Below are 56,803 nucleotides of genomic sequence, written 5' to 3'. Positions count from 1 at the left end.
GCTGACTGAATCGCCACGCATCGCGCCACAGTTGACGGTACTGGTTGAGCTGCATAAAGCCGTTGGCCAGCCCACGCTGATAGCCCGCCAGCGCGGTCACGGTTGCGATAAGCAAGACTAAAGCCAGCAGCGTTTCGGGCAGGCTAAACCCTCTCTGCCACCTCAGGGCATCTGGCATAGGCTTGCCTCCTTTAACGGGCAAAAATCGCTCCAGCCGTGAGGCGAAAAGCGGACGCGGTTTTGTTCGATTACGCCTGACTGCCACAGCAGTATGCCGCCGCCATCGCTGCCGCCAATCAGCAATACCGAGGCGTCGCTAAAGACTCGCAGGCAGGCGCGCCAGCCGAGCGCCGCGTTCTGCTGGCAGCTAACCGTTTCCTGAAGCGGCCAGACGAGCCCCTTTCCCCACTGCAGCGCGGAATGCGCATCAGCGGCATCGCCAAGCGCCCGCGTTTCGCTGGCCGTCTGCGCTAACAGCGAACGCTGCTGCTGGTGCAGCCCCTGGAGTAATAGCGTGCCGAGCGCTAACAGCAGCAGCACCATCAGCAGCGAAGAGAGCCCGCGCTGGCGATTCACAGGTTATATCCCGTTACGCCGTATTCCGCCCGCGCGCGGATTTGCGGGTCGGCGACCGAGTGCGCCGCAAGGGTAATCGATAATTCAGGTGCGAAGCCCGCCCTCTCCAGGCGCGTAACCTGAAACGCGGTGACCTGAATCGCCGCCGGGTTGGTCATTTTCTCCCAGCCTTTGCCGCTGCAGGCGCTTGCGCCGCGCAGGGTTTCCAGCGCGCCATCGCGCAGGCGAAACCCGGTGGTATCCGATTCCGATGACGGCGCGCTATTCCAGACGCCATCGCTGTTGCTATCCCAGCTCACCAGCAGGCAATCACCGCCCTCTGCGATATACAGCGCCTGCCCGTAACAGCGGCCGCGGCAGTATCCGGCGCGCTGCAGATGCTTCGCGACGGTGTAGATTCGCTGCCAGAGCTCATTTTCCAGCGACTGCTGCCGGGTCTGGCGAAGCGCGGCCCACTGCAGCGCCGGAAGAAAACGCGCGCTGCCGAGCAGCAGCACGGAGCTGATGGCCATCGCGATCAGCGTTTCCGGCAGGGAAAAGCCGCGCTGTTTTACAGACACGATGCCGTCTCCTCGCCGCGACACAGGCGGATGCGCCCCCAGTGAGAAACGATAATGTTCCAGCCGCCCGCCGCGCTTTGCAGGCGGATATGCCCGGCCCAGGCGGTATTACGCAGGCCATAAAACCCCAGCCCCGGCGTCATCGCGCTGAGCGAAACCTCCGGCCATAGCGGTTGCAGCGTGAAAGCGTCCCTGCGGAGACAGTCGGCCATCGCCCCGCTGGCGCTCAGGCACCAGCCCTCCGCGCTTTGGCCGACGCTTAATACCCTGTCGCGGTTGTGCCAGTTGGCGTCATCGCGTAGCAGCACCAGGTAGTCGCGGACCTGGCAGGCGGTTTGCCACAGGCGCTGCTGCCGTTGCCAGCTCTGCCAGCCGTACAGCCCGCTGGCGCCGAGAATGACGACCACGACCATGGTGAGCAGGGTTTCAATCAGGGTATAGCCATGTTCTCTGTTCATGGGCCAAGTATGCGGAGCATTGAGGCTTTATTCGAACGGTAAAATGCGGGTTTGCGGCGCGCGCCGGAGAGTATTAAAGGCGTTGCAGCGGGTTTCAACAGTGCCGGAAATCTGCTCGCAAAAAAGCGTTCCGTCGGCGGAATAAAGCTGGCCGTCGGCTCGGCTGAGGCATAAAAAAACCGGCGCGCAGGCGCCGGTTTTTCGTCGTCACTTCCGGGTTAAATCGCCACTGGCGCTTTAATCCCCGGATGCGGGTCGTAGCCTTCGATTTCGAAGTCTTCAAAACGGTAGTCGAAAATCGATGCCGGCTTACGTTTGATCACCAGCTGCGGCAGCGCCCGCGGTTCGCGGCTCAGCTGCAGGTGCGTCTGCTCCATGTGGTTGCTGTACAGGTGCGTATCGCCGCCGGTCCAGACAAAATCGCCCACTTCGAGGTCGCACTGCTGCGCCACCATATGCACCAGCAGCGCGTAGCTGGCGATATTGAACGGCAGGCCGAGGAATACGTCGCACGAGCGCTGATAGAGCTGGCAGGAGAGCTTGCCGTCGGCGACGTAGAACTGGAAGAACGCGTGGCACGGGGCCAGCGCCATTTTGTTCAGCTCGCCGACGTTCCATGCCGAGACGATAATCCGGCGAGAATCCGGGTCGTTTTTCAGCTGTTCCATCACCGTGCTGATCTGGTCGATATGACGGCCGTCCGGCGCGGGCCAGGAGCGCCACTGCTTGCCGTAAACCGGCCCCAGATCGCCGTTTTCATCCGCCCATTCGTCCCAGATAGTGACGTTGTTTTCGTGCAGATACGCCACGTTGGTGTCACCCTGCAGGAACCACAGCAGTTCATGGATGATGGAGCGTAAATGACAGCGCTTGGTCGTCACCAACGGGAATCCTTCCTGCAGGTTAAAACGCATCTGGTGACCGAAGATGGAGACGGTGCCGGTACCGGTGCGGTCATTTTTTTGCGTGCCCTCATCGAGCACTTTCTGCATCAAATCAAGATACTGTTTCATGGTTCCTCAAGAATTTTGTTGCTGCGGACGACAACGGTACGCCCAGACCATCATGATGATACCCGCAAGCACCATCGGAATCGAAAGAATCTGCCCCATGCTGATGTACTGTACCCAGCCGCCGGTAAACTGGGCATCGGGCTGACGGAAGAACTCCACGATGATGCGGAACAGACCGTAGCCAATGAGGAACAGGCCGGAAACCGAACCGGCCGGACGCGGCTTGCGGATAAACAGGTTCAGTATCAGGAACAGCACGACGCCTTCCAGCGCCAGCTCATAGAGCTGCGAAGCATGACGCGGCAGCGCGCCGTAGGTATCAAACAGCGATTGCCACTCAGGATGCGACGGCAGCAGCGCCAGATCTTCCGCCCGAGAGCCGGGGAAAATCATGGTGTAGTGGAAGTTCGGATCGACGCGGCCCCACAGTTCACCGTTGATAAAGTTGCCCAGACGCCCGGCGCCGAGGCCAAACGGAATCAGCGGCGCAATGAAGTCGGAAACCTGGAAGAAGGTGCGCTTCGTGCGTTTGGCGAAAATGATCATCACCAGAATCACGCCGATCAGACCGCCGTGGAAGGACATACCGCCGTCCCAGACGCGGAACAGATAGAGCGGATCGTCGAGGAACACCGGCAGGTTGTAGAAGAAGACATAGCCAAGACGCCCGCCGAGGAAAACCCCGAGGAAGCCGGCGTACAGCAGGTTTTCAACTTCGTTTTTTGTCCAACCGCTGCCCGGACGATTGGCCCGACGGGTGGCCAACCACATCGCAAAAACAAACCCAACCAGGTACATCAGACCGTACCAGTGGAGGGAGACCGGTCCAATGGAAAAAATTACCGGATCAAACTCCGGAAAATGCAGGTAGCCACTATTCATCTGTCACCATAAACACTTGTTATTCCGCCGAAAGTGGACAGCGGGGATCGTTCGCGCGCGTCAGAAACGGGCGCTCCAAAGGCTGCGAATGATAGCATAAGCGCGAAGGGCGATCTGCGCCGGACATGTAAAAGATATGTATACGAATGCGAATTCGCGGCTGAGCATTCCCGGAGGCGGCGCGCTGCGCCTGTCCGGGCTACCCAACCCTCAGGCCGCCCGAACCTCGTCAGCGTTGTCCCGGATCACGGCTAACGCCTTACCCGGGCAACAAATTCATGAACCGTAGCCCGTGCTAGCGGCCGCCGCGAATCAGGCCGCCGAGTCCGCGTCGCTCCATAAAAGCCGCGACCTGATGGCGCACTTCGGCGGTCATCTGCGCTTCCAGGCTACGCTGGGAAAGCTCCTGGGCTTCATTGATATCGATGCGCCGCAGCAAATACTTCACTCTCGCCACCGAACGACCGTTCATCGACAGATGACGATAGCCCATACCAATCAGGATCGTCACGCACATCGGATCGCCCGCCATTTCGCCACACAGGCGCAGGTCGATACCAAAACGCTCGGCGTCGCGGGCGATCATCGCCAGCGCCCGCAGTACCCCCGGATGCAGGCTGTCATACATACTGGCGACCCGGGTGTTGTTGCGATCCACCGCCAGAATGTACTGGGTCAGATCGTTGGTGCCAACGGAGATAAAATCAACGCGGTTCGCCAGCTGCGGCAGCATAAAGACCATCGACGGCACTTCCAGCATCACGCCAAGACGCGGGCGGGGAATGGCGTAGCCGATCATCTCTTCCACTTCGCGGCTGGCGCGATCGATCAGGCGACGAGCCTCATCCACTTCATCCAGGCTGGTGACCATCGGTAGCAGGATGCTGAGGTTTCCGGTTGCCGCGTTGGCCCGCAGCATCGCGCGGACCTGTACCAGAAAGATCTCCGGCTGATCGAGCGTGATCCGAATACCGCGCCAGCCAAGGCACGGATTCTCTTCGCTGATCGGCATATACGGCAGCTGTTTATCCGCGCCGATGTCCAGCGTGCGCAGCGTCACCGATTTCTCGTTGAACATCTGCAGCATGCCCTGATACTGGGCAACCTGCTCCTCTTCGGAAGGGAAGCCGCTTTGCAGCATAAAGGGGATTTCGGTACGGTAAAGACCGATACCGTCGACGAAATTGCCGAGTTTTTCTTCATGCTCGGGGCTCAGGCCCGCGTTGAGCATGACTTTTACCCGCTCGCCGCTTTTCAGTTCGGAAGCGCGTTCAAGATCGTCCTCGGCCAGGCGGCTAAGCTCGTTCTCTTCGCTGATCAGGCGCTGATACTCTTGCAGCAGCACCGGCTCGGGATCGACCAGCAGCTCGCCGCGATAGCCGTCGACAATCAGCGTATGGCCGTGCAGCAGCGAAGGCTGAATATCCGCCCCCATCACCGTCGGAATGCCCAGCGCGCGCACCATAATCGCGGCGTGGGAGTTCGCCGCGCCATCGCGCACCACCACGCCGGCTAAACGATCCTGAGGAACCTCCGCTAAGGTGGTGGCCGACAGTTCATCCGCCACCAGCACGATGCGCTCCGGCCAGGTATTGGGCCCCTGGATACTGTCATCGAGATGGAAAAGCAGCCGCTGGCCCAGCGTGCGCAGATCGCCCGCGCGCTCTTTCAGGTAGCCGTCGCTGAGCGCGGCAAACTGTTCGGCGAATTTCTCGATGATCTTCTTCACCGCCCATTCGGCCACCGCGCCTTTATCCACTTCAGCGAACAGCTCGCGGCGCAGGCGCGCGTCGGAAAGCAGGTGCGAATAGAGGTCAAAGATGGCCGCCGTCTCTTTCTGCGCGCCGGCAGCGTAGCGTTTGCTGTAGCGGCGAAACTCATTCGCCGCCTCTTCCAGCGCGCCGGTCAGCCGCTCGCGCTCGGAAGCGGTATCGAGCGTCGAGGCTTCATAAACCTGCTCCATCAGCGGCAGGCTGACGTCCATCCAGCCTTCGGCAATCGCCACGCCTGACGAGGCGGGCAGCGCGCGGATGCGGGTCTGACGATATTGACCAAACAGCGCGTTCAGCTGGGATTGAGAGAGAATGCCGGCGATTTGCGTGGCCAGGGTGACCAGGAAGGACTCTTCGCTTTCGTCAAACTGGCGCAGTTCGCGCTGCTGCACAACCAGCACGCCGAGCAGCTGACGCCGCTGGATAATCGGCACGCCGAGGAAGGCGCGAAAGCGGCCCTCTTTGACCGCGGGAATATATTTAAAGCTGGGGTGCTTTTGCGCGTCGGCGAGGTTAATGGGTTCGGCCAGGCGGCCAACCAGGCCCACGAGGCCTTCGTCAAAAGCGAGCGCAACGATGCGCCCGCGCGGCTTTTTCAACCCGCGCGTCGCCATCAGGTAATAACAGCGTCGGTCATTGTCAGCCAGATAAACCGAACAGACTTCCGTCTCCATCGCGGCGCAGATATCGGTGACCAGGATATCCAGCGCCTCGTTTAAACGCGGCGCACTCGCGACCTTCTCGACTATTTCTCGCAACCGAGTGAGCATAATGTGCGTGGCTTAACCTCTTTTACGTCGATATGCAGGCGCGCTTTGCGGCTTAGGCGTGCTTTCCGCCAGCGCCATGGTGACGCTGGCAAACTCTTTCATCACCCTGCGGTATACGTCGCGCTTAAACGACACCACCTGACGCACCGGGTACCAGTAGCTTACCCATCGCCAGCCATCAAACTCAGGTGTACTGCTGGTTTGCATATTGACATCCGCATCGCTGCCGATCAATTGCAGGAGAAACCACTTCTGTTTCTGGCCGATACATACCGGCTTTGTGTCCCAACGCACCAAACGTTTAGGCAATTTGTAACGCAACCAGTTACGGGTTGAAGCAAGGATCCGCACATCTTTACGGCTTAGCCCAACTTCTTCGAACAATTCCCGATACATCGCCTGCTCTGCTGATTCCCCTGGATTTATGCCCCCTTGCGGGAACTGCCACGAGTGCTGACCATAGCGCCTGGCCCACATAACCTGGCCCTGGCGATTACAGATTACAATACCGACATTTGGGCGGTAGCCATCGTCATCAATCACCGGACTACCTCAAAATAAGCTTCAATGTGAATGATTGTTTCACACTCGTTGGAAACGGTAAACCACTCTGTGAGGGGGATGAGATCGAATAACATTTGAATAACTCACAGTAATACCCGGAGTTATAAACAGCGAAAGCCATACCCGGACGATTTTATTCACTTTTTCTGTGGATAGAGTTGTGAAGAAGTACGGAATTAACCAGGGAAAACCCGGAATCATCCGAACAGCGTAGCGATAGCACCTGATTATAATGACCTAATTTTCATAAAGTTAGCATGTTAAAATTTCATAATTCACAGTATAACGTGACGATCATCACATAAGAGATCCTGGAACTGATGAAAGATCGAGCAATGTTGGTTTTATCCACAGATTACGCATGTGCTCTGGGCATATTTTGTCTAAAAACTCGATTTTCATCTCACGTCAAGGCTGTAAATGGAAACAGTAGTGGGGCTTTTCCCCAGTTATCCCATTTTTCTGTGGATAACAGGGTGTAAGATCCTGTTCATTGTCGGTGACCAGTTCTGGAAAACCCGGTTTCACCATTTTCACCGTGGCAAAAAATCGCAAAAAAAACCATATGAATCATCAAATTGTCATACTTACTCAAGAAAAGGTAAACTCTATCCACAACGGATGAAATTACTGCTCACTTTTTAGCCAGAGGTTTTACGCTATGCCGACCATCGCGCCGCTCTTATCCCCCCCGCAAAGCCAGGAGCAGCTTCTGGCCCAGGCGCAGCAGCTGGCAGGCTATTCGCTGGGGGAGCTGGCCCAGCTTGCCGGGATTGCGATTCCGCGCGATTTAAAACGTGATAAAGGCTGGATCGGCATCCTGCTGGAGATATGGCTTGGCGCCAGCGCAGGCAGCAAGCCGGAGCAGGATTTCGCCGCCCTCGGCGTCGAGCTGAAAACCATCCCCATCGATTCATCAGGTCGCCCGCTGGAAACCACCTTCGTCTGCGTCGCGCCGCTGACCGGCAACAGCGGCGTCACCTGGGAGAGCAGCCACGTGCGTCATAAGCTCAAGCGGGTACTGTGGGTACCGGTAGAGGGCGATCGCGCGATTCCTTTGGCCGAACGCCGCGTCGGCGCACCGCTGCTGTGGAGCCCCAGCGAAGAAGAAGATCGCCAGCTGCGTATGGATTGGGAAGAGCTGATGGATTTGATCGTCCTCGGCCAGGTCGAGCGCATCACCGCCCGCCACGGCGAAGTGCTGCAGCTGCGCCCGAAAGCGGCAAACAGCAAAGCGCTGACCGAGGCGGTGGGCGCCCGCGGCGAACCGATCCTCACCCTACCGCGCGGTTTCTATCTGAAGAAAAACTTTACCGCCGCCCTGCTCGCCCGCCATTTCCTTCTCTCCTCGAAATAACGGCCTGGAGATGATTAATTTTTTGTTCTGCCGTGGCGGTTGCATATAATCGCATCTTTCTATTTTGCAGGACTTTGAACGATGTTATTTGCATGGGTAACCGATCCTAACGCCTGGCTGGCGCTTGGTACGCTGACGCTGCTGGAGATAGTGCTCGGGATCGATAATATTATTTTCCTCTCTCTGGTGGTGGCAAAACTGCCCACTGCGCAACGGGCACACGCCCGCCGTATTGGGCTGATGGGGGCGATGATCATGCGTCTGGCGCTGCTGGCGTCAATCGCGTGGGTCGTCAAGCTCACTAATCCTCTCTTTACCGTGCTAGGCCAGGAGATCTCGTTTCGCGATCTGATCCTCCTGCTGGGCGGGCTGTTCCTGATCTGGAAGGCGAGTAAAGAAATTCACGAATCCATTGAAGGCGAAGAAGAAGGGCTGAAAACCAACGTCCATTCATTTATGGGCGCCATCGTGCAGATTATGCTGCTGGATATTATTTTCAGCCTCGATTCGGTGATCACCGCCGTCGGGCTGTCGGATCATCTGTTTATTATGATGGCGGCAGTGGTTATCGCGGTGCTGGTGATGATGGTTGCCGCCCGTTCGATAGGCGATTTTGTTGACCGCCATCCTTCGGTGAAAATGCTGGCGCTGTCGTTTTTGATCCTCGTCGGCTTTACGCTGATGCTCGAAAGTTTCGACGTGCACGTGCCGAAAGGCTACATCTATTTCGCGATGTTCTTTTCGATTGCGGTTGAAAGTCTCAACCTGCTGCGCAATAAAAAAAATCCGCTGTAGCCCGCTAAAATGCAGCCCTGAAACGGGCTGCAATTCTTTTTTAAGACTTAACTGCTTTTTATGTCTCACAAATCAGGCTATTAATATACTGGTACGAGGTGCGGCTATAATAGGGGTGATAGCGATGAAAAAATGGGCAGTATTGATTTCCGCCGTAGGACTGGCGTTCTCGGTTTCCGGTTGCAGCAGCGATTACGTCATGGCAACCAAAGATGGTCGCATGATTCTGACCGACGGCAAACCCGCCATAGACGACGACACCGGCCTTATCAGCTACGAAGATCAGCAGGGTAATAAAATGCAGATCAATCGTGACGACGTTTCGCAGATTATTAAACGTTAAGTCCCGCCGTCAGGTCGCGATTTAGCGTTTTATCGCACCGTTGAGCAGCGTTCTTTATTCTTCAGCATTCAGAGAAAAGTCGGGATACACCTGATCTGTCCGCGAGGATTCATCAGGCCGGATTCCGTCAGCCCGGCTTTTTTGATTTTTTTACTTCCCCTTTTTCTCCCCCTCTGCCATTTTTATATTCCTTTGTCGGGGAACGCCTGACCTTGTTGATAAAAAAGGAAGCCGGCTATGCAGTATCACCGTATCCCACACAGTTCTCTTGAAATCAGCACGCTGGGGCTGGGCACAATGACGTTTGGTGAGCAGAATAGCGAGGCAGACGCGCACGAGCAGCTCGATTACGCGGTGAGTCAGGGCATTAACCTGATTGACGTCGCGGAAATGTATCCCGTCCCGCCGCGCCCGGAAACCCAGGGCCTGACGGAAACCTACATCGGTAACTGGCTGGCGAAGCGCGGTAATCGCGAAAAGCTGATTATCGCCTCTAAAGTGAGCGGCCCTGCCCGCAATAACGACAGCAGCATTCGTCCTGACCACAAGCTGGATCGTAAAAATATCCGCGAGGCGCTGCACGACAGCCTGAAGCGCCTGCAGACCGATTATCTCGACCTCTATCAGGTACACTGGCCGCAGCGCCCGACCAACTGTTTCGGCAAGCTGGGCTACACCTGGGCCGATTCCGCCCCGGTCGTCACCCTGCTGGATACGCTGGACGCGCTGGCCGAATTCCAGCGCGCCGGCAAGATTCGCTATATCGGGGTCTCTAACGAAACGGCGTTTGGCGTGATGCGCTATCTTCATCTGGCGGACAAGCACGACCTGCCGCGCATCGTGACGATCCAGAACCCGTACAGCCTGGTGAACCGCAGCTTTGAAGTGGGCCTGGCGGAAGTCAGCCAGTATGAAGGCGTGGAGCTGCTGGCCTATTCCTGCCTGGCGTTCGGCACGCTGACCGGGAAATACCTCAACGGCGCAAAACCGGCAGGCGCACGCAATACGCTGTTCAGCCGTTTTACGCGCTACAGCGGCGAGCAGACGCAAAAAGCGGTGGCAGCCTATGTCGATATCGCGAAGCGGCACAACCTTGACCCGGCGCAGATGGCGCTGGCCTTCGTACGTCGTCAGCCGTTTGTCGCCAGCACCCTGCTGGGCGCGACCACCATGGAGCAGCTGAAAACCAACGTCGAAAGCCTGCATCTGGAGCTGAGCGCAGAGGTTTTAGCCGAGATTGAAGCGGTGCATCAGGTTTATACCTACCCGGCACCGTAAGGCCGTAAAAGCTCCCGGAGGCGATGCTACGCATCTGTCCGGGCTACAAGTTCGTGCGGTTTGTAGCCCGGACAGGCGCTACGCGCCGCCTCCGGGAGATTATTTACGCCGTCCCCAAATCCACAGGGCAGTAATCGCCAGGGCGAACACCACGCCAAAGCCAATCCCTACGCCGACGACAGGAATACCGATGCTCACCGCCAGCGAATAGAGGCCCAGCATCAGCAGCATCGCCACGTTTTCGCCGAGGTTCTGCACCGCGATAGCGTTGCCCGCGCCGACCGTATGTTTCCCTCGCTCCTGCAGCAGGGCGTTAAGCGGCACGATAAAGAAGCCGCCGAACGCGCCGAGCAGCAGCAGCAGGGCAAACGCCGGCAGCAGCGCCTGCTGGATGGCGAAAAAGATGACCGCCACGCCAATCAATATCCCGGCGGGCATGCAGCGCGACACCGTTTCCAGCGTCACCAGCTTCGCCGCCGCGCCGGCTCCCAGCACAATCCCCACCGCCACCATCGCGTTAAGGTAGGTCGGCATGGCGTTGCTGGTAATGCCCAGCGCCGCCGGCACCCACAGCACCAGCAGGAAGCGCAGCGTCACGCCCGCTCCCCAGAACAGGCTGGTGCCGACTAACGAAAAGCGGGTCTCACCGTTGCGCCATAGCGTCGTACAGGCGCTAAAGAAGCTGTGGGTCATCGGCCTGAAACGCCATGATTGCCCGGGACGCGCCGCCGGCAGCTTCGGGATCCACAGGTTGGCAACCACCGCGCCGGCGTACACCACCGCGCAGACGCCGAGCGCCGCCATGATATGCCAGTCCGCCAGGATACCGCCCGCCATCGAGCCGAGCAGGATCGCTGCAATGGTCGAGGACTCCATCAGGCCGTTCGCTTTCACTAACTTATCGCCGGTGGTCAGCTCGCCGAGAATGCCGTATTTAGCCGGAGAATAGGCGGCAGCGCCGATGCCCACCAGCGTATAGCCAATAAACGGATTCACGCCAAAGCAGATGCACCCCGCGCCGATCAGCTTCAGGCCGTTCGCCACCATCATCACCCGTCCTTTGGCAAAGCTATCGGCAAACTGTCCGACAAACGGCGCGAAGAGAATGTAAGCGCCCACAAACAACATCTGTAATACCGGTTGACTCCACTCCGGGTAGAACAGCTGCTTCATCAGCGCCAGGGTGGCGAACAACAGCGCGTTATCGCCAAACGCCGAAAGAAACTGGGCGCAGATAACCGCCATCATCCCTTTCGAATACAGCGACGTGTTAGTGTGTACTGACTCACTCATTCGAATCTTCCGCCTGTTCAACCATGCCTTTAAGGGTGACAAAGTCCGGCTTGCCGCTGCCCAGTACCGGGAGCTGCTTCAGCCAGCGAATGTCGCGCGGTACCGCCAGCTCCGGTACGCCGTGTTCACGGGCATAGCGCAGCAGTTTTTCACGATTCAGTTCATTATCGGTGGTAAACAGCACCAGCGCCTCGCCTTTGCTGGCATCCTGTTTAATCGCCGTGGCGTGCATTTTGTCCGGCGAAACCGCCAGCGCCACCTGCTCGACCATCTCCAGCGACACCATCTCACCGGCGATTTTGGCAAAGCGCTTCGCGCGTCCCTGAATCCGCACATAGCCCTGTTCGTCAAAGCTGACGATATCCCCGGTGTCATACCAGCCGGCTTCGACTACGCCGTGCTGATTTTCCGCCGCGGGCGCTTCCAGCACGCCGGGATTTTCCACCCGCAGATAGCCGTTCATGATGTTCGGCCCTTTAAGCTGTAAACGGCCCCCCTCTTCAATACCGGGCATGGCCAGCAGACGCGCGTCCATCCCCGGCAGAATGCGGCCAACGGTGCCCACTTTCGCCGCCATCGGCACATTGATCGATACCACCGGCGCGCATTCGGTGACGCCGTAGCCTTCAAGAATGCGCAGGCCAAACTTGTCCTGCCAGATCTGCTTTGTGCTTTCCTGCAGCTTCTCCGCCCCGGCGACAACGTAACGCAGGCGATAAAAATCATACGGATTCGCAAAACGGGCGTAGTTGCCAAGGAAGGTGGAGGTGCCGAACAGCACGGTACAGTTGCGGTCATATACCAGCTCCGGCACCACGCGGTAGTGCAGCGGGCTGGGATAGAGAAAGACCTCCGCGCCGGTAAACAGCGGGGTCAGCAGGCCGACCGTCAGGCCAAAGGAGTGAAACAGCGGCAGCGCCGACATAAAGCGGTCGTTGGCGGTAAAGTCGGCAATGGTTTTAATCTGCTCGACGTTGGCCAGCAGGCTCTTGTGGCTATGCACGACCCCTTTCGGATTGCCTTCCGAGCCGGAGGTAAACAGAATCATCGCCGCGTCTTCCGGCTGCTGCGTAACCTGAGCCAGCTTCGGCATCAGCAGATGGCCAAAAATCCACAGCTTATCGGCGGCGGTAACCTCACCTTTTAAATCTTCGAGAAATACCCAGCGTACCTGCGTCAACTGCTCCGGCAGGTGCCAGAGCTTGCCTTTATCGAGGAAGGTGCGGGAGGTAAAGATGGTTTTGATTTCCGCCGCGGTAATGGCGCTGCTCAGGCCTTTGACCCCGGCGGTATAGTTCATCATCGCCGGGATTCGTCCGCGGGCGATCGCGCCAAAAATCACCGCCGCGCTTATTCCGGCGTTCGGCAGCATCAGGCCGATTTTTTCGCCCTGGGTGCTGTATTTTTCCAGAATGCGCGCCACGAAGAGGGTTTTGGTCAGCAGCTTACGGTAGGTGTCCGGCTGAAAATTGATATCTTCCACGCAGTGTTTGCGCGCGCCGAAGCGGTCCTGGGCCGCCAGCAGCGACTCATACAGCGTTTCGCGCGGGCGCACCGCCATCCGCGCCTCCATCATGATCTGATGCAGCATTTCACCGGCAATTTTACGCCGGTCGCGGGCGCGCGGCGCATCGGGCATCGGCAGATGCGTCGGCGGCAGCAGATGCAGCTGAATGCGTGGGAACAGGCGGCGCTTGACCAGCCCCTTCAGGCGGCTAAAGGGGGTTAATTCAGCGCCTTCGATTCTCAGCGGCACGATGGTCGCCTGCGACTTCGCCGCCACAAAGGCGGCGCCGTCGTAAATTTTCATCAGCGAACCGCTCACCGAGATCCGCCCTTCCGGGAAAATCACCACCGGGCGCCCCTGCTCAATCAGGCGGACCAGATGTTTTATCGACATCGGTTTGGTCGGGTCCAGCGGCACAAAATCAATAATCGGCTTTAGCGCGCGCATAAACCAGCGATCGCTGATTGAGGAATAGACCGCAAACACCGGGCGCACCGGCAGGAAAAGCGCCAGCAGTACGCCGTCAATAAAGGAGACATGGTTTGGCGTAATCAGCACCTTTTGCTGGTGCAGCGCCTGGGGGTCACCGGTTAACTTGACCCGGTACAATCCTTTGAAAAGTAGTCTGAAAAATCCCAAAAGCATAACAACTCCGTTTGACCGGTTAATCAGTCAAAGCAGGTTACATGAGAAGGGACGGAAAATGCACCAGGAGGAGCGGAATTCAGGACAAAAAAAACCTGCGCATCTGCGCAGGCTGGTGTAATTAAGTGGTCAACCTGAAGTTGACTCCACCTATCAATACCTCTGGGATAGCCAGAGTATCAATGCAATGAATGGGTAAACCAGCGAACATTCGCAACAGCCAATCGCAAAGTGTAAGCAAAGGTGTGAATTGTCCGTTCCCGGAATCATTCTCCGCACCCCTGTGGGTAACTATTTCACCCGCAACGCTAATCTGCGTCACAATTGCATTAACCCAAAAGTACCAACCCTTGAATCTGCCGCGCTTTCCCGTAACATAAATGCCATGTAAACGCTTACCCTAAAAAAGGCCTGGTATGGCGACTATTAAGGATGTAGCCCGGCTCGCAGGAGTCTCCGTCGCTACCGTCTCCCGCGTTATTAACAATTCACCGAAAGCCAGCGAAGCCTCGCGCCAGTCGGTAGGCGCCGCGATGGAAACGCTAAATTATCACCCCAACGCCAACGCCCGCGCGCTGGCGCAGCAGTCAACGGAAACCGTCGGCCTGGTGGTGGGCGATGTCTCCGACCCCTTCTTCGGCGCGATGGTGAAAGCCGTCGAGCAGGTCGCCTACAATACCGGCAATTTTTTGCTGATCGGTAACGGCTATCACAACCTCCATAAAGAGCGCCAGGCGATTGAACAGCTGATTCGCCACCGCTGCGCGGCGCTGGTGGTCCACGCCAAAATGATCCCCGATGACGAACTGGCCTCGCTGATGCAGCAAATCCCCGGCATGGTGCTGATCAACCGCATCCTGCCCGGCTTCGAGCAGCGCTGCGTGGCGCTGGATGACCGCTACGGCGCATGGCTCGCGACCCGCCACCTGATTCAGCAGGGGCACACCCGCATCGGCTATCTCTGCTCTAATCACGCTATTTCCGATGCTGAAGACCGGCTGCAGGGCTACTGGGCAGCGTTAAAAGAGAGCGATCTGCCGTGCAACGATCGCCTGGTGACCTTTGCCGAGCCCGATGAGAGCGGCGGAGAACAGGCGATAACCGAGCTGCTGGGCCGCGGCAGGAACTTCAGCGCCGTCGCCTGCTATAACGACTCGATGGCCGCCGGCGCGATGGGCGTATTAAACGATAACGGGATTGATGTGCCGCGTGAGATTTCGCTGATTGGCTTTGATGACGTGCTGATTTCGCGCTACGTGCGCCCGCGTCTGACCACCGTACGCTATCCGATTGTCACCATGGCGACGCAGGCCGCGGAGCTGGCGTTAGCGCTGGCGGAGCATCGCCCGCCGCCGGAGATTACCCACCTTTTCAGCCCCACGCTGGTCCGCCGTCACTCGGTGATTGCGCCCCTCGACAGCGATAAATCGTAGCGGTATAAACTGACGGCGCTGGCCGGATAATCCAGGCCTTCGCCGATATACTGCCAGCCAAAACGCTCATAAAAATCGCGGCAGGCGGAGTAGAGAAATAGCTCGGTATAGCCCTGCGCTCTGGCATATCCGATGACGTGCTGCTGTAGTTTTCCCGCCAGCCCCTGCCCGCGCGCCTCAGGCGCCACGTAGAGCGCCGCCATCCACGGATAGAGATCCTGGCGGCTGATTAAATCGCAGCGCCACAGGCCGACGGTGCCCAGCAGCCTCTCGCCCTCCACGGCCACAAAGGTAATGGGCAGCGCTCCCGGCGTCTGGCTATGTTCGACAATGCTGGCGAAGAACGCCCACGGCAGCGCGTCAGCGCCAAACGCTCGCCAGAGCCACTCCGTTACGCATGAAGCGTGCTGCGGCACAGCGTAGAGGGGGTGAATAATCATACCAGCTTTCCCTGAAAAATCGGTACCGATTCAAAGAGATAGCCGTCAAAGTCCGGCGCGTCTTCATCGGAGAGCTCCAGCAGGCTGTTTTTGACATTTTCAAGATGCTGCCACATTGCCTGCCAGGCCCCCATCACATCGCGTCGGCGCAGGGCGGCGAGCAGCGTTTGCCGGTCCCCGAGCCACTTCAGCCGGTACGCCCGGCTGGCGATATGCACGTTGAACTGCTGCCACAGCGGGCTGCTGTCCATCTGCAGCCAGATGCGCTCAACCGTCGCCAGCAGCATCTGATTTTGCGTCGCGCCGGCCAGCACCAGGTGAAACAGCCGGGCGTTATCCTGGCTGGTATCGTTGGCGGCAATCGCCCGCTGTTCCTGCTCGATAATCCGCTTCAGGTTATCGATATCGGCGCGGGTGGCCATTTTGGCGGCAAAAGCGGCGATATTGCTCTCCAGCAGCTGGCGGGCCTGCAGGATTTCGAACGGCCCGACGTCGCTGCTCAACATCTGTTCTTCCTCGCTATCGTCCTCGTGCGGGATGCGCATCACGTACACCCCGGAGCCCTGGCGAATGTCGACCGTCCCCTGCAGCTCCAGCATCAGCAGCGCTTCGCGGACGATGGTCCGGCTCACGCCGTAGGTCTCGGCGATATTGCGTTCCGGCGGCAGGCGCGACCCGATGGGATAGCGCCCCTGCGCAATCTGTGCGCGTAAATCATCACCTATTTCCTGGTAGGGTTTCTTTTCCGGCGGAATGATAGCCTTCTCCACAATATCACCTGTGCGTTATGAGCCTGCGAGTCAATATCGGCCGCTATCTTAGCAAAATTTCAGCCCGGCTAGCGCCACTCATCGTCAATATCCAGCGTCAATTCCCGGCTCTCGCCTAGCTTACGGAACCAGCTGGCGGACGCCTTGGGCCGCCGCGCACGATTATTTTGCAGATCGATTTCAATCAGCCCGTAGCGATTTTTAAACGCGTTCATCGGCGAAACGTTGTCGGTAAACGCCCACAGCATGTAGCCGTGACAGTTGGCCCCTGCTTCCCGCGCGCGCAGCGTTTGCCACAGATGCTCGCTGATAAAACGGATCCGGTAGTCGTCGGCGATGGTGCCTTCACCATTGCGAAACTGCCCTTCGTTTTCCACGCCCATGCCGCTTTCCGCCACGAACCACGGAATATTGCGGTAGTCCTGCTTGATCCGCATCGCCATATCAAAAACGATTTGCGGATAAATCTCCCAGCCGCGGGAGTGGTTCATCCGCCGCCCCGGTAGCTCAAAGGGCTCATAGTAGTAAGCCGGATGGAACGGCGTCTGCGGATGCCAGGCGCGCGATGGAGCCTTAACCCGATGCGGGTAGTAGAGATTAATCCCCAGCTCATCAACGGTGTTGTCGCGGATTATCGCCAGCTCCTCCGCGTCATAATCCCAGGAGACCCCGTGCTGTTCGAGCAGAGCCAGTAGCTCAGGCGGGTAGAGGCCGTGGACCAGCGGATCGAGGAAAACCCGGTTATAAAACAGATCGTAGCGTTCGGCGGCGCGTACATCGTGCGACGCTTTTGAGCGCGGATAGGTGACCTCCGGGTTAAGAATGCAGCCTACCGTGCCGCGATAGCCTTTCTCGCGAAACAGCCGGACCACTTTTGCCGTCGCCAGCACCTTGTGGTGATTCCACTGCATCCAGGTGCCGGTGTTCTGCTCGTAAGGCCAGCGCAGCGCATCCAGATAAACGCGGGTCTGCACCACGATCGGTTCATTGAAGGTGAACCAGCGCGTGACTTTGTGGTGATAGCGGGCGAACACTTTCTCCGCGTACTGCACAAACAGCTCAACCACCTTTTTTGACGCCCAGCCGCCGTACTGCTCCAGCAGATAGCCGGGGAGTTCATAGTGCTCAAGACAGATCATCGGCTCGATGCCGTTGGCCAGCAGTTCATCGAACAACTGGTCGTAGTACGCCGCATAGTCTTCATCGACCGTGACGTTTTCATAATCGGTGAGAAAGCGCGACCAGTTAATCGACGTGCGGTAGTGTGTCAGCCCCGCCAGCTTCATCAACTGCACGTCTTCGCGGAAGCGGTTGATAAAATCGGTCGCCACCGCCGGGCCGTAGCCGTTATGCCAGACGCGGCGGTCGTTCTTGTACCAGAGATCCGGCCAGGAATCCTGGCCCGCTTTCTTACCGCTCCAGCCCTCGGTTTGCCACGCGGAAGCGGCGGCGCCGAGGATAAAGTCGCGGGGGATCGCCATCTTTACTGTCGTCATTGTGTCCTCATATCTGTTGGCTGGCCTGGTCGTTCTCTGCCTGGCGCTGAGCGTTTTCCGCGCGGCGGGAGGCTATTTTGACGAACGGCAGATAGATCAGCACCGCGGTCAGGATGCAGATAAGCTGCGTCACCACCGCCCCCATCGAACCCGCCGTAGAGAGCCAGGCGTTGATCAGCGGCGGGGTGGTCCACGGCACCATCACCACCGCTTTACCGGCAAAGCCGGCGGCGGTCGCGAAGTAGCCGATGCTGCCGGTCACCAGCGGCGTAATGATAAAAGGGATCGCGAGGATCGGATTGAGCATGATCGGCATGCCGAAAATCACCGGTTCGTTAATATTGAACAGACCCGGCCCAATCGACAGCTTGGCGATCTCTTTCATCTCTTTGCGTTTGGTGGCGATCATGACCGCGATCAGCAGGCCAATCGTCAGCCCCGATCCGCCGATGCTCATATAAACGTCCCAGAACGGCATGGTGATGATATTAGGCACCTCTTTGCCCTGCTCAAAGGCGCTCATATTGACGGTGATGGCTCCCAGCAGCAGCGGTTCGCGGATCGGTTTGATCATCTGGTTGCCGTGGATACCGATAACCCAGAACAGCTGCGCGACAAACATCAGCAGCAGGATCCCCGGCAGGCTTTGCACCACCCGCTCCAGCGGCTGCTGCACCACCTGATAGACCGCGTCATACAGGTACATGCCGGTGGCCTGATGGAAAATAAAGCCAAAGGTGGCAATCACCGTGGTGGTGATAATGGCCGGGATCAGGGCGGAGAACGACGCCGATACGTTGGGCGGCACGGTATCCGGCATCTTGATCTTCAGCCCCTTGCGGCCCTCCAGCCAGCAGTAGATCTCCACCGACAGAATGGCGATAAACATACCGAGGAACAGGCTACGGGTATCGGAAAACTGGCGCAGCAGCACATCTTTCACTTCATGCATTTGCCCGTCGACCATCATTTCGACGGTGGTCGGCGTCACGCAGATAAAGCAGATCACCGCCAGCAGACCGGGGAACAGGCTCTTGATGCCGTTAATCCGCCCCAGCTCGATGCCGATAAGAAAGACCGCGCCAATATTGAGAAAGTTAAGGGTGGCGTAGTTGATCGCGCTGGTAATGGGTTTCAGCGCCGCCAGAAAAGAGAGCGCCTGAAAGCTGGCGAGTCCGTTTTTCGGATCCAGCACCATATTGGAGATCAGCACCGAAAAGGCGCCGACGATGATCACCGGCATCAGGGTAATAAAAGCGGATTTTATCGCCATGATGTAGCGGTAGCTGTTGAATTTCGTGGCGAAACTCCCCAGTGAGTCGATCAGTTTGTCCTGCAATGCCATAGAGGATACCTCAGGTTTAAGGGCTTTTAGCGCACCAGGTGTACAGCCAAACACCTATTGGCATACCAAAAAATAGCCACTGAGGAGAATAAGTTCTGTGATTAAGCTCCCAACCCGTTCATTGGCATTCCAGAAAGGCGATAATTGGCATACCGCATTTGCGATTTTCTTTTCCCTGCGATCAATTCCTGTAAAAGCGTGATCGCGATGGTTTTTTACCGCGCCATGAAGCCATATCCCCCTGAATGTCTGTGATAAACTGCGGTTCACCACGTGATATCAGGAATCGGATGAATGGCTACAATGCTGGATGTCTCAATTCGCGCAGGCGTCTCTAAAGCGACGGTTTCCCGCGTGTTGAACGGCACAGGTCAGGTGAAAGAGAGCACCCGCCAACAGGTTTTTAAGGCGATGGAAGAGCTGGGCTACCGGCCTAACTTTCTCGCCCGCTCGCTGGCGAACCGCACGAGCAACAGCATCGGTCTGGTGGTTTCCACCTTTGACGGCTTCTATTTTGGCCGCCTGCTGCAGCAAGCTTCTCGCCAGACGGAAGCCTGGGGCAAACAGCTGATCGTCACCGACGGCCACGATGCGCCGGAGCGTGAAGAAGAGGCAGTGCAGATGCTGGCCGATCGCCAGTGCGATGCCATCGTGCTCTACACGCGCCATATGAGCGAAAAGAAGATTATGTCGCTGATTGAGTCTATCGCCATGCCGCTGGTGGTGATCAACCGCGACGTTAGCCAGGCCCGGGAGCGTTGCGTGTTCTTCGAACAGCAGGACGCGGCGTTTCAGGCGGTTGAGTACCTCATTGCCCAGGGCCATCGCGATATTGCCTGTTTGACCGTGCCGATGCACACGCCGACGGGTAAAGCTCGCCTGGAAGGCTATCGCAACGCGCTGAAGAAGCACGGCATCAAGTGGGATCCGGCGAAGGTGAAATACGGCGACTCCACCATGAGCCGCGGCTATGAACTCTGCTGCGAGCTGCTGGAAGAGAAAACGCCGTTTAGCGCGCTGTTTTCCTGTAACGATGATATGGCGCTGGGCGCGTCGAAAGCGCTGCATCAGGCAGGGCTGCGGATCCCGCAGGATATTTCGCTGTTTGGTTTTGATGACGCGCCGAGCGCGAAATGGCTGGAGCCGGGGCTATCGACGGTCTATCTGCCGATCGATAACATGATCACCACCGCTATCGATCAGGCCATCAAGCTGGCCAACGGCCAGCCGATCGAGACCATACCGCCGTTTACCGGCAAGCTGGTGCTGCGCGAGTCGGTCACCACCGGGCCGTATTACGCATAATTAGCGGGCCCGATAAGCGAAGCGCCATCGGGCACCACCTTACAGCTGCTCGAGCGACAACAGCTCTTCAATGGTCTGGCGACGACGGATCAGCCGCGCTTTGCCGTTGTCGAACAGCACTTCCGGCAGCAGCGGACGGCTGTTGTAGTTAGAAGACATCGACGCGCCGTAAGCGCCGGTATCGTGCAGCACCAGATAATCCCCCGGCGCCACCGCAGGCAGCAGGCGGGTTTCCACTTTCCCCCCCTCCTGCTGGGTAAATACATCGCCCGATTCGCACAGCGGCCCGGCCACTACGGTTTCAACCTCCGCCGCGGCGCGCAGATCGCGGCCGTCCGCGGCGAGAGCGGTAATATGGTGATAGCTGCCGTACATCGCCGGGCGCATCAAATCATTAAAACCGGCGTCAATCAGCACGAAGTGGCGGCTGCCCATCTCCTTCACGCTGCGAACCTGAGAAACCAGCACGCCGGACTCCGCCACCAGGAAGCGACCCGGTTCGATCTCAAGCGCGACCGGATGGCCCAGATGTTTAGCGATCTGCTCGCGCGCCGCGTTCCACAGGCCGAAGTAGTGATCGGTATCGATCGCCTCTTCATCTTCGTGATACGGGATCGACAGTCCGCCGCCGGCGGAGATCGCCTGCAGATCCTGCCCGAATTCAACAACCTGACGCACCATCGCGCCGCAGACCTGTTCCAGGTGACCATAGTCGACCCCAGAACCGATATGCATGTGAATCCCCACCAGCTGGAGCTGATAGCGACGCATCACTTCCAGCGCCGCCGTTAAATGGCTGTGCCAGATCCCGTGCTTGCTGTTCTCGCCGCCGGTATTGGTTTTTTGGCTGTGGCCGTGGCCGAAGCCCGGGTTAACGCGCAGCCAGACGCGGTGGCCCGGAGAGACTTCGCCCAGCTGGCTCAGCATATCAATTGAGCCGGCGTTGACCGGGATCTGCAGCTCTTTAACCCGCGCCAGGGTTGCATCGTCGATCAGATCGGCGGTAAAGACGATATCTTCCGGATGCTGATGCGGATCGTACCCGGCCGCCAGCGCGCGCTCGATCTCGCCCAGCGACACCGAATCCACCTTCACGCCCTGCTCGCGCATCAGGCGCAGAATATGGATATTGGAGCAGGCCTTCTGCGCAAAACGCACCACGTCGAACTGGCTCAATTGGGCAATCTGGCGGCGGATAATCTGCGCGTCGTAAACCCAAACCGGGCAGCCGAATTCGGCGGGCAGACGCAGCAGGTTTTCTGCGCTCAGGTCGGTATCGGTAGCGTAAAGCGAGTGTGGCATAAGGAACTCCGGTGCTGTGTGTGCGTTATTTCTGTTTTTTACGATTACGCCACAGCGCGTACGCAATAAAAAATATCGTTTTATTGCCACTCTATGCAAAAATGATATGGCTTGCGCCACTTAAGGAACCCCCATGCCCGCCGTCAACCTGCGTCATATTGAAATCTTTCATGCGGTGATGACCACCGGCAATCTGACCGAGGCCGCACGCATGCTGCATACCTCGCAGCCCACCGTCAGCCGCGAGCTGGCGCGTTTTGAAAAGGTGCTGGGGTTGACGCTGTTCTCCCGCACGCGCGGGCGCCTGCAGCCTACGGTTCAGGGATTACGTCTGTTTGAAGAGGTGCAGCGATCCTGGTACGGTCTGGACAGAATCGTCAGCGCCGCAGAAAGCCTGCGCGAGTTCCGCCAGGGCGAGCTGTCGATAGCCTGTCTGCCGGTCTTCTCCCAATCGCTATTGCCGCTGCTGCTGGCGCCGTTTTTAGCGCGCTACCCGGACGTCAGCCTGCAAATTGTCCCCCAGGAATCACCGCTGCTGGAGGAGTGGTTGTCGGCCCAGCGCCACGATCTGGGATTGACGGAAACCCTGCATACCCCCGCCGGAACCGAGCGTACGCCGCTGCTGACCCTGAATGAAGTGTGCGTACTGCCGCAGGGCCATCCGTTAGCGGCTAAGCCGATGCTGACGCCTGCGGATTTTCACGGCGAAAACTACATTAGCCTGTCGCGCACCGATAGCTATCGCCAGCTGCTCGATGCCCTGTTTGTCGAACATCAGGTCAAACGGCGGATGGTGGTGGAGACGCACAGCGCCGCCTCCATCTGCGCGATGGTAAGAGCCGGGGTCGGCATTTCGGTGGTTAACCCGCTCACCGCCCTCGATTATGCCGGGAACGGCGTGGTGGTACGCCGCTTTAGCGTTGAAGTGCCTTTTACCGTTAGCCTGGTGCGCCCGCTGCACCGCCCCGGCTCCGCGCTGGTCGATGCCTTCGCCCTGCATTTGCAAAACAGCATGTCGCGTATCCTGACGCCGCTCGAAGCGGTACTCACGACAGCATAAACTCCACCGCGTCCGCCGCGTGGATCGCGGCCGTATCAAACACCGGCAGCGGGCTGCTCTCTTCCGGCACCAGCAGGCCGATTTCGGTACAGCCGAAAATCACCCCTTCCGCCCCCAGCTCCGCCAGGAGCTCGATGACCTGAAGATAATAGTCGCGTGAATGCTCGCTAAAGACGCCGAGGCACAGTTCATCAAAAATGATCTGGTTAATCCGCTCACGATCTTCAGCCTCCGGGATCAGCGTGTCGATAGCGAACTGCTGCTGCAGGCGGCCGCGATAAAAATCCTGCTCCATGGTATAGCGGGTCCCTAATAGCGCAACGCGGTTCTGCCCTTTCGCGGTAATCGCCCGTCCGGTCGCGTCGGCAATATGCAAAAACGGCACGTCGCAGCGCGTTTCAATCGCCTGCGCGACTTTATGCATGGTGTTGGTACACAGGACAATCCCCTCGGCGCCCGCCTGCTGCAGGCCGGCCGCCGCCTGGGCGAGGATCTCGCCCGCGCGCTGCCAGTCGCCGCTTGACTGGCAGGCTTCAATTTCGTGGAAATCCACGCTGTGCAGCAGCAGGCTGGCGGAGTGCAGGCCGCCGAGGCGCGCTTTAATACCTTCGTTAATCAGCCGGTAGTAAGGAATCGTCGATTCCCAGCTCATGCCGCCTAACAGACCAATCGTTTTCATCATCCCTCCTTGTGTGAGGTTTTCAGTAAAACAAAGTTGTGATCGACTTTCCACTTCTCCCGACGATCGTTTCCTTTTAGAAGATTATGCGATAGATTAAATGAAACATTGTTTCATTTAATTACAGGACCAGCGGATGTTTATTTTTCATAAAGAGACCACCCTTGAAGATCTGGGCAATGGCGTCACCCGCCGCATCCTTGCGCACGATGGCAAGATGATGGCGGTTGAAGTGAACTTCGAAGCGGGCGCTATCGGGCCGATGCATAATCACCCGCACGAGCAGCTCACCTATGTGCTCTCCGGCGAGTTTGAGTTCACCATCGGTGATGAAAAGCACGTGGTCAGCGCCGGCGATACGCTCTATAAGAAGCCGGAAATTATGCACGGCTGCGTCTGCCTGAAGCCGGGCACGCTTCTTGATACCTTTACTCCCGTTCGTCAGGATTTTCTGCAAAAGTAATTTCTCCTGCCCCAGGGCATGCCAGGCGTGCCCACCATTTTCTGAACTTTTCCGCTAATAATAATTGTCATAAAGTATGTCGTAGCATAATGATTAGCAGAGCAATTAATCCCGCCTGAATAGCCTCACTGCGCCTGCCGCTCATCCTTTTCTATGACTTGGCTTCCTGCAAAATGCGCGCGCCAGCACCTTTTTGAAACATCGTTTCGACTTTGATCACATTTCCGCGATCAACCGAATGACTCCGTAATAAATAGCAATAAAATAAAATTAAAACGGCGTTTTACAAAATCAGGACGCCGGGTAAGACAAAATCAAAAAACAGATGTTCTCCAGGGACGACAAGCGCGCAAAAGCGCTCAACACACGCACCGTTAACAAGGAATGATTTACCGCTGACATACCAGGAACGCATTAACTTTCCGGCGGCACGGGCCGCGGGAAAGGCAGTAACCCCGAATCCGTATTACAAACTCGTAAGCCAGGTAGGTATGTATGAATGAAAACAGAATGCTGGGATTGGCATGGATATCCCCCTATATCATAGGGTTGATAGTCTTTACCGCCTTTCCCTTTGTTTCATCTTTCTTCCTCAGTTTCACTGAGTACGATTTGATGAGTCCACCGGTGTTTAACGGCATCGAAAACTATCGCTACATGCTGACCGAAGATGGCCTCTTCTGGAAATCGATGGGCGTGACGTTTGCGTATGTCTTTTTAACCATCCCGTTAAAGCTGGCTTTCGCGCTGGGGATCGCTTTTGTCCTCAACTTTAAGCTGCGCGGCATCGGTTTTTTCCGTACCGCCTACTATATCCCGTCCATTCTCGGTAGCTCGGTGGCGATCGCCGTTCTGTGGCGCGCGCTGTTTGCTATCGACGGCCTGCTGAACAGCTTTATCGGCGTACTTGGCTTCGACCCGGTCAACTGGCTCGGCGAGCCCTCGCTGGCCCTGATGTCCGTTACCCTGCTGCGCGTCTGGCAGTTCGGTTCGGCGATGGTCATCTTCCTTGCGGCGCTGCAGAACGTTCCGCAATCACAATATGAAGCGGCGATGATCGATGGCGCGTCAAAATGGCAGATGTTTATGAAGGTCACGGTGCCGCTGATCACGCCGGTGATTTTCTTCAACTTCATCATGCAGACCACTCAGGCGTTCCAGGAGTTTACCGGCCCGTACGTCATCACCGGCGGCGGCCCAACCTACTCCACCTATCTGTTCTCGCTCTATATCTACGACACCGCCTTTAAGTACTTCGATATGGGCTACGGCGCGGCGCTGGCGTGGGTACTGTTCCTGGTGGTCGCGGTCTTTGCCGCCATTGCGTTTAAGTCTTCAAAATATTGGGTGTTCTACTCCGCCGATAAGGGAGGCAAAAATGGCTGATATCCAACAAATCTCTGAAGCAAGGGACATCGCCGAACGTGAAGTCGCGCGGACGCTGCGTCGTGAAAAAGTCAGCCGCTCAATTCGCTACGTGATCCTGCTGTTCGTCGGCCTGCTGATGCTCTACCCGCTGGTATGGATGTTCTCGGCGTCGTTCAAACCAAACCACGAGATCTTCACCACCCTGAGCCTGTGGCCTGCCCACGCGACATGGGATGGCTTTATCAACGGCTGGAAAACCGGCACCGAGTACAACTTCGGCCACTACATGCTGAACACCTTCAAGTATGTGATCCCGAAGGTGCTGCTGACCATTATCTCCTCCACCATCGTGGCCTACGGCTTTGCCCGCTTCGAGATCCCGTGGAAGAAATTCTGGTTCGCCACGCTGATCACCACCATGCTCCTGCCGAGCACCGTACTGCTGATCCCGCAGTATCTGATGTTCCGTGAAATGGGCATGCTGAACAGCTATCTGCCGTTGTACCTGCCGCTGGCCTTTGCCACTCAGGGGTTCTTCGTCTTCATGCTGATTCAGTTCCTGCGCGGCGTTCCGCGCGACATGGAAGAAGCGGCGCAGATTGACGGCTGCAACTCTATTCAGGTGCTGTGGTACGTGGTGGTGCCGATTCTGAAACCGGCGATTATCTCGGTGGCGCTGTTCCAGTTCATGTGGTCCATGAACGACTTTATCGGTCCGCTGATTTACGTCTACAGCGTGGATAAATACCCCATCGCGCTGGCGCTGAAAATGTCCATCGACGTCACGGAAGGCGCTCCGTGGAACGAAATTCTGGCAATGGCGAGCATCTCCATTCTGCCGTCCATCATCGTGTTCTTCCTGGCACAACGCTACTTCGTACAGGGCGTTACCAGCAGCGGAATTAAAGGTTAAGAGGGAAATATCATGGCTGAAGTTATTTTCAACAAACTGGAAAAGGTCTACTCCAACGGCTTCAAGGCGGTACATGGTATCGATCTGAAAATCGCGGACGGCGAGTTTATGGTTATCGTTGGGCCGTCCGGCTGCGCCAAATCCACTACCCTGCGCATGCTGGCCGGTCTGGAAACCATCAGCGGCGGCGAAGTGCGGATTGGCGAAAAAATCGTGAATAACCTCGCGCCAAAAGCGCGCGGTATCGCGATGGTCTTCCAGAACTACGCGCTCTATCCGCATATGACGGTGCGCGAAAACCTTGCCTTCGGCCTGAAGCTGAGCAAGCTGCCAAAAGACCAGATTGAGGCCCAGGTTAACGAAGCGGCGAAAATCCTTGAGCTGGAAGAGCTGCTGGATCGTCTGCCGCGCCAGCTCTCCGGCGGCCAGGCACAGCGCGTGGCGGTTGGCCGCGCGATTGTGAAGAAACCGGATGTGTTCCTGTTCGATGAACCGCTCTCTAACCTTGACGCCAAACTGCGCGCCTCGATGCGCATCCGTATTTCCGACCTGCATAAGCAGCTGAAGAAATCCGGTAAACCGGCGACCACCGTGTACGTTACCCACGATCAGACCGAAGCGATGACCATGGGCGACCGCATCTGCGTGATGAAGCTGGGCCATATCATGCAGGTGGATACCCCGGACAACCTCTATCACAAGCCGAAAAACATGTTTGTGGCCGGGTTTATCGGCGCGCCGGAGATGAATATTCGTCCCAGCAAGCTGGTTGAGCAAGCGGGTCGCCTGCATCTGACCGTTGGCGACGGGCTGCTGCCGCTAAACGACAGATTGCAGAGTAAGGTCGAGACCCATAAGAACCAGCAGGTGTTCTTTGGCGTCCGCCCGGAGTTCGTCTCCATCTCCGATGAACCGTTTGCTGAAGGCTCCTGCGCCGGTGAAATGGTGCGGGTGGAAAACATGGGCCATGAATTCTTCGTCTACCTGAAGGTTGCCGATTATGAACTGACCGCCCGCGTGCCTTCCGATGAAGCGAAGCCAATGATTGAGAAAGGGCTTCATCGCACGGTGCATTTCAAGTTCGATCTCAACAAGTGTCATATCTTTGACGCCAAAACTGAACAGAACATCTCTCTGTGAACCCTGGAGTATTAAAATGAAAAAAGTGCTTTTAAGCGCCGCAATCTCCGCAACTTTGGGCCTTACCGCGTTACCTTCCATGGCGAAGGATGTCGACCTGCGTATGTCATGGTGGGGCGGCAACGGCCGTCACCAGGTGACCCTGAAGGCGCTGGAAGAGTTTCATAAACAAAACCCGGATATCAACGTTAAAGCGGAATATACCGGCTGGGACGGCCATCTTTCGCGCCTGACCACGCAAATCGCCGGCGGCACGGAGCCGGACGTGATGCAAACTAACTGGAACTGGCTGCCGATCTTCTCGAAAAACGGCGAAGGCTTCTACGACCTCAACAAGATGAAGGACGTAATCGACCTGAGCCAGTTTGATGCCAAAGAGCTGCAAACCACCACGGTGGACGGCAAGCTTAACGGTATCCCCATTTCCGTCACCGCGCGCGTGTTCTACTTCAACGACGAGACCTGGAAAAAAGCCGGCGTCGAGTACCCGAAAACCTGGGACGAGCTGATGGCGGCGGGTAAAACCTTTGAGAGCAAGCTGGGTAAACAGTATTACCCGGTGGTGCTGGAGCACCAGGACACCCTGGCGCTGCTCAATTCATATATGATTCAGAAGTACAACCAGCCGGCTATCGACGAAAAAACCAAGAAATTCTCCTACAGCAAAGAGCAGTGGGTCGAATTTTTCCAGATGTATAAAAAGCTTATCGACAGCCACGTCATGCCGGACACCAAGTACTATGCCTCGTTCGGTAAGAGCAATATGTATGAAATGAAGCCGTGGATTCAGGGCGAGTGGGCGGGGACCTATATGTGGAACTCCACCATTAACAAATACTCCGACAACCTGAAGCCGCCGGCGAAGCTGGAGCTGGGCAGCTATCCGATGCTGCCGGGCGCCACCGACGCGGGTCTGTTCTTTAAACCTGCGCAGATGCTCTCCATTGGTAAATCCACCAAAAACCCGGAAGCGGCGGCGAAGGTGATCAACTTCCTGCTGAACAGCAAAGAAGGCGTTGAGACGCTGGGACTTGAGCGCGGCGTGCCGCTGAGCAAAGTCGCGGTTCAATACCTGACCGAAAACGGCGCTATTAAAGAGGACGATCCGGCGGTATCAGGCCTGCGCCTGGCGCAGTCCCTGCCGGCCAAACTCTCGGTGTCGCCATACTTTGATGACCCGCAGATCGTGGCCCAGTTCGGCACCTCTCTGCAGTACATCGACTACGGGCAGAAAACCGTAGAAGAGACGGCAATTGACTTCCAGCGTCAGTCTGACCGTATCCTGCGCCGCGCGATGCGCTAACAACCCGTTATCGGTCCCTACCCCGCAGCTCCGGCTGCGGGGTATTTTTTTAGCAAGGAGTGAATGAATCATGAAAGGCAAAATCATCCCGCTGAGCTTTCTGCATACGCAGGACAGCGAAACCGGTCACCAGGTGATCCGGATGACGCCACCGCATGTTATCTGCCACCGCAACTACTTCTACCAAAAATGCTTTACCCGGGACGGCAGCAAGCTGATTTTCGGCGGCGCGTTTGAAGGCCACTGGAACTACTATTTACTCGATATCGCCGGGCAGCAGGCCACCCAGCTCACCGACGGGCCGGGCGATAACACCTTTGGCGGTTTCCTTTCCGCCGACGACCGGTCGCTGTGGTACGTGAAAAACAACCAGCAGCTGCGCCGCGTGGATCTGGCCTCGCTGGAGGAGCAGGTGGTGTATCAGGTGGATGACCAATGGGTGGCCTACGGGACCTGGGTCGCCAATAGCGATTGCAGCCAGATGGTGGGTATCGAAATCAAAAAAAGCGACTGGCAGCCGCTGACCGACTGGGGCAAGTTCCGCGCATTCTACTTCACCGAGCCGGAGTGCCGGCTGATTAATATCGACCTGCACAGCGGCGAACAGCGCGTGGTATTGCAGGAAAAACGCTGGCTCGGCCACCCGATTTACCGCCCGTTTGATGACGGCACCATCGCCTTCTGCCACGAAGGCCCGCGCGATGCTATCGATGCCCGAATGTGGCTTATCAACGCTGACAGCAGCCATATGCGCAAGGTTCGCCAGCACCGGTCGGGAGAGAGCTTTACCCACGAATTCTGGGTGCCGGATGGTTCCGCGCTTTACTATGTCGCGCATCAGGAAAACGATCCGCATCGCTATCTGTATCGCGCCGACCCGGCAACGCTGGAAAATCGCCAGCTGATGGCCATTCCTCCCTGCTCACATCTGATGAGCAATCACGATGGCAGCCTGGTGGTCGGCGACGGCGCGCCGCACAGCACCGGCGATATACAGCTTAACGATCCGTTTATCTGGGTGTTTGATATTGCCGCCGATAAGCAGACTGCGGTGTGCCGCCACGACTCCACCTGGAAAGTGATTGAAGGCGAGCGCCAGGCGACGCATCCGCATCCCTCATTTTCACCGGATAACCGCTGGGTGCTGTTTACCTCCGATAAAGAGGGTATGCCAGCGCTGTATCTGGCGGAGGTGTAGTGATTTGGCAACGTCCCGGCTCGCGCGGTGCTTAGCCGGGCTACATGTTCACAGCCGTCTGCGATCCAGTAGCCCGGGTAAGGCGTTTACGCCGCGACCCGGGAAGACCGTCAGAAGAAATATTTAAACCGCACCCGCGCGCCGTAGCGTTCATCGGTATTGCCGCTTTTCGCTGCCGATGAATCGAGCCATGACGCATAGGCCCCGAGATAAATATTAAAGTTCGGCATATCCATAATATTCGGCAGATGCCATGAGGTATGAATGGTGTGAATGTCGTAGCGCCCCGGAGCCAGAATCGCGCAGTCGCTATCGCACTCCGCGTTGACGCCGGACATATTAAACTGGTCGATTTTGTTATGCGCATAGATATAGCCTAGCTCCACGCGATGCCATAACGCATTGATACCGGCGCTGAAATCCTTTTCGTCCGCCGCGTCCAGATACGCGGTGCTTAAGTTCACCACCGCACCGTCCTCGGCATCGGTTTTCAGCGTGTTCCAGCTCATCGTCATGCCGTAGCCGGTGCGGCTGGACTGGTCGACCCAACGTCCATTCTGATTCTCATAACCGTAAGCATTATTAACAAGATTACTCTCCATCGCCGCCGCCACCGACCAGGCGCCGGATTGCCAGGCCGCGACCGGACGCACGTAAACCACATTTTTACGATTATCCAGCGCGTTGCCGTGATAATTCTGGTCCACAAACAGCGAGCTGCCGTCCTCCACCAGCGTATTCACCTCAAAATACCAGTTATCGAGATTTTTACTCAGCAGGAAGTTGCCGCCGCTGCTGCTGCGTCCGCGCCCCTCTTTCATCATATAAATATAGCCGTAGCCGTCGCTATACAGATCGTTCGCCGTGTTGCCGGAATATTCAACAAACGTATCCTGATTAAGCGGGAACATATCGTAGGCTTCGAAGCGACCTATTTTAATTTTCCAGTCGTCCTGCTTACCGAAGAAAAAGGCCGCATCATCAAGATTCATTTTACCGTTCATATCCGCCAGCGGCTGCACGCTGAATCCGGCATATTTACCGTTAGCCCCTTTGCGTAATCCATCAAAGCCGAGAAGAATACGGCCGTTAATATCCCAGCGCTCTTTATCTCCCGGCGCCCAGTTTTTATTGGCGCTGGTTTTCACCGACGTCAGGCTACCGGTGCGGCTGGCGCCGTCCATATTAAACTCAACGTCGCCATAGAATTTTAATTCACCATAATCATTAAGTTGTAAAGCGGGTTTAGCCGGTGCGGCGCTGGCCACCGTCGTCGCTTGTGCCTCCTGTTTTTTTAGCGCGCGGATTTCCGCCTCCGCGCTGGCCGCCCGCTGCTCTGTCGCCTTTAGCCGTTGTTCCATTTGCGCCAGCCGCTCCTCAAGGGATAGCGGCGCCTGTGCATTAGCCAGAGGGGTAAATAAAGACGTCAGAACACACCCGACCCAGATTTTATTCATCGGAATAACCCTTTATTATTTAGTTAAATAGTATTTTTTATTTATGGGTAAAGCTCGACAATAATAACCCGTCCACCGTCGAAGACGGGTTATTAACAACTATTCAGTAAAACTTATTCCAGCTGCCAGGCGCCGGCTTCGGTTAAATAAGCCGAACCGCTCCAGGCAAATAAAGCCAATTCGCGACGATCGGCATCCGGATATATACGACTGCTAAGACAGGCCTCGCCATCATTAACAAACACTTCGACGGAAGAGCTATCGAAGAATATCCTTAGCTTCAGATCGGCGCCTTCATTCAACGGGACGCTGCGGGTGCCGCACAGGCCATACTGCGGATAGTGCCGCTCGAGCACCAGGCGCTGCATCTGCGCATCCACGTAAACGCGCAGACCTTCGCCGAAGCTGAGGCCATACTGCTCGGCGCTGCTGTTCAGGCCATCCCAGTGCAGGATCACCTCCATCGCTTCGCAGTTCTCCACCATCGTGGTCTGCTGGTTTTTCAGGGTCGTCACCGGCCACGGGAAGCTGGCGCCGCGCATGCTCTCGACCTCTTTCGCCGGACGCATCTGCAGTCGATTATCCGCGCTCAGGCTCAGTTCACGCGGCAGCGACAGCATGCCTGCCCAGCCGTCCTGCTGCTCCGGCAGCGGCGACTCCCACATATCCAGCCAGCCGATGACAATGCGGCGGCCATCGGGAGTGAGGAAGCTTTGCGGGGCATAAAAGTCGTGGCCGTGATCCATTTCCACAAACTCGCCCTCACGCACAAACGCCTGCCCCGGCCGCCATTCACCGAGCAGATAGCCGCTCTGGAACAGGTTGCGGTTTTGATAGCCTTTAGCCGCCAGCCCCTGCGGAGAGAACATCAGAATATGCTTGCCGTTGAGGGCGAAGAAGTCCGGGCATTCCCACATGTAGCCCATCTCTTTTTCCGCCTCATCGAGGACGCCGGCATCCTGCCACTGGCGCAGATCGGCTGAACGATACAGCCGCACCTGGCCGGTGTCGCCATCGCGAGCGCCAACGATCATGTACCAGCTGTCCCCTTCTCGCCACACTTTCGGGTCGCGGAAATGGTGCATGCCCGGCGGAGTGTCGACCACGATCCCCTGGCGCTCGAAGTGAATGCCGTCGCGGCTGGTGGCCAGACATTGCACCTGATACAGGTTGGCTTCATCGCTGGGATCGCCATGAAATTTATGCCCGGTATAAATCAATGCCAGCGTATCGCCATCCACCACCGCGGAGCCGGAGAAGCAGCCGTCTTTATCCTCCGGGCCTTCCGGGGCCAGCGCCACCGGCAGATGCTCCCAGTGCACCAGATCTTTACTGCGCGCGTGACCCCAGTGCATCGGCCCCCATTTGGTGGAGTACGGATGGTGCTGGTAAAACGCGTGGTACCAGCCGTCAAACCAGACCAGGCCATTGGGATCGTTGATCCAGCCCGCACGGGCGGCCAGGTGATAGCGCGGATACCAGCGCAGGTTCAGCTGTTCATGTTTAGCCTGCAGTTCTTGCTCAGCCCGGGAAATTGAATACGTCATATTCATTACTCTTTTGATTCAGATAGCGGAAGTTTGCGGCATTAGCGGGTCCGAAGAGGACTTACTGGAGCGCAACAAGAAGATGGAGATAAAGGTGGTGCAGAACACCAGCAGTCCCATAATCAGATAGGACTGGGCGAAGCCGTATTTCTCATAGCTATAGCCAGCGAGCGGCGACAGAACCGTCGCGATAACCGAGCTGGTGCAGGCAAAGCCGACCAGATACAGCGTGGATGAAAGACGCTTGTCGAAGTTTAAGCTGTTGTATTTAAAGATAGATACCAGCAGTACCGGCAGTTCGACGGCGTGGAGCAGCTTGGTGATGGAGATCAGCAGCGGCCCCTCCACCAGCCCGGAAGCCACCATACGCATGGCCATCACCATTCCGGCGAAGATCAGGCCGTTTTTCGCGCCGACGCGGTTAACCAGCCACGGTGCGCAGAACATACCGGCGGCTTCCAGGAACACCTGGAACGAGTTCAGGTAGCCGTACATCGCGTTGCCTTCCTGCAGGGTCGGGAACTGGGAAGAGAAGTAGACCGGGAACTGCTGGTCATAAACGCCGTAGATACAGGTGCCGATGACGAAGAAGACCAGCGCCCAAAAGCGCGGCAGGGTCAGCAGACGCAGGGCGTCTTCCAGCGTGACTTTACCGCCGGATACCGCCTCCTGCATGGCATGCGGCGCGGAAGAGACCCGCAGTCGCGCCAGTAGGAAAAAAAAGACCAGTCCGGAGCAGCTGGCCACCGCGAAGTTTAAGTGCGGGTTAATGTTGAACAACAAACCGGCGAAGAAGGTCGCCACCGCCCAGCCCAGCGAGCCCCACATCCGCGCCTTGCCGAATTCAAACTGGCTCTGGCGCGCGACGCGCTCGGTGTAGGATTCCAGCACGCCGATACCGCCGTTAAAGGTCAGTCCGATATAAATCCCGCCGAAGATGCTGCCGAGTAAGACGTTAATTTTGAGGAGGTAGCCAAACGCCATATAGGCCGGGCCGGAGAGGATCAGCAGTACGGTGATGTACCAGAGCAAATTTTTACGCAGGCCGAGTTTGTCCTGAATAAAGCCGTAGCACACCTGGGCGAAAAGCGCGGAGACGGAAAGCACTGAGAAGATAATTCCCGTATCCCCCGGCTTAAGTCCCACTTCCTGATGTAGCCAGATAGAGAGCAGCGAACCTGAAGAGGACCAGGTCACGAAAAAGAAAAAGAGTAACGCACTGAGTAACGGATAGCTGTGAGAGTGATGCGCTTTCATCATGACATTCTCATGTTGGAGTAATGCTATTATGGTAACGTTAACAAAAAGCGAAACTCACTTCGTTTTGTTGCGATTCATGATGTTAATCACAAAAGTTAACGTTAACATAAAGGAGATGAGATCTCGATCAAATATTCACCTTCTTCGCTCGCGCTACGTGTACGATAGAATATTGTATGATCCTTTTACATCAGTAACTTAGTTGACCCCGCTGCTGGCGGCAAGGGTGGAGCACTTAATATGGCATCTCTGAAGGATGTAGCAAAGCTGGCGAATGTCTCGCTAATGACGGTCTCCCGGGCGCTTAATAGCCCGGAAAGGCTCAAGCCGGAGACCCTGGCTCGGGTCCAGGCGGCTATCGAAGAGACCAACTACGTCCCCGACCTGTCGGCGAAGAAAATCCGCGGCGCTCACGCGACGCCAAACACCATCGGTGTACTGGCGCTGGATACCGTCACCACGCCGTTTTCGGTGGAGATTACGCTCTCCATCGAAGAGACCGCGCGAGCGCACGGCTGGAACAGCTTCGTGGTCAACATGTTCTCTGACGATAGCCCGGACGCTATCGTCGACCTGCTGCTCTCCCATCGTCCGGACGGCATTATCTACACCACGATGGGTCTGCGTCAGGTACCGCTACCGGCCAAGCTGTTAACCCTCCCCTGCGTGCTGGCCAACTGCGAAAGCCTGCACGACCCGGTGGCCAGCTATATCCCAGACGACGAACAGGGTCAGTATACGGCGGTGCAGGCTCTACTGGCCGCGGGCTATCGCCGGCCGCTGTGCCTGCATCTGCCGGCAAATCATCTGGCGACCGTCCGCCGCCGTCAGGGGCTGGAACGCGCCTGCCGGGAAGCGGGTATTGACCCGGATACGCTCGCTCACTGCTATATGGCCTACGGCGATGAGCACTATCGCGATATTCCCGCTGTCGTGCTGGCCCATATTCAACAGCGCAAGCCGCAGTTCGACTCGGTGATTTGCGGCAACGACCGCATCGCGTTTATGGTCTATCAGACGCTGCTGGCGCGCGGGCTGCGTATTCCGCAGGATGTGGCGGTGGTGGGTTATGACAATATGGTGGGGATTGGCGATCTGTTTTTCCCGTCGCTCTCAACGGTGCAGCTACCGCACTATGATATCGGGCGCCTGAGCGCCCAGCACATTATTAACGGCGACAGCCATCGGGAGACGGTAAAAGTAGCCAGCCCGTGGCTGCCGCGCGAGTCGTTGTAATTAATTGCCGATATTGCGCAGCTTCTCGCCGGACATCAGCCTGCGTTCAATATGCTCCAGGGTGACGTTTTTGGTTTCCGGGATCAGCCAGAACGTCACGCCGATAAAGGCGACGTTCAGCGCGGTGTAAAGCCAGAAGGTTCCTGCTGCGCCGATCGCGTCCAGCAGCGTCAGGAAGGTCGCGCCGATAATCATGTTCGACACCCAGTTGGTGGTGGTTGAGCAGGTGATGCCGAAATCGCGGCACTTCAGCGGCTGAATTTCCGAACACAGGATCCACACCACCGGCGCGGCGCTCATCGCATAGCCGGCAATACACATCATGGTCATCCCCACCGACAGCCAGGAGAGACCGCTGGAGGCGGTGCCGTTATCAAACTGCATCAGACAGTAGCCCAGCACCAGCGTGCCGATGGCCATCACGCTAAAACCGATTTTCAGCGCCGGCTTACGTCCGGCCTTATCGACGGTAAAGACGGCGATAAAGGTAGCGAACATAAAGGTCAGGCCAACCACCAGGGTCGCGACCATCTGCTGTTCGGTGGTGGTGAAGCCCGCCATTTTAAAGATGCGCGGCGCGTAGTACATGATGATATTCATACCGGTAAACTGCTGCATCGCCTGCAACAGCATGCCGAGGAATACCGCCCGCCGCACGTTGCGGTTGACCTTAAACAGCGCCCAGCCGCCCTGCTTCAGCTTCAGGCTTTCGCGGATCTCGTTGAGCTCGTCACGGGCTTTTTCTGACGTGTCGCGCAGCATCCGCAGCACCTCTTCCGCTTCCACGTGACGCCCTTTTTCCGCCAGCCAGCGCGGGCTGTTCGGCAGGAAGATCACCAGAATAATCAGCACCACCGCCGGCAGCGCCAGTACGCCAAGCATCGCTCGCCAGTTGCCGCTGTAGCTGAACGCGGTGTCGGAGAGAAACGCCATCACGATACCCAGCGTCACCATCAGCTGATACATGCTGATCATCTTGCCGCGCACGTTTTCGCTCGCCATTTCCGACAGGTACAGCGGTGCGGTATAAGAGGCGATCCCCACGGCGACCCCGAGAACGATCCTTGCCACCAGCAGCATTTCGACGCTGGTCGCAAACGCGGAGCCCACGGAGCCGGCAACGAACAGCACCGCCCCCACCATCAGGCTGTATTTGCGCCCGAGGCGGAAAGAGAGCCAGCCGTTAAATAACGCGCCGATGGCGGCTCCCAGCATCATGCTGCTCACCACCCACTCCTGCAGGCGGCTGGATAAAACAAAATGATCGGTAATAAAGGGCAGCGCCCCGGCAATCACCCCGATATCGAGGCCAAACAGCAACCCTGCCACCGCGGCGGCAATGGAGACAAACTGATTCATGCGCCGGGTATCGCGCTGCGTACGCGGCATGGTTGTAGAGTCGTGACTGAGAGTGGTCATTTTTTTCCTGCCAGACGAAGTAAGACATACGATGAAACTACGGGATCGGCGGCGTAAGGTGTCAGGCAGGACACGCCAAAGATATGGATTAAGTTGCTACAGGCAATGGTTTTGTGATGGACATTCAACTTTCAGAAGAGCAGAAAATAAGCATTTCATCTTCAACAACCCCTGTTACATATAGATGCTTACCTCAAAAACAAATAAACCATATGGACTATTTCAGTTTCATCATATGGACAATTGTTATTCAGACATAAAAAAACCCTGCCGAAGCAGGGTTCCATTTTGCGCTGATAACGCGGCAAATATTAGCGCGCCAGCCAGCCGCCATCCACCGCGACGGTGTAGCCATTGATGTAGTCAGAAGCGCTGGAGGCCAGGAAGACCACCGGCCCCATCAGGTCGCTCGGCAGACCCCAGCGTCCCGCCGGGATACGGTCGAGGATCTCGCTGCTGCGCTGTTCGTCGGCGCGCAGCTGCTGGGTATTGTTGGTCGCCATATAGCCCGGCGCCAGCGCGTTGACGTTGATGCCGTGCTTCGCCCACTCGTTCGCCAGCAGACGAGTCACGCCCATCACCGCGCTTTTTGACGCCGTGTAGGAAGGTACGCGGATCCCGCCCTGGAAAGAGAGCATCGAGGCAATATTGATAATCTTGCCGCCGGTCCCCTGGGCAATAAAGTGCTTCGCCGCCGCCTGAGACATAAAGAACACGCTCTTAATGTTCAGGTTCATCACGTCGTCCCAGTTTTTCTCGCTGAATTCGATCGCGTCTTCGCGACGGATCAGGCCGGCGTTGTTAACCAGGATGTCGATATGGCCGAACTCCGCCACCGCGCGCTCCAGCAGCTGCGGGATACCATCAATCTGGCGCAGATCGGCGGTCAGGCTGAGAAAACGACGGCCCAGCGCCGTGACGCGCTCAATGGTTTCCGTCGGTTCAACAATATTGATACCCACGATATCGCAACCGGCTTCCGCCAGGCCCACCGCCATGCCCTGGCCCAGACCCGTATCACAACCGCTCACCACGGCTACTTTGCCCTGCAGGGAGAATGCGTCGAGAATCATACTTGGTTCCTTAATCTTTCAGAGCCTGTGTAGGTACAGGCAAGGTTCTGATAGTCCAGCCTGCGGCTTGTGCAGACCCTTATGGTTTGAAGAACTCGCAGGGATTGCCCCTTCTAAAAATAAAACAGAGTTCCGTTTTACAGTGAGCACATCTTAGCCCCGGCTAAAGTCATTTTCAATTATTATTAAAACATCGTTTCAATTTTAAGACTGTTAAATGTTAAAAATGCAAAACAGATCACGAAGCGGTGATTGATAAACCGTGAAACTCCTATTTAATTCAATAAAATACAATGAGTTATTCAAAATTTAAAAAAAGACGGCGGATCGAAAAAAAACGGCAGGAAAACAAAGAGCGCGGGGATGCCGGCCGTACTGTCAGCAAAAAAAGGCGATCTATAGCAAGAAGTTGTTGCGAATTGCGTCCGTCATCACAAATAATGAAACGATGTTTTGATAAATTAACACCCATCTTTTAAATCTACTTCCACTGGCCGGTCAACGCAGGCGGGCAACATCTCAGGAAGGAAAAGGAGTACATCATGGCTAAAGGCATGCGGGTTAAACTGAATTATGACGTCAGCCGCGATCCGGACACCGGCGCGGAGATCACCCGCTTAACCCCACCGGAAGTAACCTGTCATCGTAACTATTTCTATCAGAAGTGTTTTTTTAACGATGGCAGCCACCTGCTGTTTGCCGGCGAATTCGACGGCAACTGGAACTACTATCTGCTGGACCTCGCAAAGGCCGAGGCGGTGCAGCTAACGGAAGGCGCCGGTGATAACACGTTTGGTGGTTTCCTTTCTCCGGATGATAAATCCCTTTATTACGTGAAGAACGACCGTACGCTGCTGGAGGTTAACCTCACCACGCTGCAAGAGCGTGAAGTGTATCGCGTCGCCGATGACTGGGTGGGCTACGGTACCTGGGTGGCCAACAGCGATTGCACCAAACTGGTTGGCATCGAGATTGCCAAAAGCGACTGGACGCCGCTCAACGACTGGCAGATTTTCCATGATTTCTTCCACAAAGGCCCCCACTGCCGCCTGCTGCGCGTCGACCTGCAAACCGGCGAAAGCAGCGTGATCCACGAAGAGAGGAAATGGCTGGGCCATCCGATTTATCGTCCGTTCGATGACCATACCGTCGCCTTCTGCCATGAAGGGCCGCATGACCTGGTCGATGCGCGGATGTGGATGGTAAATGAAGACGGTAGCAACGTGCGTAAAGTCAAAGCGCATGCGGAAGGCGAAAGCTGCACCCACGAATTCTGGGTACCGAACGGCTCCGCGCTGGTGTACGTCTCTTATCTGAAGGGCCAGCAGGGCCGGACGATCTACAGCTTCAACCCGGATACCGGCGTTAATGAAGCGGTGATGCAGATGCCGGCCTGTTCGCATCTGATGAGTAACTTTGACGGCACGATGCTGGTTGGCGATGGTTCCGGTACCCCGGTGGACGTCAAAGACACCAGCGGCTACACCATTGATAACGACCCGTATCTGTACGCTTTCGATGTCGCGAAGCAGGCCTATTTCCGCGTTGCGCGTCACGATACCTCCTGGGCAACCGTGGCCAATAGTCGCCAGGTTACCCACCCGCACCCGTCCTTTACGCCGGACGATAGCGCCATTTTGTTCAGCTCCGATAAAGACGGCAAACCTGCCGTGTATATCGCGAAGCTGCCGCCCCAGCCTGAGATGCTTAAGGCATAGCGTTAGCCACTGTTTGAGTTAGTGTTTCTGTAACTGGCCTTGCCCTCCTTTCGGAGGGCTTTTTTATGCCCGGCGTTTTCCCCGGATCGCGCTGCGCTTATCCGGGCTACATTCCGTGCCGATGGGGCGCATTGCGCCGCTCCGGGAAGAGGGATTCATACCAACGGAAAACCCCGGCTGACCGCTCCGGGGTAAACGATGAGGACATTTTTTAAGTTAGAACGAGTAGGCAACACCTACGCGGAAACGGGTCTGGCGGTCGCTGCGATCGTTGACGCCAACGTTGCCGAGCTCGCCGTACGGCGCCCAGTTTTTATCCAGCTTGTAGGCAACCTTGAGATTGTACTCCTGCGAGTACGGTTTATTGTCGTTGCGCTTAACCCCTTCGGTACTGCGCGCATAAACGTAGTTCAGCTCCGTACGCCAGTCGCCGAAGACGTAACCGGCCCACGCATCGCCGCGGTTAACTTTGTCATCATCTTTCCCTGCATTCGCCGGGTAGCGGGTATAGTCGTAACGATAGCGGGCTGCGACGTAGAAGCCATTATCGAAGCTGTACTGCACGCGCAGGTTTGGCTTGTAGATCGAGCGGCTATCGTTACTTTCAATATTGAACCCCGGCGTGACCGAGAAGTTTTTATTCGCCTTCCACTGCCAGGTAATGCTCTCTTCATGACCATTACCGACGAAATCTGAATAAGGCTGGCTGGTGTTATCGCCGCCCGACTTCCACTTCGCCTCAACGGAGAAGCCAAAGCCGTTAGCGAAACGATGGGAGACGGAGACGCGGTCGGCGTTGCTCTTATCCGATTTGCCGCCGTCAATGAATTCGTGACGTAAATCTACCGTGACGGCTGAAGCCGCGAAAGACATGCCACAGAGTGCAGCAAGGGCCAGAGATCTTGCGAACATAAATTACCCCTCATAATTAAAATATCGTTTCGTTTTTATAAAACCGTATTTTATTTTTTAGGCAGTAATGTTTTAGTGATCGCGATCGTAAATATTTGTTTCAAAAAAGGTGGCACAGAAAGACGTGACAACGCTCAACAAAATAGCGCGTCAGAAAGGAATTTTTGGCAGGGTAACGCCTGGCGGGAAGCAAAAAAAAGCCTCCACAGGGAGGCTCAGTTAACGCATATATCAGAAGGGGCTTATTCGCGTTCAACTGCCAGCGCCACGCCCTGGCCGCCGCCGATGCATAGCGTGGCCAGCCCTTTGCGGGCATCGCGTTTAATCATCTCGTGCACCAGGGAAACCAGAATGCGGCAGCCGGAAGCGCCAATCGGGTGGCCCAGCGCAATGGCGCCGCCGTTCACGTTCACCCGCCGCTCGTCCCATTCCAGTACCCTGCCCACCGAAATGGCCTGCGCGGCAAAGGCTTCGTTGGCTTCGATAAGATCGACTTCATCCAGCTTCCAGCCCGCGCGTTCAAGGCAGCGACGGGTGGCATGGACCGGCGCGATCCCCATCAGCGCCGGATCGACGCCCACGCTGGCAAAAGCGCGGATCCGCGCCAGAATCGGCAGCCCCAGCTCCTCGGCTTTAGCTTCGCTCATCATCATCACCGCCGCCGCGCCATCGTTAATGCTTGAGGCATTGCCGGCGGTGACCGAACCCTGCTGGTCAAAGGTCGGCAGCAGGCTGGCCAGCGCTTCTGCGCTGGGGTCGACGCGCGGCTGCTCATCGGTATCCACCAGGCGGGGGGTACCGTTGAGTTCACTGGCCACCGGCACGATTTCATCGCGAAAGCGTCCGGAATCAATCGCCCGCCGCGCTTTGTGCTGCGAGCTAAGCGCCCACGCATCCTGCAGTTCACGGCTGATGCCATACTCGCGCGCCAGGTTCTCCGCCGTCACGCCCATATGGTAGTCGTTAAACGCATCCCACAGGCCATCGTGGACAAGGCTGTCGATAAGCTGGCTATTGCCCAACTGGGCGCCGGTACGGCTGTCGGTCAGCACGTGCGGGGCGCGGCTCATATTCTCCTGCCCGCCGGCGATCACCACGTCCGCTTCGCCGCACTGAATCGCCTGGGTCGCCAGGTGCAGCGCCTTCAGTCCGGAACCGCAGACGTCGTTGATGGTAATAGCAGAAACGGTATTAGGCAGCCCGCCGCGGATCGCCGACTGACGCGCCGGATTCTGTCCGGTTCCTGCCGTCAGCACCTGGCCGAGGATCACCTCATCAATACTTTGCGGATCGACGCCGCTGCGCTCAACAAGCGCCTTCACCACCACGCTGCCCAGCTCCACCGCCGAATGACGCGACAGCGCGCCCTGAAAACAGCCGATTGGCGTTCGCAACGCGCCGACGATTACGACATCTTTCATCCTCTACCTCTGCTCCGCCTCTGCGCAAAGAAACAGCATCATAGTAGTGAATTGTTATCAAAAATTTTCGCAATTGTTTAAAAAAAGTGAGGGAAATCACAAAGATCGTCGGCGATGGTAAAAATGGCCCCTATTCGCGCCCGTGCCGCTGCAGATGCTGACGCAGCCAGCTTCCCGCTTCTCCCGGCGGCGCCTTTTTATTCCACAGCAAATCGGTGGAGATCATCCGCGGCCAGCCGGCAATATCCAGCGCCACCAGGCTTCCGCTCCCGGCGAACTCCTCCACCAGCGCGCTGGGCAAAATACACCATCCCAACCCCTGCGCCGCCATGCTGAACAGCAGCAGATAGTTAGGCGCCGACCATACCAGACCGCGCGCCGGTTCCGCCGTATTTTCCAGATAGGTGCTCAGGCGCAGCTCGCGCCAGCTGAACAGCTCGTCGCGGGTGACGCTGCCCTGGGCCGCCAGCGGGTGCCGGGGCGCCACGAAGATAGCCATTTCGGTTTGCATCGGCAGCCGGATACTGCCTATTTCTGTCGGGTAGCTGTCCCTGGCCTCAATCAGCCCCACCTGCGCCCGCTCCTTTTGCAGCAGATCGATAACGTCGTCGTCTTCGCCAATCAGGCACTCAAATTCGGTGTGCGGAAAACGACGATCGAACTGCGCCAGCAGATCTTCCAGCACATCGGGATGCAGCGTATCGGAGAGCACAAAGGTCAGACGCGCTTCGGTGTTGCCAGACAGCGAAATGGCCAGCTCATCCAGCCTGTCGCTGGCCGCCAGAATCGCCTTCACGTAGCTCAACACCTGTTCGCCCTGCGGCGTGAGCGTCGGCTGTCTGGAGGTGCGATCGAACAACGTCACGCCAAGATCGGCTTCCAGGTTGGCGATTGCGGTGCTGATGGTGGACTGGCTTTTGCGCAGCCGCCGCGCCGCGGCAGAGAATGAACCGCAGGCCACGGATTCGACAAACGCGGTTAAAGCTTCGGGAGAATAGCGCATGAACTATCTACTTTATCGATGGATACTATCTTTTGTTTATCATATTTATCCATAAAATGCCGGGTAATTTCATATAAAGACCGGAGGCAACAAGCCATGCAACAAGTCAACGCCCAGCGCAAAACGCTGACGGAACGGGTAATCCACGCGATAAGCTTTGAAGGTCTGGCGACGCTGATCCTCGCCCCAACCGCCGCATGGCTCATGCAGCGTTCGGTCGTTGAAATGGGCGGGCTCAGTATCCTGCTCGCGACGCTGGCGATGGTCTGGAACATTATCTATAACGCCCTCTTCGACCGGCTGTGGCCGGTAACCCGGGTCGTCCGTACCCTGCGGGTCCGCGCGCTGCACGCGATCGGCTTCGAGTCAGGCTTTATTATTATCGGCGTCACGATGGTCGCACTGGTGCTGGGCGTTTCGCTGATGCAGGCGTTTATGCTGGAAATCGGCTTTATGCTGTTCTTCCTGCCCTACACCATGGCCTTTAACTGGGTCTGGGATATGCTGCGCGAGCGGGTCATTAAGGTTCGCCAGCAGCGGATCGCCGCCCGCGAGTAATCTTTAGCAAAGCGCCCGGCCGGTAACGGGCGCTCCGCCGCTTCATTTCTGCGCCAGAAACTATCGCCACAGCTCATCCATAAATGTGATAAATTGCACTCCTTTTTGTTCGTTTTCTGGTTGATAAAGTCGCATAATGTCTAAAATTTGGTCTAAAGAAGAAACTCTCTGGAGTTTCGCCTTATATGGCACTGCTGTAGGCGCTGGCACGTTATTCTTGCCGATCCAACTGGGATCCGCGGGCGCTATCGTTCTGTTCATCACCGCGCTGGTCGCCTGGCCGTTAACCTACTGGCCGCATAAAGCGCTGAGCCAGTTTATTCTCTCCGCCAACATCGCCCCGGGCGCGGGGATCACCGGCGCCGTTAATCACTATTACGGTAAAAAGATCGGTAGCCTGATTACCGGCCTCTATTTCCTCGCCTTTTTCGTTGTGGTGCTGATCTACGCCGTCGCCATTACTAACTCGCTCGCGGAGCAGCTCTCCAGACATGTGCCCATCACTTCTCAGGTCAGGGCGCTGCTCAGCCTGGGCGTGGTGCTGGTGCTGAATCTGATCTTTTTAATGGGCCGCCACGTCACGATTAAAGTCATGGGCTTTTTAGTCTTCCCGCTGATCGCCTGTTTCCTGTTCCTCTCCATCTATTTAATGGGGAGCTGGCAGCCGGCTTATCTGACCAGCCAGATGCAGCTGACCCCGCACACGTTCCACCAAATCTGGATCTCGATTCCCGTGATGGTTTTCGCTTTTAGCCATACGCCGATCATATCGACTTTTGCTATCGATCAGCAGGAGAAATACGGCGAGCAGGCCATGGGTAAATGCAAAAAAATCATGAAGGTGGCCTACACCCTCATCTGCGCCAGCGTGCTGTTTTTCGTCTTCAGCTGCCTGCTGTCGATACCGGCGAGCTATATTGAAACCGCCCGCCATCAAGGGGTCACGATTCTTTCCGCCCTGTCGATGATGCCGGGGTCGCCGGCGTGGCTGGCGATCACCGGGATTATTGTGGCGGTGGTGGCGATGTCGAAATCGTTCCTTGGCACCTATTTTGGCGTGATTGAAGGGGCCAGTGAAATCGTCAAAACGTCCCTCGCCCAGGCGGGGATTCGTAAAAGCCGCGCGTTTAACCGGGCGATGTCGATCCTGCTGGTTTCGACGCTGACCTTCGTGGTGTGCTTTATCAATCCCAACGCTATCTCAATGATTTACGCCGTCAGCGGCCCGCTTATCGCGATGATCCTGTTCATCATGCCAACCCTCTCCACGTATCTTATTCCGGCGCTGAAGCCCTACCGCTCGGTGGGTAGCTTTATTACCCTGGTTGTCGGTTTGCTCTGCGTGTCGGTAATGTTTTTTAGCTAATCCTCTCCGTGCGGCGAGTCTTTTCCTCGCCGCACGTTCTGCCAACATTCTCCCCCCACCAATCTCCCTGATGGACATACACTTATCCCTTGCATACCAAGAAAGCAGGGGTTTATATGTCCAGCGTAAAATTATCCGGTACTGCGACGTTAGGCGATCGTCAGGTTTATCGTCTGGGATACGGGGCGATGCAGCTTGCGGGGCCCGGCGTCTTCGGCCCGCCAAAAGATCCGCAAACCGCTATCCGCGTACTGCAGGAAGCGGTCGAGTCGGGCGTCAATCATATTGATACCTCCGATTTTTACGGTCCACACGTGACTAATCAGCTCATTCGCCAGGCGCTGCATCCCTATTCCGCCGATCTGTGCATCGTCACTAAAGTCAGCGCTCGCCGCGACGATAAAGGCAACTGGCTGCCCGCGATGTCGCCCGCGGAGCTCACTGCGGCGGTGGAGGACAATCTGCGCAATCTGGGCCTCGACGTGCTTGAGGTGGTGAACCTGCGCAGTATGCTCGGCACGCATGGCCCGGTTGAAGGTTCGCTGGAGGGGCCCTTAACCACCCTTCTGGAGCTGAAAGAACGCGGGTTGATTCGCCATATCGGGCTGAGTAACGTCACCGCCAGACAGGTGAGCGATGCGCAAAAACTGACGCCAATCGTCTGCGTTCAGAACCAATATAACGTGGCGAACCGTCAGGATGATCCGCTGATCGACGAGCTGGCGGCGCAAAATATCGCCTGGGTGCCCTTTTTCCCCCTCGGCGGTTTTAACCCGCTTCAGGCCCGGGAGCTTAACGAAGTCGCCGCTTCGCTTGACGCCACGCCGATGCAGGTGGCGCTGGCCTGGCTGCTCCAGCGCTCGCCGAATATCCTGCTCATTCCGGGCACCTCCTCGCTACAGCATCTGCACGAGAATCTGGCCGCCGCGCAATTAACGCTCCCACCAGAAGCGTTAGCCATTCTGGATAATCTCCAGCCCCGCTCCTGATTTCAGGCTTCTGCGGATCGATATTCGCAGAAGCCTTCTCCTCAATATTTGCCTGGAATTACCTTAACGCCGCTGGCACTATACATCCTACAAATTAGGCGTTATCCGCTTTATTCTCTTACGGATAACCCTATGCAAAGCATAGATTTAAACTTTCTCGACTGGCCTCCTAATTGGAGGCTTCTGTCGTTTTTGTCTCGCCAAAATTTTCGAACTCTTGATTACAGGAAAAACAATATCTCATTCAAAGTTTATACAAATCAATTTAGCTGCAAAGATAGCTAACAACATCAAATGCTCATAAAAACATCTGGTTAACACAATCAGAATGTTTGTATTGCTATATAAAAAATCGACCACACACAATAACAATTTACAAGGATTTCACATGACAGAGGGAACGATAAAGACGAGTAAGTATGAAATTATTGCTATTTTCAGGGAAGAGCTCCGAAAGCAGGCGGAGATAGAAGTTTTTGTTAATAACAAAAGCACTATTACCCAGCTAACGCGGGTAGATTTTGCCGAGTTTCATATCTCCACCACCAGCAAAATCCCCGCGGGGCATAAAGTTAAATTTATTCTGCATAGCGATTCAGGGAAAATCGAGTTTTGCTCTACGCTAAAGAAAAGCTATGCCGGCGGCGAAGGGAAATGCAGGAAGGTCGCATTTACCTTACCGGAATGTATCCAGGTGGTTCAACGCCGGCGCGATCCCCGATTCCGCCTGCGCCACGAGCACGAATTCTTCTGTCACGGCCGACACAAAAACGGAGAAAACTATCTATTCGAAATCAAAGACATTTCGGACGGCGGTTGCGCGCTGATGACCAGGAGCCCCAATCTGAAATTCCTCAGCCATAACGCCATCCTCAAGAACGCTATCCTCGCCCTCGCTGAATATGGCGAAATCACCGTAGATTTAGTTATAAAAAATGTTGTTATGGTGACTTTAGATGATAACGAGAAGTCAGATAGCTACTACCAGATCTCCTGTCAGTTTAAATTTCGCCATCTTGATAACAAGAAGCGAATAGAGAAAGTACTGCTCGACTTGATTATGGAAGCCAAGAGAAAAAAGAGAGTCTGAACCATTGGACAGTATATTACTTTACACTGATGACAATATCATCGGGCAATCAATCCATGATTATATGATTGATCGCGCCAGGGATATCACCACCCTGAAATTTCAGGATATTGTGAAAGGGGTCGGCGCCTCACCGGCAGCCACCGTTATTATCAATATCATCCATAAAGATATCTCTGCGGCCACAACGGTCGCATTACTGAACACTTTGCGCAAACGCCTGGCGCATTGCGCGCTGCTGGTGCTGATCGTCAAAAGCGAGCTGTCCAGCCTGTTCCGGGAGCTGCTTGATCTAGAAAACCTGTTGATTCTGACCGAAAAATCCTCGCTGGCAGATTACTCAGCCATCATCAGCAGGCCCTTAACCGCCGAGGGCTGCCAGGGGCTATGCACCCGCCGCAAGCTGACCGCCAGGGAACTTCAGGTGCTGGAGTTAATTATTGCCTGCAATAACAGTAAAAGGATTGCGGTGCTTCTCGACATTGATCATAAAACGGTCCACAGCCATAAGGTACATATTATGAAGAAACTCGGGATGAATAACTCGCGAATAATGAACAAAAGCATAGTCAATATGTATCAGTGCTAAAACCAAAAATATGTGGGTGACCAATCAAAACCCGATAATTTATTGGCGATAAGCCATTAATAATCATTCCCATCGGTAGAAAGGTCACCTATAATATTCTCCTCTCTTTACCTCTGACCTGATTTTTGACGAGAGATAATGAACGCAACTCTTTTTTCCAGGCATAATTTATCACGTAGCGATATATCCGTTCGTTATGTCTTTCAAAAAATGTTTTCCCCAAAAGGTACGCTCGTCGCCGTTGAGTGCCTGAGCCGCTTTGACCACCTCTCTATATCGCCGGAAAACTTCTTTCGCTACGCCAATACGGGACTACGCGAAAGCATTTTTATGGAACAGCTGGCGCTTATTGAAAAACATAAACAGTGGTTTAAGCAAAATGCTATCTCGGCGACGATTAATGTTGATGACCATATACTTAACGTATTGCAACGCCCGGAGATTAAAGCGCTCGTCGACCAAATCGGCTGCGTCCATTTTGAAGTGACCGAGAATTCCCATAATCTTTTGAATAATGCTCTCGCAACCTGGAATAACCCGCAAAGCACTACGCTCTGGCTCGATGATTTTGGCTCTGGCAACGCCGGTATTCACGCTATTCGCGACTATCATTTCGATTATGTCAAAATCGATAAAGACTTCTTCTGGCTTTTAATGCAAAAAGATTCCGGTCGTCCGTTAATGGATGCCCTCGTCACTTTCCTTTCCCGCAACCACCATAATGTAATTATTGAAGGTGTAGAAAGCGAAGCGCATAAGGCCTGGTTGCAGGGCATGGAATGGTTTGCTATTCAGGGACACTACTGGAAGGAAGTGAGCATTGAACAATTGGTCCAGGAAGATATTACCGCATAAATAAATGCCGGATAACTCCGGCATCAAAAGTCATACTCGCGCAATACCCTCTCCCCTTCAATTATAAACGAGCTCCCATGTTGCCCAACTGGTCAACGGGCCGCTGGTTGCTTTTTCCGGCGCGGGGGTCACGTAGCCGATGTAATAGGTAAATACGCCGCCATCGACCGCTTTTTCGACCAGCGGCACCCGGTTTTGCAAGGGGTCGGCCGGGACGATTTTATTACTTTTATCGAGGGTATTATTATCATTGGTCGACAGCGCGAGGAAAATATGGCTGGCGCCGTCCGCCCGCGTATTCCTCAGATAGCCAGCATTTTCATTGCCCACCGCATTGACCGTAAAGCCGTCAACCCAGCGGACGTTAACCAGGCGGATCTCGTCTTTATCCGCCGCGCCGCCGTCGTGACGCAGCTGGCAGTTCGAGAGTTCCAGCGTAAAAGGCTGCGGCTTCATAAATGCCCCGGCGCCGCGATCGTGTACTTCGGCCAGGCTGACCGGCGCCAGCCAGACGCTGCCGCTCCCCGCGTTGTTGCCGCCGTTCAGCGCCACGCTACAGGAGATATCCGTCACCCGTCCGGCAAAATCCACCCGCCCTCGATCGTAGTTGGTCTCAAAACCCGACGCCGGGGAGGCCATCAGCATCCCGCCGATCAGCGCCAGTTGAATGAGTCGTTTGCTATTTTTATATTGTGCTGAATCACGCATACCCGCCTCCCGAATTAATCGTACGTCAGGTTAAAGATCATGTGCGACTCTACCTCACCGGTACTGGTGGTCGGCGCATATTGATAGAAACGCGCATGCAGAGGCAGGGTGATGTATCGGGTTTCTTGCGTGCGCAGCGTACCGACGCTGTATTTCTTGTTGAATTCCAGCGGTACGCCCTCTTTCAGAACCTGGATACCAATTCCTATCGCCAACGAGGAGCCGGATTTTTCGTTCAGCAGCGCGCCTCGGCTCACCGTGGTGCCGGTGGCCAGCGTGCCGGAGAAAGAGGTCTGGATATTGGCGTATCCCGACTCGCTTAACCCGCCGCTGCACTGCAGCTCAATATTAAAATCCTTCCCGCCCGCGGTGGTGCCGACGCCGTTGAGATCGCTGCGCTTGATGGTACCGACATCGACGTTCATATTTTTGCCGCTCAGGATGGTACATGAGGGCGATACCACGGTGATGGCGTTGGCGCTCAGGCGGGTTTCGAGGATCGGGTTGTTGCCGTTCTCCCAGTCGTAAGAGGTGTACTTACCTGCCGCCAGGGTTCCGCTGCCGGTCACGCTCGCGGTTTTAATCACCTCCAGCGTAAAGCGGGAGCCTTCCAGCGAGTAATTCGTGGTCCGGCTGACGTAGCTGGAGAACGTGTCAGGGTAGATAATATTGACCGTCGCCCCGCCGCGGCTGAACCGCAGGCCAATCCCGGGCACGTTGGTGGAATAAATTTTATTTCCCAGATCGGTCGCCCCGGGGGCGACGATTTTGGCCACAAAGCGGTTAGTGCCGCTGCTGCAGCTATAGCTGGCCCCGCCCGGTGCCGACATGGTCCAGTCCCGGGACACGATCACCGAGCCTACCGGCAGATCCGGCGGAACCACCACCCGGCCCACAACCATGTCGAGGCTAACCGTCGGCTGCGACAGGCGCGTACAGTACGCCCATGCCGACGTGGTCCCCATCGCCATTAAGCCAATAAAAAGCGTCAGTTTTTTCATTAGCGACATAGCGTTTCCTTTGTTTTTTCCTGACTTAATTCCACCGAGCACTGTCCGCCGCTCCACTTAACCGTGGCCTTCGGCGCGCTGGCGTCGCTGATAAACATCATGCTGCCCTGGCCCACCACGCCGATCTCTTTCCCGGAGGGGTTGTAAATCGTGGCGGCGAACGGTAGCGGCAGACCGTTTGCCTGACGCGCCTGCAGAGTGACGTTGTTCTGCAGCGTGGTATCGAAGGAGACCTTGACCACGCTCCCTTCCCACGGCACCACCTGCGCCACGGTACTGCCGAAGGCGACATCGTCGTTGCTGCCTTTCGGGTCAATTTCAACGGAATTTATCCGGTAAGGCCGCAGATATGGCAGAATGGCGTAGCCGTTGCTGTCGATGCGGGTACCCGGCGAGCCGGGCAACATCGCCCCCGCGGCGTCTTTCGCTTCGATCAGCGCCATGGTGGTGCCGCTTTCCGGCGAGAATACGACGCCGTGCTGATGCGCGATCAGCGTCCCGCTGGCGCCTACGCCGCTCTGGCGATAGCCTTCGCCCTGGCTATAGCTGCCGTTCAGCGTGGTCCACGGGGTACGGTAGCTGCCGTTCAGCGCCACATCGTGCTGACCGCCGGTAGAGGTCGTGGTCGACACGCCGTAGTTGAGGTTGTTTTCACTATCCAGCGAACCGTTGACGCCAATCTGCGAACTGGCGAAGCGTGAGTTATTAAACGCGGTATTCGATGTCAGGTTAGCCGTACGGTTTTCACCGAACCACAGCGGGTAGCTAAAGTTGAGTGACACGCGATCGTCGCGACGGTGGCCGGAGCTATCCGGGGTATAGACGCGCTGGGCGCTGACCGACCACGAGAGCCGACCGTACATGTTGTTGTAACTAAACTGGTACTGCTTCTCCGTTCCCGAACGGTTCCAGTAATCCGCCACCCGGCCGCTCAGGTAAAAACCGCCCCAGCCGTCCGGCAGGTTCTGGTTGACGGTAAAGGTCATCCCGTTTTTCTGGCGCCACACGGTGTAGTTGCTGTTGTAGTTCTTCTCCTGATCGACGGCGTAGAGGGCGTCGTTCAGGTTGTAGTAGCCTTTGGTGGAGTAGCGATACGCCGCCAGCACGATGCTGGTCTGGGTTTCGGTAAACATGCGGTTAAAGGTGGCGCGATAGCTTTGACCGTGCTCGTCAAGGGTATCGCTCTTCAGCCGCGAGTGAGTCACGTCGAAGGAGAGCGCGCCGATGCCGGTATTCATCCCGGTCCCCAGCAGGAACGCCTGATAGTCATCAAATCCGGTGACGCCGGTATAGCCGGTAAACAGGTTATTTAAACCATGCTGCCAGGTTCCCTGGTAGAGCATCGGTTTATTACGCAGCGAACTATCGTCGACTTTACCGGCGGAGAGCGCGTAGCGGGTCATTCCCGGACGCAGCAGCTGCGCTACCGAGGCGTAAGGTACGCTAAATACCTCGACCGAACCATCGGCCTCTTTAACCGACACTTCAAGGTCGCTACCGTAGCCGGAAGGATAGACATCCTGCAGGGTAAACGGCCCCGGCGGCACCGTGGTCTGATAGATAATATTGCTGCCCTGGCGCACCGTCACCAGGGCGTTGCTTTGCGCCACGCCGCGAATTTCAGGGGCGTAGGAGCGCATTCCGTCGGGGAACATATTGTCATCGGTCGCCAGGTTAACCCCGCGCAGGCCGATGGTGTCAAAGAACTCGCCGTTGGTAAAAATCTGCCCGCCGCTGACTATCGAGTTAATCTGCGGAATCGGCCGCTGCAGATAGGTCTGGTTGCTGTTCCAGTGCGCTTTCCCCTGCTGCTGCTGCCAGTTCAGGTTACCGATATGCTTGAGCAGCCAGCCGTCCCACGACAGGCCCGCGTTAACGCCAAGATACGCGCTGCTGTTATCGGAACCGTTGGCCGAGGAGATATGGCTGTTCCAGGCGTTGGCCATCCAGCCTAAATTCAGCGCCGCAACGCCTTTATCCCAGAACTGCGGGCTGACAAAGTTTTTCAGGCGCTGATCTTCGTAGATTTGCGGTACGGCAATATCCAGTCTCAGGGAGGACTGAATCAGCGTGTCTTTGACGTTATCTTCGTGACGCCACTCCTGCAGGCGTCCGCAGAAGCCCTCTTTTTCGCTAAGCTGCGGATTTAATTTTTCCGGCGAAATACCATACTGCATCAGCATCGCTTTGGTATAGCAGACGCCCATTTTGCCGTCTTTACCGGCGGTGATTTTCAGGTCGTAGCGCCCTTTCCATTCGCCGTTGGTATAGACATCAAGGGAGTAGACGCCCTCGCTGATAGCGCTGGTCGAGAAGCGCGACAGGTCGACCTTTTCGCGACTGCCAACGATAAAACCATCGTTAAATTGATAGATCGTTCCCGGGTTTTCCTGTCCGCTGGAAAATGGCGGAAAGCAGCACAGCGCAACCGCGATAGCCGTGCTTAATCTTCCCGGGCAGATTGACCTCTGCTTCATGATCGTTTCCCTTATTTGACGGTAACTTTCACTGCAACATCTGCACCATAATCATTAATGTTGTTAACGGTCAGGGTCTCGCCTTTGCTCACCGCTGAAGAGAGGGCGATGGTCTGGCTGGACTGCGGGGCAAACATGACCGTTTTGCTGTTGAGCGCTTTGCCGCCGTTACGGGAGATACGGCTTACGGTGATATAAAAGGGCGTTGGGTTACTGACGGACAGGCTGCTGCCGTTAGCGGAGAGCGCCAGTTTTTCTGCCGCAGCGTCGCGATTGCCTAGCCCGGCAGGGCGATAAATAAACTTAAAGCGCGAACGAATCGCCAGCTGCAGAATATTTTGCCCTTCGTTTTTCTGGCTGGCCTCAACCGGCGGTATTTCCAGAAGGTTCAGCCACCACAGCGTCTCTTTATCTTTAGCCAGCCCTGCATTACTGCCGAGCTTAATACGCAGGGTTTGACCGCTTTTCGCATCAACCCGGGAAATAGGCGGCGTGATAATAAAGGGGGTAGTAATGGTATCCGGCGTCGCGTCGGCATTACCGTTATCCAGCCAGGCTTGCGCCAGCGCCGGACGGTCGGCGGTGTTAGAGAGCTGCACCGTTATTTCTTTTTCATTTCCTGGATAAATAAAGCGGGTACCGTTAACAATAATATTATTGGCATGGGCCGCAAAACTAAAAATGAAACAGAAAAAAAGGGCAATACGCTTCATGCTGACCTCAGAATAAAAAAATAAGCGGCAGCAGTGGCCGCTTTATTATTGTTGTATACCCTGAATAATTCGAATTACAGAAAGGCGGCCAGAGAGTGACTGGGGTGAGCAAACGTCGCCAACGCCTGTGCCATTCGAAGTATGACGGGTATAGACCGCCCCGGCGCGAGGCGGCTTTATCTCTCAGTCGATATTACTGATAAGTAATTTCGTAAGTCGCGTAGCTGTTAACCACACCGGTGGTAACCGTGGTCGGGGTGCTGGTCGCGTAGCCGACGTAGTAAGTGAAGCGCGCGCCATCCTGAACGGCAGAGGCATCACCGGCCGCTTTAGGCTGGGTGCTGTCGCCCGGGATGATTTTGTTGGTCAGCGCGGTGGCGTTGTCGGTGGAGAGAACCAGCTGGATATTCTGCGCGCCGGCGGCTTCGGTGTTAGCCAGGTAGCCCTGCTGTTTAGCGGTTGCGCCCGCCAGCAGGTTACCGCCGGTCCAGTTCACGCCCAGTTTGCTCACATCATCCTGTTTGGTGCCATCAGCCGCCTGGCAGTCAGAAACATCGATGGTGAAAGATTTCGGTTTCAGATAGGTATCCGCCGCGGCAGCTTTAACTTCCGTTAAAGTCACTGGTGACAGATAAACGTTCGCATCGCTGCCCTGGCCGTTTACGGAAACAGTACAAGATACGTCGGTAACTTTACCGAAGAAATTAACCTGACCGCCGCCTACATTGGTATCAGCAGCATTTGCCGCAGCCATACCAAAAAACGCAGTTGCCATTGCAGCAGAGAGAAGAACCTTTTTCATTGCCATTTCCTTGTCAGAGTGAATTAAGTATCAATGAGCAAACAGTTAATACGCACAAAAGTCAGAAGCGATTTGCGATGCTCACTTTTGCAACTGTTAATAGAAACTTCGACTGACCGGAAGCCGCAATATTTAAGGCGTCAGGAACGAACTCGATAAAAGAATTCGTCAAGGCTGTCGGCGTCAAAGAATGCTATTTTTCGCTGACAAATATACATATGTTCACGAGCTGTTAATCAATGTAATAGATAGCTCACAACTATTAATTACTGGGGATTGATAGCAAGAAACAAAGCTATTGTTATTTACACTGAAGGGGAAAAGACGATATGGAATATAACAATATATACCCTAAATAATTCGAGTTGCTTAAAGGCGGCAAGGGAGTGACAAATTCGTCGGGAACGAATTTGACCAGCCGAAGGCTGGCCTCCGGTGAGAGGCAGGAGCCTCTCATTAGTCCCCGGGAGCATAGATAACTATGTGACTGGGGTGAGCGACAAATCTGCCAGGAGCAGATTTGAACGTCGCTTGCGACGGCCCGTGAGGGCGAGGCCCATGGATGGGCCGAGTAATCCGCAGCCAACACATAAGCAACTCGAAGTATGAAGGGTATAGTGGCATAAAAGGTTATTTCTCTACAGAAAGAACAATCCTAATCCGTCAGTAGTCTCCCTTTTTCGTCAGTTGAAAATGCAGATACAAAGCGCGCCACCCTGCCGGCGTAATCGTCACTTCGCGAAATCCCGCGGTAGTGCTAAACCAGCCGTTCTCCAGACCGTGCTGCAGCAGCGCCGCGCCCGCCGCTCCTCCAAGATGAAAGCGTCGTTCGCTCCAGTCCAGACAGCCGCAGCAGGCTTTGCGCCGGGAGCCGCGCTTCACCACCACTCCCAGCCGCGCAAAGTGCGCTTCCCCGGCGGGCGTCAGCGCCGTTCCGTCAGGCGTTATCCACGCTTCACGCTGCAGAAAATCATACAGCGATACCGCCACTTCTCCGGCCAGATGATCGTAACAGGTGCGCGCCAGGCGCAAATTGACCGGCGTGCTGGTTGCGAGCGCCACCGCGCGCTTGCCGGCCATGGTCATCATATTCTCCAGCAAACCGGCGACATCGCTACCGGCGAGGCGGTAGTAGCGATGCCGGCCCTGAGCAAGGCAGATTAATAAACCGCTGTTGACCAGGCGGCTAAGATGCGCGCTGGCGGTCGAAGGGGAAATATCGGCGACGGCAGAAAGCTCGGTCGCCGTCCACGCCCGGCCGTCCATTAAGGCGCACAGTATCTTCAGGCGCGAGGCATCCGCCATCGCCGACGCCACTGCCGCCATCGCTTCGGCCAGGGACTCATCGTCTTCAATCAGCTCAACAGGCTTTAACATAGGGCCTCGCTTATTTTCCCTAACCACAAACAGCAGCCAGAGTACCGGGGATGGGCAGGTTAAGCACGGTATTCGCGCAGCACCTGAGCCACCCGAATGTGATAACAGGCGAAAATGCTCTCCCGCCCCTCTTTCTGCGCAGCCTGATGGCAAAGGTTGCGTTTCCACGCCTGCACCGCTTCCTCATCCCGCCACCAGGAGAGCGACAAAATTTTCCCCGGTGTGGTCAGGCTTTGGAAACGCTCAATGGCAATAAAACCGTCAATATTGCTCAGCAGCGGCTTCAGCTCCGCCGCCAGCGCTAAGTAACGTTCCTGACTCGCCGGAGTGACCTCGGCTTCAAAGAGTACGGCAATCATCCCATTGTCCTCACGCAATCTGTGTGCGGGCCACTGTATCTTTCACCCTGGCTCAATGCTTCGTTGACGGGCGAAATATCGCCGCTTTATTTGCTCAAAAAACAGCCAATGCATTCACATTAAAAATAATTAATCACGCGAGGCGAGAAAACTGCGCGGCTGTTGAGATCGTTTTCCACGGCGAAAGAGACGCTGCAAAAATAAATCATCTGTTTGTTTTTATTGGAAATAAAAAATTAAAATTTAGGCATTCGTCATCATACCGTCACAAAAGTGTGATCTAAATCGCACTTTTTGCAACGCGCGTTATAGTTAGCAGACTTATTATAAGTCCATCGAAAGCAACAACGCTTTCCACCATAAAAGTTAAAAGGATAAACACCATGAAAAACGTAAAATTACTTGCCGCTGCCGGTATGCTGTCTCTGGTCTCTTTCGCTAGCTTCGCTCAGCCTGTTAGCGTAACCGCTGATACGCTGGACAACGCCGAAGCCAAAATCGCCGCCATTGCTAAAGACCAGGGCCAGTCTTACCACATTACCGAAGCGTATACCGGTAACCAGGTTCATATGACCGCCGAGCTGTCTAAATAACCGAATGGTTGCAGAGGGAGCTGCCGGACAGGTCGCCTGACGGCGGCTGGTCTGGCTCCCGCCACATAATAAGCACACAGCAATGTCGAGCCCCTTGATGGGGCTTTTTTTGTTGCTGGCGAACAGTGCCCCCACAGCCTGGTTTGTGGGTTCACTGCCGTCTGCGGTGCCGTAGCCCGGACAGATGCGCAGCATCGCCTCCGGGAAATTCAGCCACTCTGCGCGCTGCTCCCGGGGGCGGCG

General features: G+C 56.1%; 53 protein-coding genes and 1 pseudogene (1 of these 54 cut by a window edge). 23 read left to right on the top strand and 31 right to left on the bottom strand.

Annotated features, from left to right (window positions below; all coding sequences use genetic code 11):
* From ABLV30_RS28425 to rppH, 8 genes are all read right to left on the bottom strand, one after another.
* Positions 1–178, bottom strand: the 5' portion of a protein-coding gene (locus ABLV30_RS28425) for a prepilin-type N-terminal cleavage/methylation domain-containing protein (protein ID WP_038423521.1). Its footprint begins 146 nt before the window's first position; only the first 178 of its 324 coding nucleotides appear in the window; the start codon lies at positions 176–178; its stop codon lies off the left edge, out of view.
* Positions 163–576, bottom strand: coding sequence for a DUF2509 family protein (locus ABLV30_RS28420; RefSeq protein ID WP_014226657.1), 414 nt, complete (start codon positions 574–576; stop codon positions 163–165). The genes ABLV30_RS28425 and ABLV30_RS28420 overlap by 16 nt, the downstream gene beginning before the upstream one ends.
* Positions 573–1,136: a prepilin peptidase-dependent protein gene (locus tag ABLV30_RS28415; RefSeq protein WP_014226658.1), complete on the bottom strand. Its 564-nt coding sequence runs from the start codon at positions 1,134–1,136 to the stop codon at positions 573–575. The genes ABLV30_RS28420 and ABLV30_RS28415 overlap by 4 nt, the downstream gene beginning before the upstream one ends.
* The gene (locus ABLV30_RS28410) at positions 1,127–1,594 is read right to left on the bottom strand and encodes a prepilin peptidase-dependent protein (RefSeq protein ID WP_025107415.1); all 468 of its coding nucleotides are present in this window, start codon (positions 1,592–1,594) and stop codon (positions 1,127–1,129) included. The genes ABLV30_RS28415 and ABLV30_RS28410 overlap by 10 nt, the downstream gene beginning before the upstream one ends.
* 218 nt (positions 1,595–1,812) lie before the next feature.
* Positions 1,813–2,607, bottom strand: coding sequence for a thymidylate synthase (gene thyA, locus ABLV30_RS28405; RefSeq protein ID WP_348865711.1), 795 nt, complete (start codon positions 2,605–2,607; stop codon positions 1,813–1,815).
* 6 nt (positions 2,608–2,613) lie between these two features.
* Complete coding sequence (gene lgt / locus ABLV30_RS28400) at positions 2,614–3,489, bottom strand: prolipoprotein diacylglyceryl transferase (protein WP_014226659.1); 876 nt, start codon at positions 3,487–3,489, stop codon at positions 2,614–2,616.
* 295 nt (positions 3,490–3,784) lie between these two features.
* A complete protein-coding gene (gene ptsP / locus ABLV30_RS28395) occupies positions 3,785–6,031 on the bottom strand; it encodes a phosphoenolpyruvate--protein phosphotransferase (RefSeq protein WP_014226660.1) in 2,247 nt (748 codons plus the stop codon).
* A gap of 12 nt (positions 6,032–6,043) precedes the next feature.
* Positions 6,044–6,574, bottom strand: coding sequence for an RNA pyrophosphohydrolase (gene rppH, locus ABLV30_RS28390; RefSeq protein ID WP_004124593.1), 531 nt, complete (start codon positions 6,572–6,574; stop codon positions 6,044–6,046).
* A gap of 453 nt (positions 6,575–7,027) precedes the next feature.
* Here rppH and ABLV30_RS28385 point away from each other — a divergent pair.
* The 5 genes and pseudogenes from ABLV30_RS28385 to ABLV30_RS28365 form a co-directional block, all read left to right on the top strand.
* Positions 7,028–7,168, top strand: a pseudogene (locus ABLV30_RS28385) (hypothetical protein); the annotation flags it as partial.
* Positions 7,169–7,256: 88 nt separating this feature from the next.
* A complete protein-coding gene (gene mutH / locus ABLV30_RS28380) occupies positions 7,257–7,952 on the top strand; it encodes a DNA mismatch repair endonuclease MutH (RefSeq protein WP_116279886.1) in 696 nt (231 codons plus the stop codon).
* 81 nt (positions 7,953–8,033) lie between these two features.
* Positions 8,034–8,747: a TerC family protein gene (locus ABLV30_RS28375; RefSeq protein WP_004105253.1), complete on the top strand. Its 714-nt coding sequence runs from the start codon at positions 8,034–8,036 to the stop codon at positions 8,745–8,747.
* 124 nt (positions 8,748–8,871) lie between these two features.
* Positions 8,872–9,090, top strand: a complete 219-nt coding sequence (locus ABLV30_RS28370; protein ID WP_004105255.1) for a YgdI/YgdR family lipoprotein — start codon at positions 8,872–8,874, stop codon at positions 9,088–9,090.
* A 237-nt stretch (positions 9,091–9,327) separates the two neighbouring features.
* The gene (locus ABLV30_RS28365; RefSeq protein ID WP_109240830.1) at positions 9,328–10,368 is read left to right on the top strand and encodes an NADP(H)-dependent aldo-keto reductase; all 1,041 of its coding nucleotides are present in this window, start codon (positions 9,328–9,330) and stop codon (positions 10,366–10,368) included.
* A 99-nt stretch (positions 10,369–10,467) separates the two neighbouring features.
* Here ABLV30_RS28365 and lplT read toward each other — a convergent pair whose 3' ends face one another.
* Together lplT and aas are read right to left on the bottom strand one after the other, a co-directional pair.
* Positions 10,468–11,661, bottom strand: coding sequence for a lysophospholipid transporter LplT (gene lplT, locus ABLV30_RS28360; protein ID WP_032694706.1), 1,194 nt, complete (start codon positions 11,659–11,661; stop codon positions 10,468–10,470).
* Complete coding sequence (gene aas, locus ABLV30_RS28355; protein WP_116279885.1) at positions 11,654–13,813, bottom strand: bifunctional acyl-ACP--phospholipid O-acyltransferase/long-chain-fatty-acid--ACP ligase; 2,160 nt, start codon at positions 13,811–13,813, stop codon at positions 11,654–11,656. The genes lplT and aas overlap by 8 nt, the downstream gene beginning before the upstream one ends.
* Before the next feature lie 416 nt (positions 13,814–14,229).
* On the opposite strand from aas, the gene galR reads away from it, so the two are divergent.
* Positions 14,230–15,246: an HTH-type transcriptional regulator GalR gene (gene galR, locus ABLV30_RS28350; protein ID WP_014839434.1), complete on the top strand. Its 1,017-nt coding sequence runs from the start codon at positions 14,230–14,232 to the stop codon at positions 15,244–15,246.
* On the opposite strand, the gene ABLV30_RS28345 is transcribed toward galR, so the two are convergent.
* From ABLV30_RS28345 to ABLV30_RS28330, 4 genes are all read right to left on the bottom strand, one after another.
* Positions 15,207–15,686 carry a GNAT family N-acetyltransferase gene (locus ABLV30_RS28345; protein WP_116279884.1) on the bottom strand — a complete coding sequence of 160 codons (480 nt, stop codon included), beginning with the start codon at positions 15,684–15,686 and terminating at the stop codon, positions 15,207–15,209. The two genes, galR and ABLV30_RS28345, sit on opposite strands and share 40 nt — an antisense overlap.
* Positions 15,683–16,456 carry a GntR family transcriptional regulator gene (locus ABLV30_RS28340; RefSeq protein ID WP_004105268.1) on the bottom strand — a complete coding sequence of 258 codons (774 nt, stop codon included), beginning with the start codon at positions 16,454–16,456 and terminating at the stop codon, positions 15,683–15,685. The genes ABLV30_RS28345 and ABLV30_RS28340 overlap by 4 nt, the downstream gene beginning before the upstream one ends.
* Positions 16,457–16,524: 68 nt before the next feature.
* Entirely contained in the window at positions 16,525–17,952 is a 1,428-nt protein-coding gene (locus ABLV30_RS28335) for a glycoside hydrolase family 1 protein (protein ID WP_047722969.1), read from the bottom strand.
* Between the two features lie 7 nt (positions 17,953–17,959).
* Entirely contained in the window at positions 17,960–19,297 is a 1,338-nt protein-coding gene (locus ABLV30_RS28330; protein WP_047722968.1) for a PTS transporter subunit EIIC, read from the bottom strand.
* Positions 19,298–19,600: 303 nt separating this feature from the next.
* Here ABLV30_RS28330 and ABLV30_RS28325 point away from each other — a divergent pair, with 303 nt between their 5' ends.
* Positions 19,601–20,602 carry a LacI family DNA-binding transcriptional regulator gene (locus ABLV30_RS28325; protein ID WP_162140818.1) on the top strand — a complete coding sequence of 334 codons (1,002 nt, stop codon included), beginning with the start codon at positions 19,601–19,603 and terminating at the stop codon, positions 20,600–20,602.
* Positions 20,603–20,641: 39 nt separating this feature from the next.
* Here ABLV30_RS28325 and lysA read toward each other — a convergent pair whose 3' ends face one another.
* The gene (gene lysA, locus ABLV30_RS28320; RefSeq protein ID WP_025107409.1) at positions 20,642–21,904 is read right to left on the bottom strand and encodes a diaminopimelate decarboxylase; all 1,263 of its coding nucleotides are present in this window, start codon (positions 21,902–21,904) and stop codon (positions 20,642–20,644) included.
* Positions 21,905–22,037: 133 nt separating this feature from the next.
* On the opposite strand from lysA, the gene ABLV30_RS28315 reads away from it, so the two are divergent.
* A complete protein-coding gene (locus ABLV30_RS28315) occupies positions 22,038–22,964 on the top strand; it encodes a LysR family transcriptional regulator (RefSeq protein ID WP_025107408.1) in 927 nt (308 codons plus the stop codon).
* On the opposite strand, the gene ABLV30_RS28310 is transcribed toward ABLV30_RS28315, so the two are convergent.
* Positions 22,951–23,643 (bottom strand): aspartate/glutamate racemase, encoded by a 693-nt coding sequence (locus ABLV30_RS28310; RefSeq protein WP_207172786.1) that lies wholly within the window; start codon positions 23,641–23,643, stop codon positions 22,951–22,953. The genes ABLV30_RS28315 and ABLV30_RS28310 overlap by 14 nt on opposite strands.
* Before the next feature lie 136 nt (positions 23,644–23,779).
* On the opposite strand from ABLV30_RS28310, the gene ABLV30_RS28305 reads away from it, so the two are divergent.
* From ABLV30_RS28305 to ABLV30_RS28280, 6 genes are all read left to right on the top strand, one after another.
* A complete protein-coding gene (locus ABLV30_RS28305) occupies positions 23,780–24,106 on the top strand; it encodes a cupin domain-containing protein (RefSeq protein WP_004853896.1) in 327 nt (108 codons plus the stop codon).
* 495 nt (positions 24,107–24,601) lie between these two features.
* Positions 24,602–25,492 (top strand): sugar ABC transporter permease, encoded by an 891-nt coding sequence (locus ABLV30_RS28300; protein ID WP_014226679.1) that lies wholly within the window; start codon positions 24,602–24,604, stop codon positions 25,490–25,492.
* The gene (locus tag ABLV30_RS28295) at positions 25,485–26,387 is read left to right on the top strand and encodes a carbohydrate ABC transporter permease (RefSeq protein ID WP_014226680.1); all 903 of its coding nucleotides are present in this window, start codon (positions 25,485–25,487) and stop codon (positions 26,385–26,387) included. The genes ABLV30_RS28300 and ABLV30_RS28295 overlap by 8 nt, the downstream gene beginning before the upstream one ends.
* Before the next feature lie 12 nt (positions 26,388–26,399).
* Positions 26,400–27,527, top strand: a complete 1,128-nt coding sequence (locus ABLV30_RS28290; protein WP_014226681.1) for an ABC transporter ATP-binding protein — start codon at positions 26,400–26,402, stop codon at positions 27,525–27,527.
* Positions 27,528–27,543: 16 nt separating this feature from the next.
* A complete protein-coding gene (locus ABLV30_RS28285; RefSeq protein WP_004105307.1) occupies positions 27,544–28,830 on the top strand; it encodes an ABC transporter substrate-binding protein in 1,287 nt (428 codons plus the stop codon).
* A 70-nt stretch (positions 28,831–28,900) separates the two neighbouring features.
* On the top strand, positions 28,901–30,028 hold the full coding sequence (locus ABLV30_RS28280; RefSeq protein WP_148849923.1) for an oligogalacturonate lyase family protein: 1,128 nt from the start codon (positions 28,901–28,903) through the stop codon (positions 30,026–30,028).
* A gap of 110 nt (positions 30,029–30,138) precedes the next feature.
* Here the strand turns inward: ABLV30_RS28280 and ABLV30_RS28275 are convergent, their stop codons facing one another.
* The 3 genes from ABLV30_RS28275 to ABLV30_RS28265 form a co-directional block, all read right to left on the bottom strand.
* Positions 30,139–31,485, bottom strand: a complete 1,347-nt coding sequence (locus ABLV30_RS28275; protein WP_148849925.1) for a carbohydrate porin — start codon at positions 31,483–31,485, stop codon at positions 30,139–30,141.
* 113 nt (positions 31,486–31,598) lie between these two features.
* On the bottom strand, positions 31,599–33,032 hold the full coding sequence (locus tag ABLV30_RS28270) for a glycoside hydrolase family 32 protein (RefSeq protein ID WP_177936727.1): 1,434 nt from the start codon (positions 33,030–33,032) through the stop codon (positions 31,599–31,601).
* Positions 33,033–33,050: 18 nt separating this feature from the next.
* Positions 33,051–34,292: an MFS transporter gene (locus ABLV30_RS28265; RefSeq protein WP_014226685.1), complete on the bottom strand. Its 1,242-nt coding sequence runs from the start codon at positions 34,290–34,292 to the stop codon at positions 33,051–33,053.
* A 240-nt stretch (positions 34,293–34,532) separates the two neighbouring features.
* Here ABLV30_RS28265 and ABLV30_RS28260 point away from each other — a divergent pair, with 240 nt between their 5' ends.
* The gene (locus ABLV30_RS28260; protein WP_064378370.1) at positions 34,533–35,528 is read left to right on the top strand and encodes a LacI family DNA-binding transcriptional regulator; all 996 of its coding nucleotides are present in this window, start codon (positions 34,533–34,535) and stop codon (positions 35,526–35,528) included.
* On the opposite strand, the gene ABLV30_RS28255 is transcribed toward ABLV30_RS28260, so the two are convergent.
* On the bottom strand, positions 35,529–36,947 hold the full coding sequence (locus tag ABLV30_RS28255; RefSeq protein ID WP_014226687.1) for a sugar porter family MFS transporter: 1,419 nt from the start codon (positions 36,945–36,947) through the stop codon (positions 35,529–35,531).
* A gap of 311 nt (positions 36,948–37,258) precedes the next feature.
* Complete coding sequence (gene kduD, locus ABLV30_RS28250) at positions 37,259–38,020, bottom strand: 2-dehydro-3-deoxy-D-gluconate 5-dehydrogenase KduD (RefSeq protein ID WP_004124661.1); 762 nt, start codon at positions 38,018–38,020, stop codon at positions 37,259–37,261.
* 542 nt (positions 38,021–38,562) lie between these two features.
* Between kduD and ABLV30_RS28245 the strand changes: the two genes are divergently transcribed.
* The gene (locus ABLV30_RS28245) at positions 38,563–39,738 is read left to right on the top strand and encodes an oligogalacturonate lyase family protein (RefSeq protein WP_014226688.1); all 1,176 of its coding nucleotides are present in this window, start codon (positions 38,563–38,565) and stop codon (positions 39,736–39,738) included.
* A 216-nt stretch (positions 39,739–39,954) separates the two neighbouring features.
* On the opposite strand, the gene ABLV30_RS28240 is transcribed toward ABLV30_RS28245, so the two are convergent.
* From ABLV30_RS28240 to ABLV30_RS28230, 3 genes are all read right to left on the bottom strand, one after another.
* Entirely contained in the window at positions 39,955–40,650 is a 696-nt protein-coding gene (locus ABLV30_RS28240; RefSeq protein ID WP_032720124.1) for a porin, read from the bottom strand.
* A gap of 242 nt (positions 40,651–40,892) precedes the next feature.
* Complete coding sequence (locus ABLV30_RS28235; protein WP_064378369.1) at positions 40,893–42,071, bottom strand: acetyl-CoA C-acetyltransferase; 1,179 nt, start codon at positions 42,069–42,071, stop codon at positions 40,893–40,895.
* A gap of 130 nt (positions 42,072–42,201) precedes the next feature.
* Positions 42,202–43,074 carry a LysR family transcriptional regulator gene (locus tag ABLV30_RS28230; RefSeq protein WP_064404185.1) on the bottom strand — a complete coding sequence of 291 codons (873 nt, stop codon included), beginning with the start codon at positions 43,072–43,074 and terminating at the stop codon, positions 42,202–42,204.
* Positions 43,075–43,170: 96 nt separating this feature from the next.
* Here ABLV30_RS28230 and ABLV30_RS28225 point away from each other — a divergent pair, with 96 nt between their 5' ends.
* The 6 genes from ABLV30_RS28225 (at position 43,171) to ABLV30_RS28200 (ending at position 48,521) form a co-directional block, all read left to right on the top strand.
* The gene (locus ABLV30_RS28225; RefSeq protein WP_025107400.1) at positions 43,171–43,632 is read left to right on the top strand and encodes a multidrug/biocide efflux PACE transporter; all 462 of its coding nucleotides are present in this window, start codon (positions 43,171–43,173) and stop codon (positions 43,630–43,632) included.
* A 136-nt stretch (positions 43,633–43,768) separates the two neighbouring features.
* Complete coding sequence (locus tag ABLV30_RS28220; RefSeq protein WP_032720123.1) at positions 43,769–44,998, top strand: amino acid permease; 1,230 nt, start codon at positions 43,769–43,771, stop codon at positions 44,996–44,998.
* Between the two features lie 116 nt (positions 44,999–45,114).
* Entirely contained in the window at positions 45,115–45,987 is an 873-nt protein-coding gene (locus ABLV30_RS28215; protein WP_064378366.1) for an aldo/keto reductase family oxidoreductase, read from the top strand.
* A gap of 388 nt (positions 45,988–46,375) precedes the next feature.
* A complete protein-coding gene (locus tag ABLV30_RS28210) occupies positions 46,376–47,077 on the top strand; it encodes a pilus assembly protein PilZ (RefSeq protein WP_014226694.1) in 702 nt (233 codons plus the stop codon).
* A 4-nt stretch (positions 47,078–47,081) separates the two neighbouring features.
* Positions 47,082–47,666, top strand: coding sequence for a helix-turn-helix transcriptional regulator (locus ABLV30_RS28205; protein WP_064378365.1), 585 nt, complete (start codon positions 47,082–47,084; stop codon positions 47,664–47,666).
* 138 nt (positions 47,667–47,804) lie between these two features.
* A complete protein-coding gene (locus tag ABLV30_RS28200) occupies positions 47,805–48,521 on the top strand; it encodes an EAL domain-containing protein (RefSeq protein WP_032694725.1) in 717 nt (238 codons plus the stop codon).
* Positions 48,522–48,578: 57 nt separating this feature from the next.
* On the opposite strand, the gene ABLV30_RS28195 is transcribed toward ABLV30_RS28200, so the two are convergent.
* The 7 genes from ABLV30_RS28195 to ABLV30_RS28165 all read right to left on the bottom strand — a co-directional run bounded on the left by ABLV30_RS28195 (position 48,579) and on the right by ABLV30_RS28165 (position 55,967).
* Positions 48,579–49,166: a type 1 fimbrial protein gene (locus ABLV30_RS28195; RefSeq protein WP_142395354.1), complete on the bottom strand. Its 588-nt coding sequence runs from the start codon at positions 49,164–49,166 to the stop codon at positions 48,579–48,581.
* A 77-nt stretch (positions 49,167–49,243) separates the two neighbouring features.
* Positions 49,244–50,239, bottom strand: a complete 996-nt coding sequence (locus ABLV30_RS28190) for a fimbrial protein (protein WP_265800348.1) — start codon at positions 50,237–50,239, stop codon at positions 49,244–49,246.
* Positions 50,230–52,716 (bottom strand): fimbria/pilus outer membrane usher protein, encoded by a 2,487-nt coding sequence (locus ABLV30_RS28185; protein ID WP_014839452.1) that lies wholly within the window; start codon positions 52,714–52,716, stop codon positions 50,230–50,232. Before ABLV30_RS28185 ends, ABLV30_RS28190 begins: the two co-directional genes overlap by 10 nt.
* An 11-nt stretch (positions 52,717–52,727) precedes the next feature.
* The gene (locus tag ABLV30_RS28180; RefSeq protein WP_000820820.1) at positions 52,728–53,429 is read right to left on the bottom strand and encodes a molecular chaperone; all 702 of its coding nucleotides are present in this window, start codon (positions 53,427–53,429) and stop codon (positions 52,728–52,730) included.
* Positions 53,430–53,622: 193 nt separating this feature from the next.
* Positions 53,623–54,231: a type 3 fimbria major subunit MrkA gene (mrkA, locus tag ABLV30_RS28175; protein WP_001493056.1), complete on the bottom strand. Its 609-nt coding sequence runs from the start codon at positions 54,229–54,231 to the stop codon at positions 53,623–53,625.
* A 663-nt stretch (positions 54,232–54,894) separates the two neighbouring features.
* A complete protein-coding gene (locus ABLV30_RS28170; protein WP_265800346.1) occupies positions 54,895–55,608 on the bottom strand; it encodes a winged helix-turn-helix domain-containing protein in 714 nt (237 codons plus the stop codon).
* 59 nt (positions 55,609–55,667) lie between these two features.
* Positions 55,668–55,967, bottom strand: coding sequence for an antibiotic biosynthesis monooxygenase (locus ABLV30_RS28165; RefSeq protein ID WP_048260344.1), 300 nt, complete (start codon positions 55,965–55,967; stop codon positions 55,668–55,670).
* Positions 55,968–56,350: 383 nt separating this feature from the next.
* Here ABLV30_RS28165 and ABLV30_RS28160 point away from each other — a divergent pair, with 383 nt between their 5' ends.
* Entirely contained in the window at positions 56,351–56,560 is a 210-nt protein-coding gene (locus ABLV30_RS28160) for a YdgH/BhsA/McbA-like domain containing protein (protein ID WP_014226701.1), read from the top strand.
* The last annotated feature ends 243 nt before the right edge of the window (positions 56,561–56,803 follow it).

Origin of the sequence: Klebsiella sp. CN_Kp113, from assembly GCF_040064585.1 — a bacterium.
Taxonomy (GTDB): Bacteria; Pseudomonadota; Gammaproteobacteria; order Enterobacterales; family Enterobacteriaceae; genus Klebsiella; species Klebsiella michiganensis.
The sequence above is the reverse complement of the archived record's forward strand: the minus strand, read 5'-3'. Positions and strand labels throughout refer to the sequence as shown.

Excerpts from the sequence above, each read along its gene's own strand:
- ABLV30_RS28195 (WP_142395354.1), bottom strand. The coding sequence starts at position 49,166 with ATGCTGATGGCCTCCCCGGCGTCGGGTTTTGAGACCAACTACGATCGA.
- ABLV30_RS28375 (WP_004105253.1), top strand. The coding sequence starts at position 8,034 with ATGTTATTTGCATGGGTAACCGATCCTAACGCCTGGCTGGCGCTTGGT.
- ABLV30_RS28295 (WP_014226680.1), top strand. The coding sequence starts at position 25,485 with ATGGCTGATATCCAACAAATCTCTGAAGCAAGGGACATCGCCGAACGT.
- ABLV30_RS28160 (WP_014226701.1), top strand. The coding sequence starts at position 56,351 with ATGAAAAACGTAAAATTACTTGCCGCTGCCGGTATGCTGTCTCTGGTC.
- ABLV30_RS28255 (WP_014226687.1), bottom strand. The coding sequence starts at position 36,947 with ATGACCACTCTCAGTCACGACTCTACAACCATGCCGCGTACGCAGCGC.
- ABLV30_RS28215 (WP_064378366.1), top strand. The coding sequence starts at position 45,115 with ATGTCCAGCGTAAAATTATCCGGTACTGCGACGTTAGGCGATCGTCAG.
- ABLV30_RS28240 (WP_032720124.1), bottom strand. The coding sequence starts at position 40,650 with ATGTTCGCAAGATCTCTGGCCCTTGCTGCACTCTGTGGCATGTCTTTC.
- ABLV30_RS28200 (WP_032694725.1), top strand. The coding sequence starts at position 47,805 with ATGAACGCAACTCTTTTTTCCAGGCATAATTTATCACGTAGCGATATA.
- ABLV30_RS28185 (WP_014839452.1), bottom strand. The coding sequence starts at position 52,716 with ATGAAGCAGAGGTCAATCTGCCCGGGAAGATTAAGCACGGCTATCGCG.
- ABLV30_RS28210 (WP_014226694.1), top strand. The coding sequence starts at position 46,376 with ATGACAGAGGGAACGATAAAGACGAGTAAGTATGAAATTATTGCTATT.
- ABLV30_RS28335 (WP_047722969.1), bottom strand. The coding sequence starts at position 17,952 with ATGACGACAGTAAAGATGGCGATCCCCCGCGACTTTATCCTCGGCGCC.
- mutH (WP_116279886.1), top strand. The coding sequence starts at position 7,257 with ATGCCGACCATCGCGCCGCTCTTATCCCCCCCGCAAAGCCAGGAGCAG.
- ABLV30_RS28285 (WP_004105307.1), top strand. The coding sequence starts at position 27,544 with ATGAAAAAAGTGCTTTTAAGCGCCGCAATCTCCGCAACTTTGGGCCTT.
- ABLV30_RS28180 (WP_000820820.1), bottom strand. The coding sequence starts at position 53,429 with ATGAAGCGTATTGCCCTTTTTTTCTGTTTCATTTTTAGTTTTGCGGCC.
- kduD (WP_004124661.1), bottom strand. The coding sequence starts at position 38,020 with ATGATTCTCGACGCATTCTCCCTGCAGGGCAAAGTAGCCGTGGTGAGC.
- ABLV30_RS28315 (WP_025107408.1), top strand. The coding sequence starts at position 22,038 with ATGCCCGCCGTCAACCTGCGTCATATTGAAATCTTTCATGCGGTGATG.
- aas (WP_116279885.1), bottom strand. The coding sequence starts at position 13,813 with ATGCTTTTGGGATTTTTCAGACTACTTTTCAAAGGATTGTACCGGGTC.
- ABLV30_RS28345 (WP_116279884.1), bottom strand. The coding sequence starts at position 15,686 with ATGATTATTCACCCCCTCTACGCTGTGCCGCAGCACGCTTCATGCGTA.
- ABLV30_RS28220 (WP_032720123.1), top strand. The coding sequence starts at position 43,769 with ATGTCTAAAATTTGGTCTAAAGAAGAAACTCTCTGGAGTTTCGCCTTA.
- mrkA (WP_001493056.1), bottom strand. The coding sequence starts at position 54,231 with ATGAAAAAGGTTCTTCTCTCTGCTGCAATGGCAACTGCGTTTTTTGGT.
- ABLV30_RS28260 (WP_064378370.1), top strand. The coding sequence starts at position 34,533 with ATGGCATCTCTGAAGGATGTAGCAAAGCTGGCGAATGTCTCGCTAATG.
- ABLV30_RS28190 (WP_265800348.1), bottom strand. The coding sequence starts at position 50,239 with ATGTCGCTAATGAAAAAACTGACGCTTTTTATTGGCTTAATGGCGATG.
- ABLV30_RS28275 (WP_148849925.1), bottom strand. The coding sequence starts at position 31,485 with ATGAATAAAATCTGGGTCGGGTGTGTTCTGACGTCTTTATTTACCCCT.
- ABLV30_RS28225 (WP_025107400.1), top strand. The coding sequence starts at position 43,171 with ATGCAACAAGTCAACGCCCAGCGCAAAACGCTGACGGAACGGGTAATC.
- ABLV30_RS28270 (WP_177936727.1), bottom strand. The coding sequence starts at position 33,032 with ATGACGTATTCAATTTCCCGGGCTGAGCAAGAACTGCAGGCTAAACAT.
- ABLV30_RS28330 (WP_047722968.1), bottom strand. The coding sequence starts at position 19,297 with ATGGCATTGCAGGACAAACTGATCGACTCACTGGGGAGTTTCGCCACG.
- ABLV30_RS28410 (WP_025107415.1), bottom strand. The coding sequence starts at position 1,594 with ATGAACAGAGAACATGGCTATACCCTGATTGAAACCCTGCTCACCATG.
- ABLV30_RS28305 (WP_004853896.1), top strand. The coding sequence starts at position 23,780 with ATGTTTATTTTTCATAAAGAGACCACCCTTGAAGATCTGGGCAATGGC.
- lysA (WP_025107409.1), bottom strand. The coding sequence starts at position 21,904 with ATGCCACACTCGCTTTACGCTACCGATACCGACCTGAGCGCAGAAAAC.
- ABLV30_RS28280 (WP_148849923.1), top strand. The coding sequence starts at position 28,901 with ATGAAAGGCAAAATCATCCCGCTGAGCTTTCTGCATACGCAGGACAGC.
- ABLV30_RS28265 (WP_014226685.1), bottom strand. The coding sequence starts at position 34,292 with ATGATGAAAGCGCATCACTCTCACAGCTATCCGTTACTCAGTGCGTTA.
- ABLV30_RS28290 (WP_014226681.1), top strand. The coding sequence starts at position 26,400 with ATGGCTGAAGTTATTTTCAACAAACTGGAAAAGGTCTACTCCAACGGC.
- ABLV30_RS28300 (WP_014226679.1), top strand. The coding sequence starts at position 24,602 with ATGAATGAAAACAGAATGCTGGGATTGGCATGGATATCCCCCTATATC.
- ABLV30_RS28235 (WP_064378369.1), bottom strand. The coding sequence starts at position 42,071 with ATGAAAGATGTCGTAATCGTCGGCGCGTTGCGAACGCCAATCGGCTGT.
- thyA (WP_348865711.1), bottom strand. The coding sequence starts at position 2,607 with ATGAAACAGTATCTTGATTTGATGCAGAAAGTGCTCGATGAGGGCACG.
- lplT (WP_032694706.1), bottom strand. The coding sequence starts at position 11,661 with ATGAGTGAGTCAGTACACACTAACACGTCGCTGTATTCGAAAGGGATG.
- lgt (WP_014226659.1), bottom strand. The coding sequence starts at position 3,489 with ATGAATAGTGGCTACCTGCATTTTCCGGAGTTTGATCCGGTAATTTTT.
- ABLV30_RS28230 (WP_064404185.1), bottom strand. The coding sequence starts at position 43,074 with ATGCGCTATTCTCCCGAAGCTTTAACCGCGTTTGTCGAATCCGTGGCC.
- galR (WP_014839434.1), top strand. The coding sequence starts at position 14,230 with ATGGCGACTATTAAGGATGTAGCCCGGCTCGCAGGAGTCTCCGTCGCT.
- ABLV30_RS28245 (WP_014226688.1), top strand. The coding sequence starts at position 38,563 with ATGGCTAAAGGCATGCGGGTTAAACTGAATTATGACGTCAGCCGCGAT.
- ABLV30_RS28370 (WP_004105255.1), top strand. The coding sequence starts at position 8,872 with ATGAAAAAATGGGCAGTATTGATTTCCGCCGTAGGACTGGCGTTCTCG.
- ptsP (WP_014226660.1), bottom strand. The coding sequence starts at position 6,031 with ATGCTCACTCGGTTGCGAGAAATAGTCGAGAAGGTCGCGAGTGCGCCG.
- ABLV30_RS28310 (WP_207172786.1), bottom strand. The coding sequence starts at position 23,643 with ATGAAAACGATTGGTCTGTTAGGCGGCATGAGCTGGGAATCGACGATT.
- ABLV30_RS28170 (WP_265800346.1), bottom strand. The coding sequence starts at position 55,608 with ATGTTAAAGCCTGTTGAGCTGATTGAAGACGATGAGTCCCTGGCCGAA.
- ABLV30_RS28325 (WP_162140818.1), top strand. The coding sequence starts at position 19,601 with ATGCTGGATGTCTCAATTCGCGCAGGCGTCTCTAAAGCGACGGTTTCC.
- ABLV30_RS28165 (WP_048260344.1), bottom strand. The coding sequence starts at position 55,967 with ATGATTGCCGTACTCTTTGAAGCCGAGGTCACTCCGGCGAGTCAGGAA.
- ABLV30_RS28365 (WP_109240830.1), top strand. The coding sequence starts at position 9,328 with ATGCAGTATCACCGTATCCCACACAGTTCTCTTGAAATCAGCACGCTG.